The sequence below is a fragment of the Neisseria sp. HMSC15G01 genome (genome assembly GCF_001808255.1).
In the GTDB taxonomy this organism is placed as follows: domain Bacteria; phylum Pseudomonadota; class Gammaproteobacteria; order Burkholderiales; family Neisseriaceae; genus Neisseria; species Neisseria subflava_A.
The window spans coordinates 45,237-102,907 of the sequence record NZ_KV792654.1; the positions used below are offsets into that span (position 1 = coordinate 45,237).

The following is a 57,671-nucleotide window of genomic DNA, read 5'->3' on the forward strand; positions in this document are numbered from 1 at the left end:
AAAAAGGCCGTCTGAAAAATTTCAGACGGCCTTTGCTTTGCTTCAAACAATCAGCTCACAATTAATTTGAACCGACTTTGATTTTTTGCCACAAGTTAACAGACAGTTTTTTCGCATCTGCGCTCATTTGAGGCATGACGAAACCGTCTTTCATGTCTTGTTCGTTCGGGAAAATAGAACGTGTATTCACCAGCTCGGCAGGCATTTTTTCTCGTGCAGGTTTGCTGGCCGGTGCGAAGGTTACGGCGATACCGTTTTTCGCAGCCACTTCGGGATCCAGCGTGTAGTTGATGTATTTGTGGGCATTAACGATGTTTTTCGCATCGGCCGGAATCAGCCAAGATTCAATCCAGAAGCCCATGCCTTTCGGCGTCAACACTTCAATGCCGACGTTGTTTTTCACTTCTTCGGAACGCGCTTTGGCCAAGTTCAAGTCGCCGCCGTTACCTGCCGCCAAGCAGATGTCGCCGCGCGCCAATTCGTCAATGATGGAAGGGCTGAAACGTTTCACGTCAGGACGGATGGTTTTCAAAACTTCCGCCGCTGCTTTCAAATCTTCAGGATTCGAGCCTTTAGGATCTTTACCCAAGTAATTCAACAAGATTGGGAACATTTCGCTCGGTGTATCCCACAAAGCGATGCCGCAAGATTTCAGCTTGTTGGTATATTCGGGTTTGAACAGTAAATCCCAGCCGTTTTCAGGCAATTTTCCGCCCAAAAGCTCCTTGCCCTTCGCGGTAATCGCCAAAGTGTTCACACCGGAGAAATAAGGAACGGCGTATTGATTACCCGGGTCGGCGGTTTCCAACATCTTCAGCAACTCAGGGTCGATGTTTTTGTAGTTCGGAATCAGATCCTTATTGATTTTTTGGTATGCACCTGCCTCAATTTGGCGCGGCAGGAAGGCAATACCGGGTACAACCAAGTCATAGCCGGATTTACCGGTCAGCATTTTGGCTTCCAGCGTTTCATTGTTTTCATACAAATCGTAAGTCAGCTTCAAATTGTTGGCTTTTTTGAAGTCTTCGACTGTACTTTCGTCAACGTAGTTTGACCAGTTGTAGATATTCAAAGTATCGGTAGCGGCTGCCTCGGCATTGGCAGCAGGCGCGCTGCCTGCTTGAGGTTGCTCGGCTTTTTTCTCGCCACCGCCGCACGCGGCCAAAGACAATGCGGCCAATACGGCTAATACAGATTTTTTCATACGGGCAGATTCCTGATGAAAGAGTGGTTAATGTCAATAAATAAGAAACCCTGCACCCCATAAACACCCCGGCGCAGAGTTAGGCTATTGTAATGGAAACGTAAGCAAACGCAAAGCAATATCCATCTGATTTTTATTGAAATAAGGCAAAGCAACACCATCTTTTTACCAAAAGCGTTGCACCGGCTGTCGTTTTTGGGCAAAATACGGCTGATTTGCGCGCGTTTATAGAGAAAAAGCTTGCATACAAGGAAATCTGTCTTTAAAATTGCGCGTTTACAGAATTTATTTTTCAGGAGATATTCAATATGGCAAACAGCGCACAAGCCCGCAAACGTGCCCGCCAGTCGGTTAAACAACGCGCCCACAACGCCAGCCTGCGTACTGCATTCCGTACCGCTGTAAAAAAAGTGTTGAAAGCAGTTGAAGCCGGCGACAAAGCTGCTGCTCAAGCAGTTTACCAAGAATCCGTTAAAGTCATCGACCGCATCGCTGACAAAGGCGTATTCCACAAAAACAAAGCAGCCCGTCATAAAAGCCGTCTGTCTGCTAAAGTAAAAGCTTTGGCTTAATACTGACGCAGATGCCGGAAATCCTGACAACCCAAGCAGGATAATCGAGCTGATACGATGCCCCTGAGGTCTTGCCTTTCAGGGGCATTGCCGTATTCACAGCCCAAACCGACCAAATAAAACCATTTACCCTTCATCAGGCCGTCTGAAAAACAACGGAAACTCTCATGAACAAGATGTTGAAACATTCCCTAAGTATCGGATTCATTACCGCCGCCCCGCTGGCCGCCGCCGATACCGCCCTACACTGCACCACCATTCAAGACAACGCCACCCGTTTGGCGTGTTACGACAACATCTACTCGGCGCAACTCCCCCCTCAATCCCCACTGCCGCAAGCGCAAACCGAAAGCACCAAAACACCGGTTGACCTCGAACAAAGCGTCCGCAAGAGCATTGAGAAAAAAGAAGCGGCCATCGTACTCGACAACCCTACCCATCCGAATATTTCAGACGACGTATTAAGCGAAACTGCCGACAGCTACACGCCTTTAAGCCTGATGTACGATTTGGATAAAAACGACACACGCGGCCTGTTGAGCGTACGCGAACACAACCCTATGTACCTCATGCCTGTTTGGTACAACAGCAGCCCCAACTACCACCCAGAATCCCCCAGTCGCGGTGTAACCACGCAGGAAAAATTCAGCGAGCAGAAACGCCTCGAAACCAAAATGCAGGTTTCCTTCAAAAGCAAGATTGCCGAAGATTTATTCAAAACCCGTGCCGACGTATGGTTTGGCTACACCCAAAAATCCGACTGGCAAATCTTCAACCAAGGCCGCAAATCCGCACCGTTCCGCAACACCGACTACGAGCCTGAAATCTTCATTACCCAACCCGTTAAAGCAGACCTGCCTTTCGGCGGCAAGCTGCGTATGGTCGGCGCAGGTTTTGTTCACCAATCCAACGGTCAAAGCCGCCCGGAATCGCGCTCATGGAACCGCGTTTACGCCATGACCGGCATGGAATGGGGCAAGCTGACCGTTATTCCTAGAGTTTGGATGCGCGCCTTTGACCAAAAAGGAGATGACGACGACAATCCGGACATCAACAAATACATGGGCTACGGCGACTTGAAAGTCCAATACCGCTTCAATGACAAACAAAATGTTTATTCCGTCCTGCGTTACAACCCCAAAAGCGGACGCGGTGCCGTTGAAGCTGCTTATACCTTCCCAATTAAAGGCAAACTCAAAGGCGTTGTCCGCGGTTTCCACGGCTACGGCGAAAGCCTGATTGATTACAACCACAAACAAAACGGCATCGGCTTCGGCCTGATGTTCAACGACTGGGACGGAATCTAATTCCCCCCATATTGTTCAGACGGCCTGTGCAATCAAGGTGGCCGTCTGAAACAATAAAACAAAACAAGCCATTCGTTTAAAATACTCGTTTCCTAGCGCCCAAACGCGTATAATGCAAAGTTTGGGCAAAACTTGCCGGAATGAAACAAAGATGACAGAAGCAGCAGCCGAAAGCGGAAAAATCGCCAAGGCTTTAAAGAAATACCTGATTACAGGCGTACTGGTTTGGTTGCCGATTGCCGTAACCATCTGGGCGATGACCTACATCATATCCGCCGCCGACAGACTGATCAGCCTATTGCCGGAAAGCTGGCAGCCCCAGCATTTCTGGGGATTCAACATACCCGGTTTGGGCATTGTTGCCGCCACCATCGTCTTGTTCGTTACTGGCGTATTTGCCGCCAACGTTTTAGGCAGACGGATTCTCGGCGCATGGGACAGCCTTTTGGGTCGGATTCCCGTCGTCAAATCCATCTACTCCAGCGTTAAAAAAGTTTCCGAATCCCTGCTCTCCGACAGCAGCCGCTCGTTCAAAACCCCCGTACTGGTTCCCTTTCCACAACCGGGCATTTGGACGATAGCCTTTGTTTCCGGTCATATCCCCGACAAACTCAAAGGCAGCCTGCCGCAAGATGAGGACTATATTTCCGTTTACGTCCCAACCACACCCAACCCGACCGGCGGCTATTACATCATGGTTAAAAAAAACGACGTTCGCGAGCTGGACATGAGCGTGGATCAGGCATTGAAATATGTAATTTCACTGGGCATGGTCATGCCGGACGACTTACCGGTTAAAGCCCTATCTGCCCAAAAACCGTCAGAAGACGGTGATACCGAACATAACAATTAAGGTCTTCTTTTTTTTCAGACGGCCTTTCCTTCTTTTTTAAATTGAACAATATAAAAAGGTGATTTTATGCGTACCAACTATTGCGGCCTTATCAGCGAGCAATACTTAGACCAAACCGTTACCGTCAAAGGCTGGGTACACCGCCGACGCGACCACGGCGGTGTGATTTTTATCGACCTGCGCGACCGCGAAGGCATCGTTCAAGTCGTTATCGACCCTGACACTCCGGAAGCATTTGCCGCTGCCGACTCCTCCCGCAACGAATACGTTTTGAGCATTACCGGCCGCGTACGCAACCGCCCTGAAGGCACAACCAACGACAAAATGATTTCCGGCAAAATCGAAATCCTTGCTAAAGAAATCGAAGTTTTGAACGCTGCCGCTACGCCTCCGTTCCAAATCGATGATGAAAACATCAGCGAAAACGTTCGCCTGACCAACCGTGTTATCGACTTGCGCCGTCCTACCATGCAACGTAACCTGCGCCTGCGTTACCAAGTCGCTATGGGCGTTCGCCGCTACTTGGACGCGCAAGGCTTCATCGACATTGAAACCCCAATGCTGACCCGCTCCACTCCCGAAGGCGCGCGCGACTACCTCGTACCAAGCCGCGTTCATCCGGGCGAATTCTTCGCTCTGCCGCAATCTCCACAATTGTTTAAACAATTGCTGATGGTTGCAGGTTTCGACCGTTACTACCAAATTACCAAATGTTTCCGTGATGAAGACTTGCGTGCCGACCGTCAACCTGAATTCACTCAAATCGACTTGGAAACCTCGTTCCTGAACGAGGATGAAATCATGGACATCACTGAAGGCATGGCCAAACAAGTCTTCAAAGATGCTTTGAATGTAGATTTGGGCAACTTCCCACGCATGCCTTACTCTGAGGCCATGTTCTACTACGGCTCTGACAAACCAGATATGCGCATCAACTTGAAATTTACCGAGTTGACCGACTTGATGAAAACTGAGGAATTCAAAGTTTTCCGTGGCGCAGCCGATATGAAAGGCGGCCGCGTGGTCGCTCTGCGCGTACCGAACGGCGCGAAATTTAGCCGCAAAGAAATCGACGAATACACTAAATTTGTCGGCATCTACGGCGCGAAAGGTCTGGCATACATCAAAGTAAATGATGTGAGCAACCTCTCCAACGGCGAAGACAGCGGCCTGCAATCTCCAATCGTGAAATTCCTGTCCGAAAACGCTCTGAAAGAAATCATCGAGCGTACCGGCGCGCAAAACGGCGACATCATCTTCTTCGGCGCAGACAAAACCAAAGTCGTAAACGAAGCCATCGGCGCATTGCGTATTAAAGTCGGTTTGGAACACGGCAAAGACAACGGCTACTTCGTAGACGAATGGAAGCCTTTGTGGGTGGTCGATTTCCCAATGTTCGAATACGACGAAGAAGCTGACCGCTACGTTGCCGTACACCATCCGTTTACCGCACCAAAAGAAGGTCATGAAGACCTGATGGTTTCCGACCCTGCAAACTGCCTGGCTCGCGCCTACGATATGGTATTGAACGGCTGGGAAATCGGCGGCGGCTCTATCCGTATCCACCGTGCAGACGTACAAGAAAAAGTGTTTGCCGCGCTGAAAATCAGCCCTGAAGAGCAACAAGAGAAATTCGGTTTCCTCTTGGACAACCTGAAATTCGGTGCGCCTCCTCACGGCGGTCTTGCATTCGGCCTCGACCGTCTGGTTACCCTGATGACCGGTGCAGAATCTATCCGCGACGTGATTGCCTTCCCGAAAACACAACGTGCACAATGTCTGCTGACCAATGCACCTAATGTGGTCGACGACAAGCAACTTCGCGAGTTGAGCCTGCGTCTGCGTCAGAAAGCAGTTGAAACAAAAGAAGCATAATTTACCGGCTTAACCTTTAAAATATCAAGGCCGTCTGAAATTTTTGAAATTTCTTTCAAATCTTTCAGACGGCCTTTCTACATTTTGGTCGTTTATATATAATCAACCCGAAAACTGTTTTATTTTAAACGTTTTCTTTAATGACGTTAGAGTACAAAAAACAACCGTTTGTAAGAAAAACAAACAAATAGACTTCGCAAGCAATATCATAGCTGTTATAACAATAAAGGAACCTGACAATGTTTCTGATACTAATTGGGCTGATACTGATTTTTTTTGTTACTTTGTTTATTATTACTTCTATTATTCATAAAAAACAGTTCGCCTACGACACACACCAAGATTATAACTATCCCTCCCTTCCCTCTACCGCGCATGCCACCCTCAAGGGTGGCAGCCTGACTTTGCCCGCCACTATCAGCGGGCAAGATACCGTTATTGCCAAAATCCGCATCAAATCGACTTGGGCAGGATTGCTGATACTGCCTTTTGTTGAAACCATTTCATCTAAAGGCAGATGGAAGCAATATTTCGAATACGGCGCAAAAGGCGTGCGCTATATCAATCTGAGCGACACCTTCTCCGACAGCGACAAAACCATCCGCCTGGAAGGCAAATACCTGTCCTTGCCAGATCAAGAAATCGAACTCTCTGTTTATCCGCGTGAAAACCTCGACGGCAAAAAAATCCTTGTCCTCGCGCCTCATGCTGACGATGCTGAACTCAGCGCATACGGCTTGTACGAAAAACACGCCGCCAATTCAATGATCTGCACTTTAACCGCCAGCGAAGGCGGCAGCTTTCACTATGGCAATCTTTACAGCACATGCGACTTCGACACCCAGGCACAATATCTGCAAAAAGGCCGGATGCGCGTTTGGAACAGCCTAGCCGTTCCCCTTTTGGCCGGCGTGCCGTCTGAAAACATCCTGCAGCTGGGCTACTTCGACAGCACATTGACCGCCATGCGCCAAAATCCGGAAAAAGAGATTAAATCGACCAAAATCGATACGACCGATGTCGATATTTTCCGCAGTGCCAATCCCTCCCCATTGGCGAAACATCTCAAACCCGGCTCGACTTGGAACAGCTTGGTAGACAACCTTGGCTATCTGATAGAAACATTTCAGCCGGATATTATCGTGACGCCGTCCCCCAATATTGATGTGCATCCTGACCATCAACATACTGCGCTGGCCGCCATCGAAGCCCTGCGTAAAATCGATTACCGCCGCGGCAATCTGTTTTTGCACACCATACATTATCTGAGCGACGACTTCCCTATCGGCAAAGTAGGTTCTTCCCTCAGCCTGCCGCCGCCCTCCGAGCAACCGTTTTACTTCCGAAGCATCTATTCCCATCCTTTAGATAAAGAAGAGCAAAACCGCAAACTCCTCGCCCTTGATGCCATGAACGACATCCGCCCCAATTCAGACGGCTATATGCGTTGGAGCACCATGATATTCAAAGGCTTAAATAAACTGCGACACCACGTCCTCCATCTCGACAAAGATTTGGTCAACCGCTTTGTTCGTAGCAACGAATTCTTCTATACCGTCCCCATCAGCGACTTATACCAAGAAGATACACTGAAACAAATCACTTATCAGGGCAAAGCCCAATAAACCACAAAGGCCGTCTGAAAAGATGTTTCAGACGGCCTTTATCACATCAAAACAATAAAATCACCGCATTACAAACGAAAAACACCAAGCCCAAATCCAAACGCGGCAACCCAAGTTATAATAAAACCCTTCCCATACGTCCCATATCATCATGCCGATTTACTTCATCGCCGATTTGCACCTGAGCGAATCCTATCCTCAACTGACCGCACTCTTCCAGAAATTTATGCAAGGAAAAAGCCGTTCATGCCCAAGCCGTATACATTCTTGGCGACCTTTTCGATTTTTGGATCGGCGATGACGAAAACAGCCCTTTGGTTCAAACCATCAAACAAACCATCCGCGACCTGACCAAGCGCGGCATCGCCTGCTATTTTATCCATGGCAACCGCGACTTCCTCATCGGTAAAACCTTCGCCCGCGATACCGGCATGACCTTACTGCCCGAGTATGCCGTTATCGACCTGTTCGGCACACCCACCCTGCTCTGTCACGGAGACACTCTCTGCACCGACGACCATTCTTATCAAAAATTCCGCCGTACCGTCCATCAAAAATGGCTGCAACGCCTGTTCCTGCTCCTGCCTCTCACACTCCGACTGAACATCACCACCAAAATCCGCAAGCAGAGCAAAGAGGACAAACAGCACAAAACCGCCGACATCATGGACGTCAATCCAACCTTTACCCACAAAACCGTCCAACGCTTCCACACGCCCCTGCTCATCCACGGCCATACCCACCGCGAAAATATCCACCGCAACGCCGATTACACCCGCATCGTGCTCGGCGACTGGCGCAACAATTACGCCTCCATTCTCGAAGTTGATGCCGAAGGCTACCGTTTTATCGCCTTATAAAACATCAGGCCGTCTGAAAACCGGTTTCCCGATTGTTCAGACGGCCTGACTGACAAACATCCTCAAACAGTTTACGCAAACCAACCGCGTATCCGCTCCAAACCACCAAAGCGCACACACGCATCCGCATTCGCTTCAGTTTTCAGTTTCGCCCGATAAGCAATGCCGAATCCCGCCTCCCTTATCATCGGAATATCGTTCGCACCATCACCCATCGCCACCACCTGCCACGGAGCCAAACCCAGACGCTCACGGTATTCACGCAACAAATCCGTCTTAGCCTGTGCATCGATAATCCGCCCTTTCAGACGGCCTGTCAGCTTGCCGTTTTCCACTTCCAACACATTCGCAAAATGGAAATCCAAGCCCAAACGCCGTTGTAGGCGTTCCGTAAAGAACGTAAATCCGCCCGACACCAGCATAAACTTCACATCATTCCGTTTACACTCTTCCAACAAAAATTCTGCGCCCGGCGACAGCTGCAACACATTCTTGTACACCTCTTCCAACACGCGCTCATCCAAACCGGCCAGCAAAGCCACACGCTTGCGCAAAGACTGCTCAAAGTCCAGCTCGCCGCGCATCGACTGCTCCGTAATCGCTGCCACCTCATCCTTCAGCCCAACACCGGCCGCAATCTCATCCACACACTCAATCGTAATCAGCGTCGAATCCATATCGCTGACAATCAGTCCCAAATCAGCAAAAGCCACATCCGGCAACACCGCGCCATCTATCTGCTGTGCAATCAACGCCGCACGCATCTCGTCCGTCAATTTAAAATCATCATCAACCGGCACACGCAACATCGACTTCCCTGATGACGCAGACACCAAACCGCCAAACGCCGACCAGTCGCACGCGCCCAAATCCCCATGCTGCAACACCAAAACTTTCTTCATCTCATTCTCCTCATACCCCAAAACCTTTGCAAACATATTGGGTACACATTCAGCCTAAAACCCCGAAACCGTATTTTTGCAAAGGCCTTAAAAAAACCAAAACAGCATTATAGCCGAACAACCCCAAAAATTTTCAGACGGCCTCTCGCTTGATTCCCTTAACTAGTTTAATTTCAAAAACACCTTCAAAAACCATAAAAACAACATAAATCCGCTAAAAACCCTCAAAATCTTGTTATTAAATTACAAAACAACAAAATTACCGTAAAATATAATTATTATTATTTTATTTTAATTATAGAAAGACGTTCATGAACGCCCCAACCCTTAAAACATTAGCACTCATTATTGCCACCCTGCCTTATGCAGCCTTAGCAGAAAACACTGCAACACCCCGACCCAAACAAACTTCCGAGCTACAAACCGTCAATGTAACCGGCAAAAACCGTTCCACCCGCACCGAAAACCGCGACTCCTACACAACTTCAGCCATGCGTACCACCACCGGGCTTGCCTTGTCTCCGAAAGAAACGCCGCAGTCGGTAAGCGTGATTACCAAGACACAAATCAATGAGCAGGGGATTACCAACTTGGTTGATGCCCTGAAAACCACCACCGGCGTAAACGTCATCCGTGATGCCGGCATTCCGCGCTTCCAATCGCGCGGGTTCTATATCGACCAAATCGAAGAGGACGGAATCTCATCTACCGTCCCCGGCGCCATCAACAATCCGATGTATGACGCGCAAAGCATGAACGACATCGCCGTTTACGACCATATCGAAGTCGTGCGCGGTGCGACCGGGCTGACGCAGGCAAACGGCGAGCCGGGCGGTACGGTGAACGCCGTACGCAAACGCCCCACTGGCGAACGCATTATTCAGGGCGAAGTCCAAATCGACCGCTTCGGTAAAGTCCGCACCACGGGAGACTTTTCAGGTCGTCTGAACGATGAAAGCACTTTGCGCGGCCGCGCCGTCGTCGCATTGGAACGCGACAAAAATTTCAAAGACCGCGTCAAAGGCGGCAATGCCACGCTTTACGGCGTGATGGACGCATCCGTCGGCGACAACACCAAAATCACTTGGGGCGGCCTCTATCAACGCAAACACACCAAGCCCGACGATTGGGGCGTGGCATTGAACCTGCCGCGCGATACTTATCTGGGCTACAACTGGAACAAAGGCGTTTACGACAAAGCGAACGCATTCGCCGAAGTGGAACATTATTTCAATGACAACTGGCGTTATACCGGCAAGCTGGATTACAACTACAACGAAAATACCAAGAAAAACAGCGGCATTTACAATACGTCCACGTCCTACGCAGGCTACACGCCCGGCAGCGCATTAGCCTCTGGCTGGTTAAGCCGTTACGACAATGATGAGAAACAACTGACCTTCAAAAATAATTTGAACGGCAAATTTGAAATTATAGGCGTGCCGCAGGAAATCTTTACCGAATACACTTACACGCACACCAAAAACAACGGCAGCCGCCGTCAATACAACCCGGGCGTTTCCTTCGACCCGATGACCTTTACCGGCAACGAAATCGCCGAACCCGCCGACTGGCACGCCACACCTTATCAGATGTATTGGGAAACCCATTCCAAACGCACCACCCACGCGCTGCTTTTAGGCTTCCGTTTCAATATGTTGAAAGAAAAACTGCATATCATGGCAGGTACGCGTTGGAACCACATCAAATCGAAATATATAACCGACTATTTCTACACGGGCGGCAAGATAGACAGCGATCCCGATTCGGTTACCGACCGCAAAACCGTCCGTTTCAATCCTTATTTCGCCGTTACCTACGATTTGACGTCGAACCAAAGCCTGTATGCCAGCTACACATCCATCTTCAAACCGAACAGCAATCAGCGCAAAGACAAATCCTATCTTGAACCCGTTACCGGCGCGAACTACGAAATCGGCTGGAAGGGAGAATGGTTTGACCGCAAGCTGAATACCTCGCTTGCCCTGTTTGACATCGAACAGAAAAACCGCGCGGTGCAGGTTTGGGATACGGCAGACCAAAAATGGTATTGGGAACCCGTCGGCAAAGTCCGCAGCCGCGGCATCGAAGCCGAAATATCCGGCAACCTGAGCGAAGATTGGAAACTGTTTGCAGGTTATACGTTCAACCGGTCCAAATATCTTGAAGCGGAAAGCAAAGGCACCGTCCCCGCAGGCACTAATTTCAGCCTGCACACGCCAAAACACATGCTGCGCCTCCACACCAGCTACAACCTGCCGTTTGACGGCAAAAAATGGACCATCGGCGGCGGCGTAACCGCACAAAGCAAAACCGCCAGCCTCTACGGCGTGAAGCGCGGCGGTCATGCGGTATTCAATGCCAACATTGATTATCAGGCATCGAAAAACCTGAAACTTGCACTGATTTCGACCAACCTGTTCAACCGTTACTACTACGAGAACAACAAAGTCAGCAGCAAAGGCGCGAACAACTACTATGGCCAACAGCGCAACGTCATGTTCAAAGTCGATTACAAGTTCTAATCTCACTTGATTCAAAGGCCGTCTGAAACCGATTCTTTCCGTTTTCAGACGGCCTTTTCCAATCAAACCTTTTTTTAAATCTTGATATAAAGCAAACAGTCTAAAAAATTTTCTCAACCGAAAAAAATTCCTGTTGATTTTTCTCACCGTTTCGATATAGTTCTTTATGGCTAGTTTGGTATTACCCATTATATCTAGCTTTCATTGCATTACCACCTCCATTCGTTGCCAACGGCTCCCTTTCCGATGGCAACCTTTTTTTGACCCGATGGTTTGGCAAAATCGAAATTGAATCAAATAAAATGATTCGGAGATTTAGATTTAATTTTTAAAACAAAACGGATTATAAAAAATAACCGCTCAATTTAAACAGATATTGCCGCCAATATTTAAAAACAAACAGATCTTTCTTTATCAAGGACCTCATCAAATGCATCATTCTGAGAAACTATTCAAACTGAGCACACTTGCTCTCTGCCTTGCCGCATTGCCCCAAGCCGCACAAGCTGCCGAAGAGGTACACCAGGCTGAAGTGGAACAAGTTACCGTAGTGGGTAAAAACAAAAGCCTGCGCACTGAAAGTCAAAACAGCTACACAGTATCCGCCCTGCGCTCAACCACAGGGCTGGTTCTCTCTCCGCGGGAAATTCCCCAATCCGTCAGTGTCATTACTAAAAAACAAATTGAAGACCAAGGCATCACCGACTTAGAAGGTGCGTTGCAAAACGCTACGGGCATCAATGTTTTCAAAAGCGGCGGACGCACGCATTTCATGTCGCGCGGCTATTTTATCGAACAGTTTGAAGAAGACGGTATTGCCACTCAACTCGGCTCTCCCGGTGGATTCGGCTTAGGCGGCCCGGCCGGCGACCCGACCAGTGCAACAGATATGGCAATGTACGACCACATTGAAGTGGTGCGCGGTGCGGCAGGTTTGACACAGGCAAACAACGAACCCGGCGGCACGGTAAACGCCGTCCGTAAAAAGCCGACTGCAAAACGCCAGCTTTCCGCCGATTTGATGGCAAACTCATGGGGCAAAGTAAACAGCGTCTTTGATGCATCCGGTACCTTAAGCCAAGAACACGGCCTGCGCGGACGCTTTGTCGGCTCGGTTGGCAGTAACAAAACTTTCAAAGATCAATCCGGCGGCCGCGACATCCTGCTTTACGGCGTGATGGACAAAGACATCGGCGACAACAGCAAACTTACTTGGGGCGTAAGCTATCTCAACCAAACCGAAACACCCGATCCTGACGGCCTGCCTATGCGTGCAGACGGCAAAGAGTGGAAACGCAGCCGCTATCTTGGTGCGGATTGGAACGAAGCCCGCCTGAAAAAATACAATCTCTTTGCCGAGTTTGAACATTATTTCAACGACAACTGGAAACTGAGCAGCAAGTTGGACTGGCGCAAGAACACCAGTTCAAAAGAATATTACACGCTGGGCGGCACAGGTAACGGCATCAGCACAGACGGCCTGGGAACCACATACAGCTTCGACCGTTACGATGCAGGCAACCGCCAGTTTACTTTTCAAAACAACCTGACCGGCCGCATCTTCGCCTTCGGACAAAGCCACGACCTCTTCTTCATGCACAGCTATTCCAAAGAGAAGATGAACACGGGCAACCGCTGGTTCGACGACAGCAGCACCTATAACGCAGATGCGTTCAACGGCAGCGAAAAAGCCAAACCCGATTGGGATGCCGATACCGCCAAGTCACGCGGCGGCAACGGCAGCTACCGCACCCACGCCTTCGGTTTGGGCGCGCGCATCAATCCTACCGACAAACTGCACGTCATTGTCGGCGGACGCTATACCAACTGGCACCGCAACCTCTATTGGGACAGAAACCTCAAAGACAGCTCGGAAGGCACCTATTATGCGCTCAAACGCAACCGCTTCATCCCCTATGCCGGCATCACTTACGATATCACGCCCAAGCAAAGCGTTTACGCCGCCTACACATCCATCTTCAAACAAACGATGAACCGCGACTACAACGACAACCTTCTGCCGCCGATTATGGGCCGCAACTACGAAATCGGCTGGAAAGGCGAATGGAACGAAGGTCGTCTGAATACTTCCGTCGCCCTCTACCGCACCGACAAAGACAACAACAACCAACGCGTCAATGCCCGTCCGCACCCTTATTGGGAACCGCTGGATCAAAGCAGCCGCGGCTTGGACGCCGAAATCTCCGGCAGCCTGACCGACCGTTGGCAGGTTTACGCAGGCTACACCTTCAACCGCAGCACCAACCGCAACAGCGTCGGCGACAATGTTGAATCGCGCCGAAAAGGCTACAACTTCAGCAGCCATACGCCGAAACATATGTTCCGTCTCTACACCAGCTATATCCTACCGATGGATGACGGCAAATGGACGGTCGGGCTGGGGGTAAAGAGCAGCAGCAAAACCGCCAATTCCTACGGCTCCATCAAGCAAGGCGGCTACACGGTTTGGAACACCAACGTCCAATACCGCCCGAGCAAAAACCTGCAACTGGGGCTGGCGGTCAACAACCTGACCGACAAACGCTACTACGAAAACCAATACAGCCGTGCCGCCAACAGCGGCAGCTTCTACGGCGAACCGCGCAACGCCGTGTTCAGCCTGAAGTGGAAGATGTAGTCGCCGTATGAAATAAGGCCGTCTGAAAGTATAGTGGCTTAACTTTAAACCAGTACGGCGTTGCCTCGCCTTGCCGTACTATCTGTACTGTCTGCGGCTTCGTCGCCTTGTCCTGATTTAAATTTAATCCACTATACAATCCCGATTTCAGACGGCCTTTCATTATCGATACAAACACCCCCATGAACATCCTCAAAAAATTCTTCCGACTCGCCCGTCCTTTCTGGACGGGGGCGCACGGGCGCATCCAATGGCTGATGCTCGCCGTCCTCATCGGCTTCACCCTTTGTTCCATCACCATCAGCGTTTGGATCGCCGCGTGGGACAAACGTTTCTACGACGCGCTGGCTGCGTTTGACGGCGCGTCCATGCCCGCGCTCATCGTCGAATACCTCGGCTACATGGCGATGATTATCGGCTGCATCGTCTGCGGCGACTGGCTGCAAAAACGCCTCATCTTCCGCTGGCGCACCCACCTGACCGAACAATTCCAGCAAAACTGGCTCGAAGGCCACAAACACTACCGCCTGCGCCTGACCGGCGAACCCGACAACCCCGACCAGCGCATCGCCGAAGACATCTACCTCATCGCCGACAAAAGCATCGGGCTGTTCCGCTCCTTCATCAATAATATTGCCAAATTCAGCGCGTTCGTCGCCGTATTGTGGACGCTCTCCGGCGTGCAGACCTTCAACATCGGCGGGCGCGACATCACCATACACGGCTACCTCGTCTGGGTTGCCCTGATTTATTCCGTCATCAGCACCCTGATTGCCCACCTCGTCGGCCGCAAACTCAAAAACCTCAACATCGACCGCCAGCACCGCGAAGCCGACTACCGCGCCGCCCTCCTGCGTGTGCGCGACCACGCCGAACAAATCGCCTTTTACAACGGCGGCGAAGCCGAAACAGGCCGTCTGAAACAACGTTACCTCCGCATCCGCGACAACTGGCGGCGGCTTACCAACTGCGAATTCCGCCAAGAAACCTTCTGGGCGACCTACGTGCGCATCAGCATCTTCATCCCCATCCTCGCCACCCTGCCCATGTACCTCGCCAAAACCATGACCTTCGGCGACATGATGCAGACGCGCACATCGTTTGCCCGCGTTCAAGACAGTTTTGGCTGGTTTACCGATGCATACCGCCGCCTGAATGAATGGGCGGCAGTCATCGAACGGCTTTCCGGTTTTCAGACGGCCTTGGAACAAGCAGAACAAAAAAGCCCCTCCCTTCAGTCACACCAAACAGATTTGCCGCATCATCGCGGCAAGGCAGTCCTGCAAAACCTTACCATCCACACCCAAACCGGCAGTCCCCTGCTTACTGATATTCACCTCCAAGCCCGTTCTCCGGAATGGGTATTGCTTGAAGGGCGAAGCGGCATCGGCAAATCCACGCTGCTTCGCGTGCTTGCCGGTTTATGGCCGTATTATCACGGCAGTTTTTCCCTTGAAGGCAGCCGCCTGTTTTTCCCGCAACGCCCTTACCTGCCTGCGGACACATTGCGTCAAACTGTCAGCTATCCCTATGCGGCCTGCCAAGACGACCATTTGATTCAAACCGTTTTGGAACAAGTCGGCTTAAGCAGCCCCACGGGTAGGCTGCACACGTTGATGAACGATTTGGACACTTCATACGAATGGCACAGCATCCTCTCCGGCGGCGAACAGCAACGCCTCAGCCTTGCACGCGCACTGCTGCACAAACCGCAAATCCTGTTCCTAGATGAAGCCACCAACCAGCTTGATGACGAATCCGCCCTGATGTTGATGCAGACCCTCAAGCAACATTTGCCCGATACTTTGGTCATCGGCATCAGCCACCAACCCAAGATTAAAGCCCTGTTTGATAGCTCACTGAATTTGAATGAAAAAATTATTTAAATGTTAAAATGTGCAAAACTCTTGCTTTCAATCCTAACAAGGGATATAGTACCAAGTAACTAGTTCTTATTGATGAGAGCTACTCCTTGGATACTTGCCTCCGGTTCTCCAACCCGGGGGCATTTTTTTGCGTTTTTATTTTGTGTCTGTATGAATAGGATAAAGACGAAACACCCACCACAAATCAACAGACAAATCGAACCGCAAACTGCGTTTTCCAAACGCTCAGGCCGTCTGAAATCCTCTCTCCAATATCGTTAATCCCATATTTCAGACGGCCTGTTTAACCGTCCCTTGCAAAGCTTGGCACAAGCACCGCTGACCGACGGCAATTAATTACTATATAATCAAATGCATTGTTACCCTACAAAGGAGCCACACCATGACCACAAAAATTAAAATTGGTATCGTCGGTGCAACCGGTTATACAGGCGTTGAATTGTTGCGCCTGCTCAGCAGCCACCCCAACGCAGAAGTCACTGCCGTCACCAGCCGAAGCGAAGCCGGTATTGCGGTTGCCGACTACTTTCCCAGCCTGCGCAGCATTTACGACCTTGCATTCCAAACGCCCGAAGATGCAGGGCTTGACCGTTGCAACCTCGTGTTCTTCGCCACGCCCAACGGCGTGGCCATGAAAGAAGCACCGGCCCTTGTCGAAAAAGGCGTACGCGTGATTGACCTGTCTGCCGACTTCCGCATCCGCGACATCCTAACATGGGAAAAATGGTACAAAATGACCCATGCCGCGCCGCAACTTGTTTCCCAAGCAGTGTACGGCTTGTGCGAACTTTACAAAGACGACATCTCCAAAGCCATGTTGGTGGCCAATCCGGGCTGCTACCCTACCTGCGTTTCCCTGCCCTTATTGCCACTGCTTCAGGCTGGCCGTCTGAAAACCAACGCGCCTCTGATTGCCGACTGTAAATCCGGTGTTTCCGGTGCAGGCCGCAAAGCCAGCACCCATGCCCTGTTGTGCGAAGCAGGCGATAACTTCAAAGCCTACGGCGTCAGTGGCCACCGCCATTTGCCTGAGATCCGACAAACCCTGTCCGGACTTCAAGATCATGTTTCAGACGGCCTGATTTTCGTGCCACACCTTGTTCCGATGATACGAGGCATGCATGCCACCCTGTATCTGCACCTGCAAGAACATACCGATCCTGAAGCCTTACTGCGCGAATACTACCGCGACAGTCCTTTTGTCGATATCCTGCCTTCAGGTTCGACACCTGAAACCCGCAGCGTGCGCGGCGCCAACCTTTGCCGTATCAGCGTTCAAAGAGCGCCCGATCAAGACGATGTGTGGATTGTTCTTTCCGTCATCGACAACTTGGTTAAAGGCGCAGCCGGTCAAGCCATGCAGAATATGAACATTATGTTCGGTCTGCCCGAAACCACCGGCCTGACTAATGCACCATTGATGCCTTAATATCATCTTATTGAAAACACAAGGCCGTCTGAAACTTTGATTGTTCAGACGGCCTTTATCAATTCATTCACAAACATCACTCATACACCACGCCGGCAAGCATTTCTTCTTCATTCAAGTTGCCGTACTGTTGCTCCCAATCGTGGGTAGCCTCCACCATATCACATTCTTTAGCAAAAGCCAGCAGCCTGCCATCCATCTGATCCAGACTCAAGCTGCCCAAGCGTTCGCATTCCGAAGCCGTCAGATTACCGTCCGCCTCATGCGCCTCCGAAGATCCGAAAGGCAGAGCAAAAAAACCCAGTACCAACGCCAGCAGCACCCAAAAAGTATTTTTACGCGAACGAGTCATTTCACACCTCTCATCATAATCATATAGCAGGTTTAAATCAGAAAAACTAAACCAAATAAAATTAAACTAAGAAAAATCGAACAGAAAATTAGAAATATCGATTTATCTAAGACAAATCGAATAATACTAAGAAAAAATAGAATATGCAATACTTTTTCTTAGATGAAGTAATTTTTTTCTTACAATTTTATAAAAACTAAGGTAAAATACACTCAAATCGTCCAAACCATATAAAAAACATACCTCCATAAAGGCATAAACATGGATACCTTTAAAGACCGCCTGGCTTTCTTATGGAAAGATGAAGCCCGCCAAGCCAAAATCGCCGCCGACATCGATATGACCATCGCCGGATTCAGCCGTATCTGGAACGAAGGCGGCCTGCCGAAATCAGAAACACTAAAAAAAATCAAACAACTTAAAGGCTGCAGCATAGACTGGCTGTTGACAGGCGAAGGTTCTCCCTTCCCCGATTCCGAAGCCCCAAAAGCCACGGCAACCGACACACTGGGCAATCCTGTCGATATAGACGAATTTGTCTTCGTACCGCGTTACGACATCCAGGCCGCAGCCGGACACGGTCAGCTCGTCGGCGACGAACAGCCCATGTTCGCCATGGCGTTCCGACGTTATTGGATTGAAAATTATGTGACGCGCGACATCAAAAACCTTTCCGTTATCTCAGTCAAAGGCGACTCGATGGAAGGCGTGCTGAATGATGGCGACACCATCCTCATCAATCACGGCCAAACCACACCGCGCGACGGCCTCTATGTTTTGCGCCTCAACGAAAACCTTTTGGTCAAACGCCTGCAACTGATACCCGGTGGCATCGTCAACGTCATTTCCGCCAACGAAGCCTACCCTACTTTTGAAATCGACTTGAAAAACCCGACCGACGACGTTGCCATCATCGGCCGTGTCGAATGGTTTGGCAGAAGCATCTAAATCTGACATACTGGTGCTTGAAATTTCTGCCATGCCCTCCATGTAAGCTGGCAGACCCTGTCTGCACAAGCTTGCCTTGACTAACGGTTTGCGCGACAATAGTAAAAATATTCATATAAAAGGAATCACATCATGTCAGACGAAAGCCCTATTATCTTTACTGACAGCTGCTGCACCAAAGTTGCCGACCTGATCGCCGAAGAGAACAATCCCGATTTGAAATTGCGCGTATTCGTCAACGGCGGCGGTTGCTCCGGCTTCCAATATGGTTTTACCTTTGATGAAATCAAAAACGACGACGATTTTGAAATCCAGAAAAACGGCCTGACGTTCTTGGTTGACCCGATGAGCTACCAATATTTGGTTGGTGCGGAAATCGACTACACCGAAAGCCTGCAAGGTTCTCAATTCGTCATCCGCAATCCGAATGCAGAGACAACTTGCGGTTGCGGTTCGTCCTTCTCCGTATAAACAATCCGTTTTTGCCACAAAAACAGGCCGTCTGCATCTTCAGACGGCCTGTTTTTGTGAATTTATTTTAAACAATTTTAGATTTACTTTATAATAATAATATCGGGCGTGAATATTTACTCTACAATAGACATAACATTGGACATGTAGGTTTCCATATAAATAAAAAATTATTGGCCAGCCGATTAACGACACAAAGGCAAACCGTACCTGGTCTGCCTGAGACTGCAGCCTCTGTTTTGGCTCGTATCATAAGCCAAAACAGCTCAAACACAATAACAAAACCTTAGGCTAAACCCATTTGGTTGACGCAGTCGAAATACTCATGGGATATTAATGAACAAACAAGAAAAATTTTTCGACGTATACGTTTCCTATCCTCCGAACACGGATAGGGAGCTCATCCACGCCTGCCTGTATGAGAACCTGCCCGAAAACGAAGTCGAGAGCCTGATTCAAGCCTTGGCTGAGCGTCCGCAAGCGATTGTGGCCGAAAAATGTACCCAAGATGAGCGCGAAAATGCGCAGCATTACTTCAGCTATTTGGGTTTGGACGTGATCGTCCGTCAGTCTATGGAATTGGAAGCAGTTGAAGAAGAAACTGTATCGGCAGCCAATACTCCCGACCCTATCCAATGCCCCGTCTGCATGACGATTATTGACGAACTAGATGCACAGGAATGTAAAACCTGCCACTTTGATTTGACAGAAAAAAATGAGCTGGCCATCCAGCGCAAACGCATTGAATGGCAGGAAAAAATCTCTTTCGAGCATAAAAAACAAACCGAAATTGCCCACAAGCTCAAATACGAACGCGAGCAGGAAGAGAAAAAGCTGCGCAAGAAAATCCGTGCCGAGTTGGAATCCCAATTACGCGAAGAGTTAGGCCAAAATCCTGAGCTGGCCGCACTTGCAGCGAGGAAGAAAACACAGTTTCTGCTTACAATGGCTATCGTATTCGCCGTTTTGAGCCTGCTTGCACTCGGCTATATCGCTGCAAAATTCTTCTAAACTGATTTCAAAACTTAAGGCCGTCTGAAAACAGATTTTCAGACGGCCTTTTATTTCCTTATGGATTGAATCATTTCAATCAAGCCTCTTGCACATCCACATCCACCGACCATCTGATTTTGCCGTCGCGGTTTTGCTGCAACACCTGCACCCACAAACTTACGGCGCGGTGCAAATCCTGTCGGGATGTTGATTCAAGGAAGATTTGCGCGCGTTCGCGTTCAGCGAGGCGCACCATCAGCATCGGAGCGGCACCAAACTGGGAGACGCTTTCGGGCAAAAGCGGAGCGAGGGTTTCTTTAGCGGCGTTGAGAAATTCCATCGCATCGGCAACGCGCGGCGCATCGGCACGGACGGCCGTCTGAAAACCGAAAGGCGGCATGGCGAACATTTTTCGCTCGTTCAATTCGTTTTCGGCAAACACGGCGTAGTCCTGCGCTTTGACGGCGGCGAAGACGGGATGTTCGGGCAGTTGGGTCTGTATCAACACCTTGCCAGGTTTGTCAGCGCGCCCCGCCCTGCCGGACACTTGCATCAGCTCGGCAAACAGCCTTTCCGGCGCGCGAAAGTCCACGCTGTACAGGCTGCCGTCGGCGTTCAACACGATAACGAGGTTGAGTCGCGCGAAATCATGGCCTTTGGCGAGCATCTGCGTGCCGACCAGAATGTCGATTTCGTTGTCGGCGATACGGCGGTACAAATCCGCCCAGTCGTTTTTGTGCGCCGTGCTGTCCCTGTCGACGCGGACGACGGTTGCTTTAGGGAGAAAGGCGCGCAGGGTTTCTTCGACGCGCTGCGTGCCGTGGCCGACGGCGGTCAAGTCTTGGTTGCCGCAGTCGGGGCATTTAAACGGGATGGGTTCGCGGTGGTCGCAGTGGTGGCAGCGTAGTTGACGGGCGCGTTGGTGCAGCACCATTTTGGCGGAGCAGTTCGGGCAGCCGAAGGTATGGCCGCAGTCGCCGCAAAACAGCGCGGGTGCAAAGCCGCGCCGGTTGAGGTACACCAGCGACATGCCGCCTGCTTCAAAGTTCTGTTTCAAAAGCTGCAAGGCTTGCTGAGAGAAGCCGTTGTCGAGTTTCAGACGGCCTACATTAAGTATTTCCACTTGCGGCAGTTGCGCTGAAGCATGGGCGCGCTCGGTCAGTTGCAACAGGCGGTAGGCGCCGCTTTGTGCTTTGTGCCAGCTCTCCAAGCTGGGCGTGGCGCTACCCAACACGACGGGACAGCCGCTCTGCTTCGCCCGCCACACCGCCAAATCGCGGGCGTGGTAGCGCAATTCGTTGTCTTGTTTGAACGAGCCGTCGTGTTCCTCATCGACCACAATCAGCCCGACATCAGGCAAAGGTGTGAACACCGCCAACCGTGTGCCAATCACCAGCTTCGCCTGCCCCAACATAGCGCGCAAATAATCCTGCGTGCGCTTGCCCGCAGCCATCTGGCTGTGCAACACGGCGGTCGGCACATCGGCAAAACGGTTTTCCACCCGCTTCAAAAGCTGCGGCGTGAGGTTGATTTCCGGCAACAAAAACAACACTTGCCGCCCCTGCGCCAACACTTTCGCCATCGCATCGAAATACACTTCGGTCTTGCCGCTGCCGGTGATGCCGTACAGCAAAAACGGTTGAAATTTACCAAAGGCCGTCTGAATTTCATCGGAAGCCTTCTGCTGGTCGGCATTTAATACAAATTCAGAGTGCGAAGCCTGGCCATTACACGACCTTAAAACGGGCTTCGCCGCTTCCGTCGTTTTAATCCAACCCTGTTCCGCCCAATCTTCGATTAATTTCGCCGCCTGCGCGTTCACCTGCTTCAACGCCGCCATCGTCATTTCGCCCGACAGCAACGCGTCCCACAAAGCCGCTTTTTTGTTGAACCGAGCCGGCGGCGGCGTTTGCGCCCTGCCCGCTTCGTTCAAAGCATAAAACAACGGCGGCTGCGGCATTTCCACCGCGCGCGTTTCCTTCAAACCCTGCGGCAGTGCGGCAAACACCGCCTGCCCCATCGGATAGTGGTAATAACGCGACGTAAATGCCAACAAATCACGCCAGCTTTGAGGCAACGGCTTTTCTTCTACAAAGGCCGTCTGAACGCTCAAAATCCGCGCCGTATCCATATTAGGCGCGATATCCGTTTCCCACACAATCCCGACAACGGTTTTATTGCGAAAAGGCACAAGCACCCGCGTTCCCGGCGGAAGCGGCTCGGAATGCGAATAAGTCAAAAGGCCGTCTGAAAGCGGCACGTTTACGGCAATACGGTGGTAGAACATACAAACAAATCAAATTATTTTTTCGTATTTTAACAGCCGAAAGCTATTTTCAGACGATAATTTGAGCCTTAGTACAATGCAGACATGACGGAGGTTTGATACAATGCCTTATTTCAACACACGCAAGTCTCTCGCATGAAAACCAAGTTAATCAAAATCTTAACGCCGTTTGCCGTCCTTCCTTTGTTGGCATGCGGTCAACCTGCCGTATCCAACGCCAACGCAGCGCCTGCACCGGCTGCCAAAGCGGAAGCGCCTGCCGACAAATCCGTTGCCGCTTCTTTGAAAGCGCGTCTGGAAAAAGTCTATGCCGCCCAAGATTTGAAAGTTTTGAGCGTCAGTGAAACACCGATTAAAGGCATTTATGAAGTTGTCGTTAGCGGCAAACAAATCATCTATACCGATGCCAAAGGCGACTATATGCTTGTTGGCGACCTCATCAACGTCAACACGCGCCAAAGCATGACTGAAGAACGCGCCGCCGATTTAAACAAAATCGACTTCGCTTCCCTGCCTTTGGACAAAGCCATCAAAGAAGTACGCGGCAACGGTAAACTAAAAGTCGCTGTTTTCTCCGATCCGGACTGCCCGTACTGCAAACGCTTGGAGCATGAGTTTGAAAAAATGACCGACATCACGATTTATACCTTCATGATGCCGATTCCAAGCCTGCACCCTGATGCCGCGCGCAAAGCCGAGCTGTTGTGGTGCCAACCTAATCCGACCCAGGCATGGATCGACTGGATGCGTAAAGGCAAACTCCCAAGCGGCAAAGCAAACTGCGAAAACCCTGTTGCAAAAACCACTTCATTGGGCGAACAATTCGGCTTCAACGGTACACCAACCGTGGTCTGCCCTAACGGCCGCAGCCAAAGCGGTTACAGCCCTATGCCTCACCTCAAAGAAATCATCGAGAAAAACCAGTAATACTTTTCAGGTTTTAATCTCCATAAAGGACGCTTTACGCGTCCTTTTTTCATTTCGTCCGCCATCAATTGCTTTCAGACGGCCTCAAACAGACAAATACAAAAAAGGACGTGTCCGCCACGTCCTTTTTCCCTTTACCTTACAGGTAGAATTTTTCAATTACTTTCAGGTTTTCATCCAATTTGTACACCAGCGGCTGACCGGTTGGGATTTCCAAGCCCATGATGTCTTCGTCGGAAATGCCTTCGATGTGTTTGGCCAAAGCGCGCAGGGAGTTGCCATGTGCCGCAACCAATACACGTTTGCCGCTCAAGATGGCCGGAGCGATTTGGTCTTCCCAGAAAGGCAGGACGCGCTCAAGGGTAACTTTGAGGTTTTCGCCATCAGGTACAACATCGCTAGGCAGGTTGGCATAGCGGCGGTCGTTGTGGGCGGAGTTAGGGTCTTTAGGATCGAGCAGCGGAGGCAGGGTGTCGTAGCTGCGGCGCCAGATGTGGACTTGCTCGTCGCCGTATTTTTCTGCAGTTTGCTTTTTATCCAAACCTTGCAGCTGGCCGTAGTGGCGCTCGTTCAAACGCCATGATTTGATTTGTGGAACAAACAGTTGATCAGATTCTTCCAAAACGATGTTACAGGTTTTGATGGCACGAGTCAGAACGGAGGTAAAGGCGATGTCGAACTCGTATCCCTTCTCTTTCAGCTTTTTACCTGCTGCTGCGGCTTCTGCCAAACCTTGCTCGCTCAGCTTGACGTCGCGCCAGCCGGTGAAAAGGTTTTTCGCGTTCCATTCGCTTTGTCCGTGACGGATGAATACTAATTCCATGATAGTTTGCTCCAATGAAGTTTGGGAAAGGGTATTTATATCACACTTTGCCACCGCACTGATAACACCGGCGGTTTCTTTTGATATGTTGCAAGTTTGCTTCTAGTCTTCAGACGGCCTTGTCGGAAGGTAAACGTCAAACCGCGTGCTTTTGCCTGTGTATTGATAAGCAGGTTTGCGCCCGTCAAGAAATTCGCCCAAGCGCGGGCGTTTGACGACAATACGCTTTTTGGCGGTATTCAATGCCACATCCAATAACTCGGCTTCATCTTGTGCCGAGCCGACCAAGTCGTGAAAGTAAGCCATTTCTTTTTTCACAGCGGCGGTTTTGCGACGCTCCGGGTACATCGGGTCAAGGTACACCACATCGGGTCTGCCGTTTTTCGTTGCCAATTCCTGCATTAAATCAACGGCATTGCCGAAGTGCAAAGTAATACGCTGGGCAATCTCCCGTGTCTCTTCACTTTGCACTGCCCTGTTGAGGCCGTCTGAAAGTAGATAGGCAACGGCAGGATTTTGTTCAAAAGTTTGCACCTTCAAACCCAACGAGGCAAGCACAAAACTGTCGCGCCCCAGTCCGCCGGTAGCGTCCCAGACAGTCGGTTGCGCAGTGTGGTTGATGGCTTTGGCAATCAATTCGCCTCCGCCTTTAGTACGCCGATAATGGGCGGCACCGCCATCAAAATCAACGCGGACACGGCCTTTTTCACCGGCGCGGCACAAGCTGATGCCGCTTTCGTCAGCGATAAGGAAACTGCCTTCTTCAGGCTGCCGGTCGATAACGGTCAGCCCGAAAGGCGCAGCAAGGCTGCGAAGTTCGGCAGATGTGGTTTCGTCAAAATAAATCTTGTACATAAGGCTTATGTTTCAGACGGCCTTGAAAACTCAGGCCGTCTGAACGTTTTAATTGATGTCTAGGCGTTCCATGCGGTAGCGCATAGAGCGGAAGCTGATGCCCAAAAGTTTGGCGGCTTGGGTACGGTTGTAACGGGTTTGCTGCAAAGCCTGCTCGATGATGCTGCGTTCCACTTGGTCAAGGTAATCCTGTATCTGCATGGTACGCGGATCAAACGGCGGAATGGGGCTGTGATTGAGCATAGTTTCGCGCGCATCAGGTTCGGCAATATCGTCAAAGGAGAAGCCGCTGCGTTCTGCCTTAACCTGAGGGGCGTTTTGAATCTGCAAGTCGTCCACTTGTATCACTTGGCCGACCGTCAGCGCAACGGCGCGTTCGAGGATATTCTCCAACTCGCGGAAGTTGCCGGGATAGCTGTAATGCAACAGGGCTTCTTGGGCTTTCGGGCTGAGTTTGTAGGTTTGATTGCCGTGACGGTGTTTATACAGCAGATACAGAATCAGCGCGCCCAAGTCTTCGCGCATTTCGCGCAAAGGCGGCATGTGTAGAGTGACAACGTTGAGGCGGTAATACAAGTCCTGACGGAACGCGCCGCTTTCAACCAAAGCTTCGAGGTTTTTGTGGGTCGCACAAATAATGCGCACATCCACAGAGGTTTCCCGCGCATCGCCGATACGGCGCACGGCTTTTTCTTGAATGGCACGCAGGAGTTTGACCTGCATGGCAAGCGGCAAATCGGCAACTTCGTCAAGGAACAAAGTGCCGCCGTCAGCATGTTGGAAAAAACCTAAACGGTCTTGATCCGCGCCGGTAAAACTACCTTTTTTGTAACCGAAAAATTCGCTTTCCATCAGGTTTTCAGGAATGGCACCGCAGTTGACGGCAATAAACGGTTTGTCGGCACGGTCGGACAGCTCGTGAATCGTGCGCGCTGCCTGCTCTTTACCCGTACCGGACTCTCCGGAGATATAAACGGGAACAAGGCTGTGGGCCAATCTGCGAATCAGGTGGCGTACTTCGACCATTTGCGGCGAGGTGCCCAACAGGCGCGGCATATCGTCCTCGCCTTCCAATATGGGTGCGTCTTGTTGCAGAGCAGGATTAATGCTGCCGGCCGAAAAACGCTCTTTTAAGGAATTGAGCCCTTCCGGAACAGTCAAAGGCCGGTTAAATTCGCTCTGTACGCTCTTAGGAGGCGTCACGACAGGCTTGGCCGGCTGAGGGTCGGGTTTATACAGGGCGGCAGAAACAGGCGCAGGCTGCGATTTGACTTTTTCAGACGGCGTGGGTTCGGCAGTATTGTCTGAAACCGATACTGCCGATTTAACCAATGAACGCAACTGCGACAGCGTAATCGGTTTTTGCAGATAATCAAACGCCCCTGCTTTCAAGGCTTCAACGGCTTGGTCGGCATTGCCGAAAGCCGTAATCACGGCGACGGGTGTGTCGAGCATCAATTCATCGATGTATTGGACAACCTCGAGGCCGGAGCCGTCAGGCATACGCATATCAGTCAACACCAGTGAATAATCGTTGTTGTCCAGCTTGTCTTTGGCTTCTTCAACACCAGCCGCAGTATCGACGCGCAGACCCATTTTCATCAGGGTCATTTCCATCAGGTCGCGGATGTCTGCCTCGTCATCGACAACCAAAACCGGCTCTTGCAATTTATTCATCCTGCACTTGCTCCTTCGGTAAAATCAATTCAAACCCGTTCATTTCAGGGTGATAATGCAGCTGCCCCATATTGGCGTGTGCCAACTCGCGTGCGACATAAAGCCCTAAGCCGGTGCCTTGTTTTTCGGTGGTGTAAAACGGCTCAAACAAATGATTTCGTACATCGGGCGGAACGCCTTTGCCGTTGTCCGCTACTACGATGGAAATATGCATCCTGCCGCTTGAACGGATCAGGACGGTAATGGCGTTTTCGTCCTGACGGCTGTGTCGCCACGCATTGTTGCACAAGTTCCACATCACTTGCTGCAAATGCATGGAGTCAACCAATACGGTCAGGTTGTTGCCGTCCATATTCATGCGCAAACAGCCGATGGCATCGGGATTATTCAAGGTAAATTCCTGCTTGAATTCCAACCAAAATTTCATCAGATTAATCGGCTGGCGGCTGATGTTGTCTCGTTTGTTAAGCAGGGATACATCTTCCAACATCTTGTCGATGCGTTGGATATTGCTGTCGATGATGTTGTAGAGCTTGGCCTTGAGCGGATCTGCCTCATCACCCTCTTGCAACAAATCGCTGGCATGACGGATGGCGGACATCGGGTTGCGGATTTCGTGGGCAAGGTTGGCAGTCAACTGTCCAAGCGAAGTCAGCTTGGTGGACATGGCCTCCGCAGCCACTTCACGCAATGAACGGACGTACAACATCAGCAGCTCGGTCTGCTCCTGAATCAGCGGAACGGCACGGACGTGCATGGCGTGTTGGAAAATATGGATATCGGTTTCAAAAGGTTTGTCGGGTTGACGTTGCCAGCGTGCGACTAGCTCGCCAAACACGATTTCCTGCTGATCGATAATCAGGCTGGGGAAATAGATTTTTGCCTGTTTGTTAAACAGCCACACGCGTTGGGTCGCATCAATCACCACAACCGCTTCCTGTACGCGGTTCAAAACCAAATGGTTCAAGCCGCTGATACGGCGGTAGGCCAGTTGATGGCGGCTGGCGGACTCTGTGGCCTGCTCCAAATAACGGGCGGCAAACGATGTCAGCATCGCCACCAGATAGCCTGCGCCGATCAGCATCGAAGAATTCACCATTGATTTTGCGTCCCAATTAAATGAATCGAAACGCATACTGCCATCTAAAAACAGGTTCAAAATAAACAACATTGCCGTATAGCCTGCATACAGCATAGGATAGTGGCCATAACTGAGCAGACACGACGTGGCGACAAACGGCAAAACCAAAATCCCGAAACCAGAAGCCGTACCGCCGGAGATATACACCAAAACCATCATCATGGTGATGTCGACCACGGCACTGGCATTGGGCAAATCCAAAGACTGCCACTGCCAGCCCGGGCGGAACACGGAGAGCATAATCAGGAGGAAATACAGCGTTACCCAGATATAAAACTCAACGTCCGGCAACGAAATGCCAATCAGGTTGCCGCCTGTGTAGCTGCCGAAAGCGTGCAAAACTAAAAGCGGTAAGACGATGGCTATTCGGGCAATGTTGATTACACCGGGAATCCGCTCCCTCAGATTACCCAGTTCTTGAAGATTGGCTCTGTTCATAAGTGAACCTTTTTTATTATCATGCAATGTCGTATAAATTTAATTTATTTAGATATATTTGTTCTTGTTTCAGGACAAACTTTTCAGATGGCCTGATATTTCCAATACCTTGCCTTTTTTACCGCGCTTGCCGTCAATATCGGCAATCCGCAGTTTTTCCTGATGCTCGGCGCTGCGGCGGCCGACCGATACAACGGTAAACTCAGGAGAGGTCGTCACCATAATGTGTTCCAAAGATGCACCATCGGCCAACGACATCAGCTGCAAACCGCGGCCTTTAGGCATGACTTTAAGCTCGCCGATGGAAAACGCCAAGAGGCGGTGGTCGCTGCTGGCCAGTACGATTTTGCAGTCGGGATTGATGAGCGAAGATGCATAGACGGCAACGGGCAGCAGGACGGTTTCGCCGCTGTCCACGGTCATTACCACTTTGCCTGCTTTCACGCGTCCGACCATATCGCCCAGTTTGGCGATGAAGCCGTAGCCGCCACTGCCTGAGAGCAGGTAGTGCTGTTCGGGCTGACCGGTAAGCATGGCAACGGGTTTCGCACCGTTTTGCAGCTCGACTAACGATGAAACCGGCACGCCGTCACCGCGTCCGCCGGGGATTTCGGCGGCATCGAGCGTGTAGGTTCTGCCCAATGAATCCAAGATGATGACAGGCAAAACGGTGCGGCCTTCGAGGGTTTGTTTGAGGCGGTCGCCTTCTTTGAACGCGGTCTGGCTCAAATCAAGGTTGTGTCCGGATCGGCTGCGTATCCAGCCTTTTTCCGACAAAATCAGCGTGATGGGTTCGTCGGCGGTAGTCTGCGTCAACACGGCGCGTCCGGCCTCCTCCACCAGCGTGCGGCGCGCGTCGCCGAACTGCTTCATGTCCGCCTGCATCTCTTTGATAATCAGCTTGCGCTTTTCGTTTTCGTCGCCCAAAAGGATATTCAGACGGCCTTGTTCTTCGCGCAACTCGTTCAATTCTTTTTCGAGTTTGAAACCTTCCAAACGTGCCAACTGGCGCAGGCGGATTTCCAAAATGTCTTCGGCTTGGATTTCGGTCAGCCCGAACACCGCCATCAAATCGGCTTTCGGGTCGTCTGATTCGCGGATGACTTTAATCACTTCGTCGATGTGCAGAAAGACTTTCAGACGGCCTTCAAGGATGTGCAGCCGTTTTTCCACTTGGTTCAAGCGGAATTTCAGACGACGTGTTACGGTAACAACGCGGAAATCCAGCCATTCCTGCAAAATCGTTTTCAGGTTTTTCTGCGCGGGGCGGTTGTCCAAACCCATCATCACCAAGTTCATGGACACATTGCCTTCCAGCGAAGTTTGCGCCATCAGCGTGTTGATGAAGGTATCCGTATCAATGCGGCTGGATTTCGGCTCGAACACCAGTCGCACGGGATGTTCGCCGTCGGACTCGTCGCGCACGCGGTCGATTAAATCCAGCATCAGCTTTTTGGTATTAAGCTGGTCTTGGTTCAGCTGCTTTTTGCCTGCTTTCGGTTTCGGGTTGGTTTGTTCTTCGATTTCGGCAAGGATTTTGGCGGAATTGGCGTTCGGCGGCAGCTCGGTCACAATCACGCGCCATTGTCCGCGCGCCAGCTTCTCGATTTCGTAACGCGCACGCACGCGCACGCTGCCCTTACCGGTTTCGTAAATCCGGCGCAATTCGTCCGCCGGCGTGATGATTTGACCGCCGCCGGCAAAGTCGGGCGCTGGGATGTACTGCATCAGGTCGGCGGTTTCCAGCGTCGGTTTCTTCAACAGCGCAATCGCCGCCTGCGTGACTTCGTTCAAATTGTGTGATGGGATTTCGGTCGCCATGCCCACCGCGATGCCCGATGCGCCGTTGAGCAAGACCATAGGCAGACGGGCTGGCAGATGTACAGGTTCGTCAAACGCGCCGTCGTAGTTCGGTACAAAATCCACCGTACCCTGATTGATTTCGGACAACAGCAATTCCGCAATCGGCGTCAGCCGTGCTTCGGTATAACGCATCGCCGCCGCTCCGTCGCCGTCGCGTGAGCCGAAGTTGCCGATGCCGTCGATTAAGGGATAGCGCAAGGTAAAATCCTGCGCCATGCGAACCATCGCTTCATAGGCAGAACTGTCGCCGTGCGGATGGTATTTACCCAAAATCTCGCCGACCACGCGCGCCGACTTCACCGGCTTCGCGCCCGCCATCAAACCCATATCGCGCATGGCAAACAAAATACGCCGTTGTACGGGCTTTTGGCCGTCTGAAACTTCAGGCAGCGCGCGGCCTTTGACCACGCTCATGGCGTATTCGAGATAGGCGCGTTCGGCGTATTGACCTAACAGCAGGTAGTCTTCGCCGACGGGGAATGGACTGGGAGCGGAAATGTGTTCTGTCATCAGGATGGTAAAACGAAATTAATTAAAGAAGGATATTGTAAAGCAAAATCGGCAGTCATAGCCAATTTGAGTGATGAACGGTAGCTCGGCGTCAATAAGGCTTACCGAATCAAGTCGGCAAATATGATTTGTTTCGACCAAAAAGGCCGTCTGAAACCCTTTCATGTTTCAGACGGCCTTTTCATTTTGGTTTTAAATCAAAACTTCGTTATTCTGCAGTAGCCGGTTTGGCCGCAGTTTTAATGGTTAAGGTCAACGCAGCGGCGATAGCCAGGGAAACACCGGCAAAAGTCATCGCGTTGGCAGGGTTTGAACCCAAGAAAGTTCTGTACACCCAGCCGAAAGATACAGTTTCAATCAGCATTGGAATCACAATCATCATGTTCACAATACCCATGTACACGCCGTAACGTTCTTTAGGGATAGAGCCGACCACAATCATAAACGGCACGCCCATCATACTTGCCCAACCGACACCAAAACCAATCATCGGCGCAAACATCAGGTATTTGTTGCCGATGTGCGGAATGGTGAGCAAGGCCAGCGCGGCAAGGGTTACGGCAAAGGCGTGAACATATTTGGCGGCGTATTTGCGCGCCATCCACATCAGGCCGAAGGCGGAGATAAAGGTTACCACGTTGTAGAAACCGTTTACCAGGCCGGTCCACGCAACCGCTTGGCTATACGCTTCGGTATTCTCAACGGTCGAGTCCCAAACGGATTGGACGATACTGTGGGAAATATATTGCCAGTAGATGAAGAGCGCGTACCATTGGAAGAGATACACCAAAGCCAGTTGCCACAAGGCTGTCGGCATTTCGCGCACGGCAACGACAATATCTTTAACAGCATGGGCCGGACCGCTCGGCTGGGCTTTAATGGCCGCCATTTCCTCAGGGCTGGGCTCGCGTTCGGCCGTTGATAAAACGGTAACCAAAACCGAACCGATGGAGCAGACCGCACCAATATAAAACGAACCGAATACCCAATACGGAATGCCCGCTTCGGAAGTTTGTTGCAACCAGCCAATTTGTTGGAAGATATAGAGGGAAACGTTGGCCAGGGTAATACCCAAACCGGTAAACACGGACTGCATCAAGAAACCGGTGGATTGCTGGTGTTCAGGAACGGTATCGGCAATAAAGGCACGGAAAGGTTCCATTGCCGTGTTGTTGCTAATGTCCAAGAGCCACAGCAGCAATACGGCCACCCACAAGGCGGTAACGTGCGGATAAATAAAGAGGCAGAGGCTGCAACCGATGGCGCCGATCAAGAAATACGGACGGCGGCGGCCCAATCCCGGCACCCAAGTGCGGTCACTCATCGCACCAATCATCGGCTGCACCAGCAAACCGGTAATCGGGCCTGCCATATTCAGAATCGGCAATTGGCTCGGGTCGGCATGAAGGAAGCTGAAAATCGGGTTAATCGCAGTCTGCTGCAACCCGAAGCTGTATTGAATGCCGAAGAAACCGAAGTTCATCAGCATAATCTGGCGAAGTGTCATCGCCACTTGTGGGGAGATTTTCATAGGAAGGCTACTCCTGGATAATAAACTATGGAAACAACAAACTCCAATTTCAGCGGTATGACGCTCTTATTGTATTGGGCCGCCTTTTTAATGAGGCAACCCTGTTTTCAGACGGCCTTTATTTTGACCGTTTATATAATCTTGTTTTGATGTGTGTTTGTGTTGTTTGAAGCTTATTTTTAGGCCGTCTGAAACTATTTATTCATTACAGACTGACGCCAGATGGTTTCCCCAACGACCTTGACGGGCTGAGCCGTACCGGCCGGATGTTCGATGTATTGGAACAGCAAATCCGCCGCCATTTCGCCCATGCGCAGATAAGGCAGCTCGGTGCTGGTCAACGGCGGAAACAGCGTTTCCGCAATCGCGCTGTGGTTATCGTAGCCGGCAACGGAGACTTGCTCGGGAACCCGCACGCAGCGCGTCCTCAAAATCCCGTACACGCGCACTGCCATTTCATCGTTGCCGCAGCAAATTACCGTCGGCGGAAGCGGCAAAGACAGCAGCTTCAAAATAGCCGAAATCAAAGACCCGCTGTCATTGCTGAAGTCAGGATAACCAGTTTGCACCAAATCAGGATCGAAGACAATATCCGCATCCGCCAAAGCCCGGCGGTATCCGGCCAATCTCAATCTCGTTGCTTCTACACCCGGCTGCAAAGTCACATAAGCAATCCGTTTGTGTCCGCTTTGGATAATCCGGCGCACCAAGCCATACTGCCCTGCTTCGTCGTCCGGCAAAACCGACGGCGTACCTGCCAAATCAAAGCAGTTGACCAACACCATCGGGCAGCGGTTGGGCACTTCCGGCAACAATACTTCCTGATGGAAACCGGCGACATATAAAATCCCCTCGGCACGGTGTTCCATAAAGGTACGGATCAGCGGCTCCATCTGACCGGGCTGACTCGGCTTGTTGTCGATGTCGGCAATCATCAAAATCTTGCCTTGTGCGCGAATCCGCTGCTGAATGCCCTTAATCAAGAACATATCTGGAATGCCGTGTCCGCCCGTATTCTCGCCCGTCCGCGAAATGGCGCCGGTAATCAGGCCGACCAAGCCGGAACGGTGGGACCGCATAATCCGCGCCGCAGAAGACGGGATATAGCCCAAAGCGGCAATCGCTGTTTCTACTTTGGAACGGGTTTTATCGCTGACCGGCGCATCGCCGTTAATCACCCGGCTGACCGTCTTGGGAGACACTCCGGCATAAGCAGCGACATCATAAATTGTAGCCATCTTACGAACTCGCCCCGACAGGATTTCAATAATGTTACATAGGATAACACAGCAGACATCGGTGTCATACCCCTTTTTTTACAGAAACTTGATGATAATCAATCATTTCTTTTTCATTTTGCATACATTTCTTAAATAAAACCACCCCCGCCACCTCCCAAAACCTGTTCAAATTTGTTAAACTACAAGCCACTACAAAAAAGCAGGAAATACCTATCTATCCTGCTTATTTTACCGTTACATACTAAGGAAACGAGATGACCGCATACTCAGACGCATGGCAGGCCTTGGAAGCCCATCATGCCGATACGCAACACGTTACCCTGCGCGAACGTTTCGCTGCAGATGCCGAACGTTTCAACAATATGCACGAAATTCTGCACGGTTTGTTATTTGATTACAGCAAAAACCGTCTGGATGAAAATACCCTTGATTTATTGTGCCGACTGGCCGAAGCAGCCGATTTGCCACAATATATGCAGGCCATGCTCAACGGCGAAAAAATCAACACCAGCGAACACCGCGCCGTCCTCCACACCGCCCTGCGCCTGCCGGCCAATGCCCAACCCATTTACGTCGACGGCGAAAACATCGTGTCCAAAGTTCATCACGAACTCAACCGTACCCTCGAATTCGCACGCCAACTCCTAGACGGCACCCACGCAGGCATTACCGGCAAACCCATTACCGACTTGGTTCACATCGGCATCGGCGGCTCCGATTTAGGCCCGCGCATGGCCACACAGGCGCTGCAGCCTTATTGGCAAAACATCCGCGTCCACTTTGTCAGCAACTCCGATGATGCCGACTTGACCCAAACCCTTCTCGGCCTCAACCCCGAGACCACCGTATTCAGCATTGCCAGCAAATCGTTCCGCACACCAGAGACCCTGCTCAATGCCTACGCCGCGCGTACTTGGTACCGCGATGCAGGTTTGCCCGATTCCGGCATCTACCGACACTTCTGCGCCATTTCCGCCGATGTGGCCGCAGCCCAAAACTTCGGTATCTCCCCCGACAAAGTCTTCGCCATGTCCGACTGGGTCGGCGGCCGCTATTCCGTCTGGTCGCCCATCGGCCTGCCGCTGATGGTTGCCGTCGGCGAAAAAGCGTTCCGCAAAATGCTGGCCGGCGCACACGCGATGGACACCCATTTCTTCGAGACCCCGTTCCGCCGCAACATTCCCGTCCTGATGGCGCTCATCAACGTTTGGTACAACAACTTCCAACATTCAGACGGCCAAACCGTTGTCCCATACAGCCACAACATGCGCCTCTTCACCCCGTGGCTCAACCAGCTCGATATGGAAAGCCTCGGCAAACAGCGTACTTCAGACGGCCAACCCGTTTCCTGCACCACCGGCGGCATTGTCTTCGGCGACGAAGGCGTCAACTGCCAACACGCCTACTTCCAGCTTCTGCACCAAGGCACGCGTCTGATTCCCGTCGATTTCATCGTCCCCATGACCACAATCTACGGCAACCACCGCCAACACCGCTTTACCGTTGCCAATGCCTTCGCCCAAGCCGAAGCGCTGATGAAAGGCAAAACCCTAGACGAAGTGCAAATCGAATTGGCCGCCCTACCCCAAGACGAACGCGACCGACTTGCGCCGCAGAAAGAGTTTCCCGGCAACCGCCCGAGCAACAGCCTGCTCATCGACAGCCTGACACCTTTCAACCTCGGCATGCTGATGGCGGCTTACGAACACCGCACCTTCGTTCAAGGCGTAATTTGGCGTATCAACCCCTTCGACCAATGGGGCGTGGAATACGGTAAAGAACTGGCCAAAACCATCGAACCCGAACTCGAACGCGGTACGCCGGCACACGACAGCTCTACCAACGGTCTGATTGCCTTCTACCGCAACTGCAACGCAGCATCGAAGGCCGTCTGAAAATAAAATATCCGTAAGACAAACACTCTGCCTGTCTTACGGACATTTCAAAACCTAATCGGCGGTAAGAATGAACCGTTAAAGCACCGCACTTTTAGACAAAAGTAGCTAGATTTTGATATAAAAAAAGGCTAAATCGATAATGACTTAGCCTTTTTCATCAGACTTGATTAGTTGTTTGTTGTTAATGCGCCTAAATCTTTATCAACTAAGAACAAACCTTTACCATCTTCACCAAGAAGATTTAATTTATCCAAAATTCCACTGAATAATTTTTCTTCTTCATGTTGTTCAGCCACATACCATTGTAAGAAGTTAAAGGCAGAGTAGTCTTTCTCTTCAAAAGTTCTACCAACTAATTCATTGATTTTAGAGGTAATTAACTTTTCATGTTCATAAGTTAATTCAAGTACTTGTTTCAATGATGAAAATTGATGAGGTGGTTCATCAATTTGTGTGATGATAGCCAATGCGCCGGTCTCATTTAAATAAGTGAAGAGTTTACGCATATGCTGCATTTCCTCAGCCGCATGCTCTGATAAAAATTTTGCAGCTCCTTCGAAACCTTGTTGTTCGCACCAGGCGCTCATTTGTAAATATAAGTTAGAAGAATAAAACTCTAAATTCATTTGATCATTTAATAGTTTAATCACGCTATTTGATAACATTTTATTTCTCCTATTCTTATAAAGTTTTTAATTCACGATCAATGTAGTAGAGCGCTGTACCACTTTCACCAAGAAGTTTGAATTTATCAACAATACTGTTAAATAATTTTTCTTCTTCATGCTGTTCAGCTACATACCATTGTAAGAAGTTAAAAGTAGAGTAATCCTTTTCTGCAAAAGTACTCTCAACTAACTCATTAATTTTAGATGTCACTAGTTTTTCGTGTTCAAGTGTTGTTTCAAAAACTTCTTTTAATGAAGCGTAATCGTGTTTAGGGGCGTCAATTTTACCTAACAAAGGCATTCCACTGGTTTCGCTCACATAAGTAAACAACTTTTGCATATGTTCCAATTCTTCATCGGCATGACGAAGTAAAAATGCTGCAGCGCCTTCATAACCATGTTTATGGCACCATGCACTCATTTGCAAATAGACATTTGATGAATACAACTCGAGATTAATTTGTTCGTTTAATTTTGCTGTAATTGACTTACTTAGCATAACTAACTCCTTTTCTCAATGCGGTTAATAGATGTATCACAATAAAAAATTTGTATTTGCGGATGAATTTTACTCATTTTATTGAGAATAGTCAATTTTATTTTATCAATTTTTATGTAACCCATTAATTTAAAAGGATTTTAAAAATAAATCATTCTCATTTGGTTCAATTTAATGAAATGAGTTATCAATATCTCCTTTGCCTAAATTCTCTAGAGAAATGATGAGGTGTTGGAAGGAGAATCGTAGATTTCCAAAGTTTTTTGCTCTCACTTATCAACTCCAAAATACTGGATAAATAGAAAACATGAAAATTCAATGTTTTTTATAGAATTACGCATCAAAGCGATATAGTTTCAAAGTAGGTTATCCTTAATATTTGAATGTGACAATTACCATTTATTATTTAACATAATATACATATTGTTGAAAAATCTACTGGTTAACTTCAATCAGGGAAAGCATGAAGAAGTTAGGAAGTTGGTTGGAAAGTTGATTAGGGTAGATTTTATTCAAATGAAAGACTAGGCTATGAAATCAAAATTTGTGTATAAGTTACTGGTAATTTCAAAGTACCTGTATATTTTAATTTGTATATCAATACCAATCGTTTTTATTTATGAAAGCTACCAAGGAGATAATGTTGATTTTATGATTTATATTCATGCTTTTATTATTTTTTCCATATTGGGTGTATTGACTCAATATTCTACATCTAATTTTTTTGAAAAGGAAAAATAACATGATTGAACTATCCATTGAGGATCTGGAACTAATTTATGGAGGAGGCTTAGGAGAGAGAATCCTTCAAGGAGGAGCAAATGGTGCATAAATAGGGGGATCAATTGGTGCAGGTATTGGTCTGGGTGTCGGTATAGCTTTTGGCAGTATTCCTGCCGGACCAGCTATTATGGTCGGTGGCACAATTGGTGCTGCTGTTGGTGCTGCAACTGGTATGGGTGTTGCAGCATATGAGTATTACCAAGAAACTCAGCCTAAAGGGACAGTAACGATCGGTCCGATTTCTGCTTTTGCTGTGGACAAATCAGGAAACGGCTACACTGACGGCACAAATTACCACTGATATTTCTCATCGTTCAAACGATCTCTAGGGGTCGTCTGAAACTTTCTTAACTTCAATTTTATGAATACACCCAAGCAACCCTTCTTCCGTCCTGAAGTCTCCGTTGCCCGCCAAACCAGTTGTTCCAACAAAAGGCCGTCTGAAACTTAATTTGTCAAAGTTTCAGACGGCCTTTTATTATTCAATAAAGATAGCAGAAGTTGATTCGCCATATCCCCCATCTTTGCTACAATATCCCTTTTCTTTTTTATTGATTCCACTATGACAACCGCACCCCAACCCAGCACTTGGCGCAAGATTTTTTCGCGCAAAATGCTGATCTGCATTTTCACAGGCTTCACTTCGGGGTTGCCGCTTTATTTTCTATACAGCCTGATTCCAGCATGGCTGCGTAGCGAACACATTGATTTGAAAACCATTGGACTATTTGCATTGATTGGTTTCCCCTACACTTGGAAATTCATCTGGTCACCTCTTTTGGACACCGTACGCCTGCCATTTTTAGGTTTACGGCGCAGTTGGATGCTGATTACCCAAATAGCACTCCTATTGCTTTTGGCTTCCTATGCATTTGTCCGACCGCAAGAACATTTATCCATCATCTTAGGCTTAGCTTGTGCTACAGCATTCTTCTCCGCCAGCCAAGATATTGTGATTGATGCATTCCGACGCGAAGTACTGTCAGATGAAGAATTGGTATTAGGCAACTCGCTGTATGTGAATGCCTACCGTATTTCTTCATTAATTCCGGCCTCATTAAGTCTGATTTTGGCCGACAGATTGCCTTGGTCAACCGTCTTCATCATTACTTCCCTGTTTATGATCCCAGGTTTACTTGCGACCTTGTTCATAGCACGCGAGCCAGATCACTCAACTCTTGAAACCAAAGGCTTAAAAGAAACCGTTATCGAACCATTTCACGATTTCTTTACCCGCCAGAGTGTGAAGCAGGCTTTGACTATTTTGGCGTTCATCTTGCTGTATAAACTGGGCGACAGCATGGCAACTGCTTTGGCTCAACCGTTTTATCTCGATATGGGCTTCTCTAAAACCGATATTGGTCTGATTGGAAAAAACGCAGGTTTATGGCCGGCTGTAATTTTTGGCGTTATCGGCGGCATTTGGATCACCAAACTTGGGGTTAATCGTGCTCTGTGGTTATTCGGTTTGATACAGTGGGTCACCATTTTAGGCTTTGCATGGCTGGCAAGCTTCGGACATTTTGACCATGTCGGTGCATCGGAACGAATCTTTTTAGCGGTTGTAATTGCGGCTGAAGCAATCGGCGTCGGCTTAGGCACAGCAGCGTTTGTCTCGTATATGGCGCAACAAGCCAATACGGCATTTACGGCAACGCAATTAGCCCTTTTTACAAGCCTATCTGCCGTACCGCGTACATTTATGAACGCAACGGCAGGCTATCTGATTGAAGCGATGGGTTACTTCAATTTCTACTGGCTGTGTTTTGCTTTGGGCATACCGGGCATGTTGCTGCTGTTTAAAGTGGCACCGTGGAATGGTCAAAAAGTGAGTAACTAGATTGCCAGTCTAAAACTTCTAGCAAAACAAAAGGCCGTCTGAATATTCAGACGGCCTTTATCATACAAAAACTTTATTCTGCTTCAGGTTTGACAGTGCTGCGGACATCGCCGCTTTTTTCTTTATGTTTCAAAACAGCGCGGTCGAGCTTGTCCATCAAAACATCAATCGCGGCGTACATATCCTGCTCAATCGCTTCAACGTGCAAATCTTTGCCTGCCAGATGCGCATCGGCTTCGGCTTTTTGATTGACTTTTTCCACCGAGAGCGTAATGGTCACAGAGATGATGTTGTCGGCGTGGCGATTGATTCGTGCCAACTTGTCGGAAACATAGTTTTTGATGGCTTCGGTAACATCAAAATTCAGACCGGTGATTTTCAGATTCATGATACAGCTCCTTCGGTTGATTAGTCCGTCAAAACGGATCGGAATATATCTACTCGGTAAATTTTCGTTTGTGTGCCGGTGGTATGTCTAATGATTCTCTATATTTAGCAACTGTACGTCTGGCGATTTCAATGCCGCGTTGTTTTAATAATTTGACGAGGGCCTCGTCCGAATAAGGTTTGCTGCTGTCTTCGCTTTCAATCAGCTGGCTCAAGACAGCTTTGATTGCGCCTTGACTGAACCCTTCGCCGTCATCATCGGCATTGACTGCCTGTGTGAAGAAATAGCGTAACGCAAACAGGCCGCGCGGGCAAGACAAATATTTCTGGTTGGCAGCGCGCGAAATGGTGCTTTCCGCCAAACCCAATTCGGCGGCGGCATCTTTCATCAGCATGGGCGACAGGCCGATTTCTCCGAAGATGAAAAAATCTTCCTGATTTTTGACAATATACTCGGCAAGGCGGAGGACTGTGCTTTTGCGCAGTTCCAAAGAATCAATGCGCTGTTTGGCTTCACTGATTTTTTCCTTCCACTTCGGCGCGCCCTCTTCCGCCGATTTCATCAGGTCGCAATATTCCTGATTGAGCTGCAGCTTCGGCCAAGCCGCCTCGTTGCTGATGACTTCCCAGCCGTCCTTGCCCTCTTTGACCCAAACGTCAGGCTGAATATAAGGTGTAGGCGTGGCAGAGGCGAAACCGTAGGCCGGATAGGGATTGAGCTCGGCAATCATATCGAGCGCGGCTTCTATGGTTTCGCTGTCGGTATCGGGATAGAGTTTGCGGAAACGCAGAACGTTTTGTTTGCGGTTTTTGCCTAACTCTTGAAGCGAACTTTGCACCAAATGCGCGGCCATTTGTCGGGCAGGAGAAGCCGGCAAACGCATTAATTGCAGCATGAGCGACTCGGTCAAATCGGCCGCCGCTACGCCGGGCGGCTCAAAGGTTTGCAATACATCCAGCGCATTTTGCAGGGCTTCTTCGTCCAGCATCCAATCCAACGGCGTGTGGTAGATGATTTCTTCGAGACTGTCGGTGAGGTAGCCTTGTTCATCCAAAAAATCAATCAAGACGTGAACATAGGCCGCTTCCACTTGCGAGAGCGGATGCTCGCACACTTGGGCATGCAGATAGTGTTTGAAATCCTCTTCTTCGGCGATGTTGCTCCAAATATCTTCGGCATCGTCGCCACTCAACTGCTGACCTGCGCGCGGCATGGTTACCGCACGGTTGAGCCCGCTATCGGCAAACTCATCAGTTTCCGGACGCTCAAGCAGAGGATTGTCCAACAACCAGTCTTCCACTTCGCGCTCAAGCTCAAGACCCGACATCTGCAAGATGCGCAAAGACTGCTGCAGCCGCTGGTTGAGCTGCTGGGTCTGTTTGAGTTTAAGGACGAGTGAAGACATAGCGTTTTTTTTCGAAGTGTATAGATAGTTTTTCAGACGGCCTTTGTACGGAGGGCCGTCTGAAAAACTAGGTTATAGGTATTATATTTGTATTCTTAGTAATTATTTCAATATTTACAGTTACCCTCAATTGAAATGAGAGCCTCGTGTGAAACCGGTTTTACGATTGCCGTCAAATATGCATTCAATATTTGAAATTTTCACCCAAGTAAACCGAACGGACTTGTTCATTGTTGACCAAGTCGTCCGGCTTGCCTGAAGCCAATACCGTACCGTCGCTGATGATGTAGGCACGGTCGCAGATGCTGAGGGTTTCGCGCACGTTGTGGTCGGTAATCAATACGCCAATACCGCGTGATTTGAGGAACTCGATGATTTTCTGAATATCGATGACGGCAATCGGGTCAACGCCGGCAAAAGGTTCGTCCAACAAAATGAAACGCGGCTGCATGGCCAACACGCGCGCGATTTCGACACGGCGGCGTTCGCCACCGGATAAAGACGGCGCGGGGTTGTTGCGCAGGCGTTCGATGTTCAAATCGGCCAACAGTTTTTCCAGTTCGGCATCGATGCGGCTTTTGTCCTTCATGCTGATTTCCAAAATGGCGCGGATATTTTGTTCCACGGTCATTTTGCGGAAAATCGAGGCTTCCTGCGGCAGATAGCCGACGCCGAGGCGGGCGCGTTCGTGAATGGGCAGGTGGCGCAACTCTTGTCCGTCCAGCATCACGCTGCCTGCATCGGCGGCAATCAGGCCGACAATCATGTAAAAGCTGGTGGTCTTACCTGCGCCGTTGGGGCCAAGCAGGCCGATGACTTCGCCACTTTCGATTTCAAGGGAGAAGCTTTTGACGACTTGGCGTTTTTTGAAACTTTTTTGCAGGTCTTGAACCACAAGACGGCTGTTGTTTGCGCTCATATTCTGTTGACTTTCGATATTGACCTCAGGCCGTCTGAACCTTTTTCAGACGGCCTTTTTGTGTGTTTTCTTATTTGTTTTTCTGCGTGCTGGACGGCTGGATGACCACGCTGACGCGGCCGGATTTGGCGGCGGATTTCACACCGGATTTGGCGCTGCCGTTAATGGTGTAAACCTCGGTTTTAGTGTTGTACGTAATGACCGCACCTTCGGCTACATCGCCGCCGCGCTGTACTTTGGCATTTCCGGACAGGGTAACCAGGTTGGCTGCGGAAGAATACGTTACAGTATTGGCTTGGCCGTTGACCACGCCTTTACCGCCGTCCAACTCTTGGCTGAATTTGACGGGAGAGCCGGTGGCTTTCATCAACTGCTCGCTTTTGTCGTTGCGTGAAACGGTTACGCTGCCGGCACGGATATTGAGCGTGCCTTGTTTGATGATGACGTTGCCGGAAAAGGTGGTGCTTTGGTTGTTTTGGTCAAGCGAGCCTTGGTCGGCTTCGATTTGAATCGGCTGCTTGCTGTCGCTTTGCAGGGCAAAGGCCGGGCTGGCGGCAAAAACGGCAACAAGGGCTAAGGTTTTACAAATTTTTTGTATCATAAATTGTGGCTTTCACTTTGGAAGGGAAATTCAGCAAACCGGTTTTGTGGTCATAAGTCATGCCGTTTGCCTGACCGCCGGACTGTCCGTATTGGAAAGTAACGGGGCTGTCGGTATGGGCGTATTGCGCCTCGGTATCGACATTCAAACGTTCGGTTTTGACGATGCCGGCCAAACGCTTGGCATCTGCTGCTTTGTTTAAGACAACATTCTGTTCAAAAACGACTTTTTTGTTTTGAATATTGTATGCTGCCTTGTCGCTGCCGACTTCGTACAACAGGCTGCCGTCGCGGTAAAACGAAAGGTGTGGTTTATCCAAATGCACATCCGCGCTATTCGGATATTGGACGGCATCGACCGCACTCAGGTTTTCTTTCAGACGGCCTTCTTGGTCAAAACGTTTGCCGTTGATACCTTTCATCGAATATTGCGGCTCATTCGGATTGAGGACGACTTCTTCGACCTGCACTTCGCTGATGCGGCCGAGCCACGCCGCCAATGCGCCGAGTGAAACGGCCAACACCAGCGGAAAAGCGATTCCGTAACGCCATCTGATTTTCATCGTACATACTCTTTCAAAGCAGGTTCAAGCGTACCTTGCGCCTGCATAATCAAATCGCACACTTCACGCACCGCGCCTGCGCCGCCGGAACGTCGGGTTACATAATGGGCGTATTGCAAAGTAAACCAATGCGCTTCAGGGACGGCGACCGCCAATCCGCAACGCACCATCACGGGCAAATCGACAACATCGTCGCCGACAAAGGCGCACTCATGCTCCTCCACACCGGCCTGTTCGCGTAATTGGGCATAGGCGGCACGTTTGTCGTGAATGCCTTTGAAGTAATAGTTGATACCGAGCTGCTTCACGCGGATACCGACGGAAGGCGCATCGCGGCCGGTAATAATCGCTGTTTGCACGCCGCCGGCCTGAAGCATTTTCAAACCGTGTCCGTCCAAAGTGTGGAACGATTTGATTTCTTCGCCGTTGTCGCGGATAAAAATGCGGCCGTCGGTCAAAACGCCGTCTACATCTAATATCAGCAGTTTGATACCTAAAGCGCGTTGTTGCAGGTCGGAAGAGAGGTTTTGCATAAGGTTTCCTTATTTCAGACGGCCTATTCTAGCATAAGGCCGTCTGAAAACGTTTTTGCCGTCGATTCAGACAATTCGTGCCATCAATAAATCGTGCATGTTCAGCGCACCAATCAGCACGCCGTTTTCTTCGACCACCAGCAAACCGTTCACATGGCCGCTTTGCATGGCTTTCAAAGCTTCGGTGGCAAGGCGGTCGGCAGAGATGGTTTTCGGAGAGGCGTGCATGATGTCGTCCACTTTCAAACCGGCAAAGCTGTCGCGTTCTTGAAACAGACGGCGCAAATCGCCATCGGTAAATACGCCTTTCAGACGGCCTTCGGCATCGGTTACCGCCAACATGCCCAAGCCTTTTTCACTCATGCGGACAATGGCTTCTTTCAACGGCGTACCCAACAAAACGGCAGGCAGGGCTTCGTCTTTGTGCATGATATCCGCCACGCGCAGCAACAGGCGCTTACCCAAGCTGCCGGCCGGATGGCTTAAAGCAAAATCGTCCGGCGTAAACGCACGCGCCTGCAGCAATACCACTGCCAGCGCATCCCCCAACGCCATCACGGCGGTCGTACTGGAAGTCGGCGCAAGGCCGAGCGGGCAGGCTTCTTTGGAAACTGCCGCGGTAATATGGATATCGGCATGACGCGCCATGGTCGAAGTCGGATGAGCAGTGATACAAATAAGCGTGATGTTTTTGCGTTTCAACGCCGGAATAATCGCTGCAATTTCATCGCTTTCGCCGGAATTGGAAATGGCAACCACGACATCGTGGTCCACAATCATGCCCAAATCGCCGTGCGCTGCTTCGGCAGGATGGACGAAAAACGCAGGCGTGCCGGTGGAAGCCATGGTTGCCGCCATTTTGCGGCCGATGTGTCCGGACTTACCCATGCCGGTAATGACCACCCTGCCCTTGCAGTGCAACAACGCTTCCGCCGCACGGACAAAATCATGGTTCAAAGCCGCCGCAATTTCACGCAAACCTTCGGCTTCCGTATCCAATACATCGCGCGCCCAGTCGAGATAAAGTGTGTTTTCCGCCATCAAAGCCGCCTTTCGTGCTTGAATTTAGGTTTGTTTTGCCCAAATTAATCGGCTGTAAACTGTTCAAATTCATCGAATCGGCGTAGCATTACCGCCACTTCACAAACAAACCTATTATGTAAAAGGAATCAGAGATGACTATTTTATCGGACGTTAAAGCATTAGGACAACAAATCTGGTTGGACAATCTCTCCCGTTCGCTGGTACAAAGCGGCGAATTGGCAGAAATGCTGAAGCAAGGTGTGTGTGGCGTAACTTCCAATCCTGCCATTTTCCAAAAAGCCTTTGCCGGAGACGCCCTGTACGCCGATGAAGTAGCCGCGCTCAAACAGCAGGACCTGACCCCGAAACAACGCTACGAAACCATGGCGGTTGCCGACGTACAAGCCGCCTGCGACGTGTGCCTTGCCGAACATGAATCCACCGGCGGCAAAACCGGCTTCGTCAGCCTCGAAGTTTCGCCTGAATTATCCAAAGACGCACAAGGCACGGTTGAAGAAGCGCGCCGCCTGCACGCCGCCATCGGCCGCAAAAATGCCATGATTAAAGTACCGGCAACCGACGAAGGCATCGAAGCACTCGAAACCCTCGTTTCAGACGGCATCAGCGTCAACCTGACCCTGCTTTTCTCCCGAGCCCAAACCCTCAAAGCCTATGCAGCCTACACGCGCGGCATTGCCAAACGTTTGGAAGCAGGACACGACGTTTCCCATATCCAAGTTGTCGCCAGCTTCTTTATTTCCCGTGTCGATGCCGCATTGGACGCCACCCTGCCTGACCACCTCAAAGGCAAAATCGCCATTGCGCTGGCCAAAGCCGCCTATCAAGATTGGGCGCAATACTTCGGCAGCAGCGAATTTGCCGTACTTGCCGAAAAAGGTGCCAACCGCGTACAACTTCTGTGGGCATCTACCGGCGTGAAAAACCCTGCCTATCCTGACACTTTGTACGTTGACAGCCTGATTGGCGCCCATACCGTCAACACCGTTCCCGATGCCACACTCAAAGCCTTTATCGACCACGGCACCGCCAAAGCCACGTTAACCGAAGGTGTGAACGAAGCCCAAGCGCAGCTTGCCGAAACCGCGAAACTCGGCATTGATGTTGAAACTTTGGCAACTCGTTTACAGGAAGACGGTTTGAAACAATTTGAAGAAGCCTTCGCCAACCTACTGGCTCCCTTGGCTTAAGCGGATTGAACGGGCGGCAAAGAAACTTAAATCATTTTGAAAAGTCTCAGGCCGTCTGAAACCCAAATTCGGGCGTGTACGGCACACCCTTTTCTATCACGATTTGAATACCGTGCAGGCATACTGCCCCTGCCCTACAAAACCACCCTGCCATGTATATAGGACGTTTTGCCCCCAGCCCTACCGGCCTACTTCATATCGGCTCCCTACTGACCGCCGTTGCCTCCTATGCTGACGCGCGCGCTCATCAGGGTAAATGGCTGGTCCGCATTGAAGACCTTGACCCCCCGCGTGAAATGCCCGGCGCCGCCGACGACATTTTGCGCACGCTTGAAGCTTTCGGCTTTGAGTGGGACGGCGAAATCGCCTATCAAAGCCGCCGTTACGACCTATATCAAGACACCCTCGACCGCCTTAAAGCAGCCGGGCTGGTGTATCCCTGCTATTGCAGCCGCAAAGACTGGCAGGCGGCGGCAACACATGGCGCAGACGGATTTGTGTATAACGGCCGTTGCCGCAATCCTCAGCAAAGACCCGACACGCAAAACAAAACGCCGGCATGGCGCATTCAAGTGCCCGATCGCGTAATCGGTTTTCCAGACGGCATTGTCGGACATTACGCACAAAATCTGGCGCACGACATCGGCGATTTTGTCCTACTTCGTGCCGACGGCTATTGGGCATATCAGCTTGCCGTGGTTGCTGACGATGCCGACCAAGGAATAACGCATATTGTCCGCGGTCAGGACTTGCTCGTTTCCACGCCACGCCAAATCTATCTGCAACAATGCCTCGGCGTTCCCACACCGGCCTACGCCCACCTTCCCCTATTGACCAACAACCAAGGGCAAAAATGGTCGAAACAAACCCTTGCCCCGGCTTTGGATTTGAATCAAAAAGAACAACTCCTACGCCAAGTCCTAACCTACCTCAACCTACCCGATGCACCTACCGTGAACCGTCCGCAGGAATTGCTTGATTGGGCGGTGGTACACTGGCAAATGGACAAAATCCCAAAATCGTCCATTATCACGGACTGAATTAGCGCAATTACAACAAAATTACTCTAGGTATTACAATATTTCATAAAATTATGTAAGTAATCTTCCGATTCATCCCAAACCATGCCCAAGAAGCGAAAAATCATGTATATTTTAAAAATTTCCTAAAATTGTCACAAACTGATAATTTCAAGCTGACAACAACATACGGCTGACGCGTTATCAAGGACGACAAAGCGCGACAGATCTCCCACGATACAACAAAAAGAATACCGCTATGCCAAGTGCCATTATTGTAGAAGACGAAGTATTAGCAGCAGAACGCTTACGTGTATTATTGGAAGAGTGCAATGTCGTACTGCTCAACGTCTTTCACCATGCCATGCCAGCATTGGAGTGGCTGAGCGTCCACGAAGTTGACATCGTCTTTGCCGACATCGGCATGCCGGAAATCGACGGTCTCGAATTTGTCGAACGCATTAAGCGTACCGCCAAGCGCCAGCCGGAAATTGTCTTCACCACAGCCTACGAAGAACACGCCCTGCGCGCATTTGAGCTGGCTGCCGCAGACTATCTGCTCAAACCGATCAAAATGACCCGCCTGCAAACCGCGCTTGACCGCATCATCGAGAAAAACCGCGAAAAAGCAGACAGTTTTACCCATTTCAAAGTGTACAACCGCGAACGCATGGTTGAAATTCCATGGCAACAGGCGCGTTACCTGATGGCGGAACACAAAACCGTCTATCTGTTTACTGGCGACGGCCAAAGCTACGAATTACCGAAGACCTTGGTTTACTGGGAAGAATTGCTGGGCGACAAAGTCATCCGCATCCACCGCAATGCCCTCGTCTTCCGCCACACCCTCGACAGTCTGATTCGACTGGACGATGACGAAAACGATGAATCCGCATCCACGTGGAGCGCTAAAATTCTCGATATTCCGACCCCGTTGCCCGTCAGCCGCCGGCAACTCTCCACCCTGCGGAAAATCATTAAAAACAGCATCTAACAATGCGCTCCTTGACTCGTTCTCTTTAAATCAAAGGCCGTCTGAAAAGATACTTTTCAGACGGCCTTTTAACTTATCAGCCAAATGGTAGAAATTTAAAAAAAGAATAGTCCAAATCTGTCGTTTAGCTCTATCCAAGCTTTCAATTTGATCAAAGCTTGTTTTGCCCTCAAACAAGCTTTTCTATCCACCAATCCAACATTTTTGAATTACTACTACTCAACAGAAAAGGCCGTCTGAAAAATTCAGACGGCCTCGATATTCAAGCCTTACAAATTAAAAGAACAATTCACGCCAGCTGATACGTTTGAGTCCGCATGTACGGCCTTCTACTTTTAGGCTGACCAGTTGGTTAGACAAGAGACTGCGATCACCTTTGGTTGCAAAACATTTATTATTTGGCACGCTCGGCGTGGCGTTCAGCTCCTTATCCGTACCCGTGCCACCACTATCGCCATCGGCAGTTACCGGAGAATCGTCGGCTTTACTGGAATTCATATAAGTAAAGTTGATAACGCCATCAAAAGTCATACCGTTGGCGTAATCAATCTGGCCATTATTCTCGCGCCTGATAAACTTACGATCCTTACTGGAGATACGAGCATCACGCAAGCCCAAACGGCCGCCGTTTTCGGCATTTACGCCCAGAATAATCGTTTTCGCTGTCGTTTGTGTGGACGTGCTGTCCGGCAAACAAACATCGGTACTGGAAGAATCAGTATGAATTGTTTTGCTTTCATACTTACGAATGGTCAGAACAGCTGTACGCAAAATCATCGTCGGTTTGACAGTCACACGTTCATTCGGACCTAAAGTCAGACTCCAGCCTTTTTTGCCTTCACCAACCTTATTGTTGCTGACATAAATATGTTCGCCGTCACTTTCTCTGGTTTGCTGCTCCAACTCACTGCTGTTTGCCAAAACCGCTTTTTTAGATTCATCAGTAGACACATCGTCGTAAATACCATAAACGGCATTGATTTGTCCGTTGGTACCTTCTAGTTCATTCTGATAAATCTCGCTACCCGTACCAAAAATGACGACATACTTGTCTTTACCACGACGTGATACCGCAGGCGCAGACGTAATCGGTTGATTACCCGAACCTTGGAAAATCATTTGCGCCGACCATTCAGACGGGGTTTTACCTCTCAAGTCGAAGCGGAACATATTGCCATAACGGTCGCCTGCATAGGCAATATCGACAATACCGTCAAAATCGGTGTCTACCAAAGTGGGGGTGGAGAGGCCACCTTTGCCATTCGGTGCAGGAATTTTAGCCAAGAGATTACCGGCACTAGAAACATTTTTGCCGGTATCTTGCGTACCAGCTTCTTTACCTGTCATATCATAGACATATAAAGCCGTTTCATTGTCGACACTGTTCACATCTTCAGTACGATAGCCGCTGGCCAAGAAACCCGCATAGCGCACATCAGATTTCAAATTGACCGGAGTGGTATCGCGCTTGATGGAAACACGGCCGATTTGTGTCGAACCAATGGTATAACCCAGCTTATTGCCAGTGCCTTTTTTTGTTTCAAACAAAGGCACAGTCGTATTCCAACTACTACGATCACTGTTAGCTACCGCATCAATATTCAACGCATATGCACCGCGTCCGCCCTGACCCATTGCACCAAACATAAAGGTTTGTTTATCAGGTGTTTGACGGAGAACAAAGCCACCATTGACCATATAGCGGTGTGGCGTGCTGGAGCCATAGCCCTCACGAGCAATATCCTTCAGGACTTTGCCCAAAGTTGTTGCTTGACCTTTCTCGTCCTCACGTTCCATACCTGCCGGAATATAGCTGAGTTTCAAGTCATAAGGATTGCTAGGCGTACCATTACGGAAAATATGTACCATACCGTCATTGGCAGCGGCAACCAAAAACTCTTGACGGTTGTCGCGCTTATTGCCAATAGCCGCAACCGAACCGTCTAAAATATCGCCCAAATTACGTTCATCTTTATTTGGATCATTAGGGTCAGTCGGACGGATACGATAAGACTGACTATAACCTTTTGCCTCTGCATCCGCTTTGATGGCTTCATCACTACCTGCTCGGCCAGTCCATTTCAACAATGCATTTTTCCATTCCAACTTCAACTCATCTTTCGCACTGCCGTCTGAAATGCCAAAATCGGCGTTTGAAGCCTCATTATCTGCAACGCTATCGATGAAATAGGTCTTACTGCCATCATTAACCAAAGTAAGACGGTTATTAAATGATGGCTGAACAAACTCAGTCGTATTAATAGGCGTACCATTGCGGTTTAATTTATAAAACCGCAACTGACTGCTCCAAGAGCCGGTATTTAAATGAACCGTTGCCGCCATATTGGGAATACCTGTACTGGTCGTCACCGGCGCAGTTGAAGCTGCCCCTTCAAATTTCATTATTTTGCTGTCAGTTTCAATATTGTCGATAATGGTTTTAAAGGCCTCAAGCAACTTTTCAGGTTTTGAGGCATTGAAATACCATTCCGGGCGACTGGCACCCTTTTCCAGATAATCTCTCCCGACTTTAGAGATTCCCTCACCAAAGCCCACGGTAAAAGTCTGAACCAATTGCTTGCTATAATCTACGCCCTTAGGATCGCTTGGATCACCATCCCAGCTCTTGCCTGCAGCATCTCGACGATCCTCTGGCTTAATCGCAGCATCTAGACGATTTTCTGACTTAATCGCAGGTTTAATATCTTTTTCTGCCAAAGTCTGGCTAAAGAAACGCATACCGCGTTTTTCATCCTCATAGTTCCTATCCCAATAAGGAACAATAATTTCGCCAATGCCTTTGACTTCTCGTTTACCATCTTTTTCACCTAAAAGCACCCAATCCCCTGAATCATCATCTTTTGCATAATCAGTATATTGGCATTGAAACTTTTTCTTCCCTTCAGGAGTATCCAATCTCGGATCATAATTTGGCAGATCAAAATATACTTCACCTTTAAGGCCGATTCCTGAAAATTCCTTACCTTGCCCATGTTTATTTTCATAAGCTTTTACTTCAGACGGCCCAAAATATTCATAGACCTCATCCGAGCTACGATCAATAGCACGGTAATAGTTTGAATAATAATATTTTCGGTCATAATTGAAGTTAGTATTGGGAGATTTACGTGGGTCTTCTCCAGAGGCCTGATTGCTACAACTCATATTGGCATCGCCATCAGAAACCACGACAACATAGGATTTTTGACAACGGTATTTAATATTTGGAATAACGAAATTTTTGACAACTTCATAATAACGGCGCGTTGTCGGCGTAGCTTGGTAAGCCAACATCTCGTCTACCTTTTTCCTGACATATTCCCAGTTTCGACCGGCAGAACCATCCGTAAAGCCATCAGAATCCTTCATATCGCCTTTGTCATCGTCGGGGCTAGACAATTCTGCATATGCGTAAAGAGCATTATCCTTTTTCCTTTTTTCCTCATCCCATTTCCAATACCGAGGATTATTATGTAAAGTCTGCAAGCCCCAGTTAAACTGATCTTTATACCGCTCCAAAATCTTCTTTAATGCCGATTTTGCAATATTGATTTTTCTATTCTTATCATCTACATGATATTCACCCTTAGCATCAGCCAACATACTGCCCGAGTCATCAATCAAAAACATAATATTGTGTTTGACTCTGGGCTGGCCAATAGGCTCGTTTACGTTTTTCAGGTAAAACGGAATTTCGGCAAAACCATTCTTTTCTTTAGATTGCTGGGGATTTGCCTGAACGGAAAAGCTAATGAGGGCTAAAGCGGAAGCGATGCTTGCATGAATGAGGCGATGGCGGCCTGATGGAGCGTTTTGCATAATGTGTTCTTTTTTCATCGGATAATCTCAGTTAAAAATGACGTTGTTTTTATTTTTTATGGGGCTACGATTTTAGCATAAACAGCCTGTTTCATGTTTGATTCGGCTGAATTTCCCTAAGCGCGCATTTCAAGCACAACAAAAATGAAACAATCTGCCTGCTCAGTTTTCAGACGGCCTGACTGAATATTTAGTTCAACCTTATTCATCAGGCATTCCAAAAGCAAGGGACTGTACCGTAAAGATAAAACGTTTTTAAATTATCGATTATTGGCTCTACGCTTGAAATTCCTATTACTTTGACTTAAAATACACTGCTTCTACGGCATAGACCGCTATGTCTGAAAAAGCACGTTACACAGCAAAATCAAAGCTGCGGAGCGTGTTTTTTTTTAGCCGAGATTTCCGAAGGCTGTCTTTTTTGTAAACAATTTTATTTTTCAGACGGCCCGACCCATTTTTTCGAACCGACCATCATCAGGCAAACAGGATTCCATCATGACCACTCCGGCTCTTCTCGTTCTCGCTGACGGCAGCGTATTTCACGGCACATCAATCGGTTACGAAGGTTCGACTTCCGGCGAAGTCGTGTTCAACACTTCCATGACCGGCTATCAGGAAATCCTGACCGACCCTTCCTACTGCAAACAAATCGTTACCCTCACCTACCCCCACATCGGCAATACCGGCACCAACGCCGAAGATGAAGAAAGCCGCAGCGTTTATGCCGCAGGCTTGATTATCCGCGACCTGCCGCTCTTGCACAGCAACTTCCGCGCCTCCGAAAGCCTGCACGACTATTTGGTACGCAACAAAACCGTCGCCATCGCAGATATCGACACCCGCCGCCTGACCACCCTGTTGCGTGAAAAAGGTTCACAAGGCGGTGCAATCTTGACCGGTGCAGATGCCACCGTTGAAAAAGCACAAGAACTGATTGCCGCATTCGGCAGCATGGTCGGCAAAGATTTGGCAAAAGAAGTTTCCTGCACAGAAACTTACGAATGGACCGAAGGCGAATGGGAATTGGGCAAAGGTTTCGTTACCCCTTCCGAACAGCCTTACCACGTCGTCGCCTACGATTTCGGCGTCAAAACCAACATCCTGCGCATGCTCGCCTCACGCGGCTGCCGCCTGACCGTCGTTCCCGCACAAACCAGCGCGGAAGAAGTATTGGCACTCAATCCTGACGGCGTATTCCTGTCCAACGGCCCCGGCGACCCCGAGCCTTGCGACTACGCCATCAAAGCCGTACAAAAACTGATGGAAAGCGGCAAACCGATTTTCGGCATTTGTTTGGGACACCAGCTGATCAGCCTCGCCATCGGCGCCAAAACCCTGAAAATGCGCTTCAGCCATCACGGTGCCAACCATCCAGTACAAGATTTGGACAGCGGCAAAGTCGTCATTACCAGCCAAAACCACGGTTTCGCCGTCGATGCCGACACCCTGCCCGCCAACGCACGGATTACCCACAAATCCTTGTTTGACAACACCTTGCAAGGCATCGAGCTGACAGACAAACCTGTATTCTGCTTCCAAGGCCACCCCGAAGCCAGCCCCGGCCCGCAGGATGTCGGCTATCTGTTCGACAAATTCATTGACAATATGAAAGCGGCGAAGCAATAAAGCGAATTTTTCAGACGGCCGTCAAATCCGGCAGGCCGTCTGAAAATCAAGCAGTTCAAAACCCTGTAACTCAAGTCAGAAAGGAAACTCCCATGACTGAAAAACAAATGCGCATCCTCTCCGTAGTCGCCACCCTGGCCGCCGTCGGTATGTACGTTTCTTATATCCCGCAAATCCAAAACAACCTTGCCGGCAACCCCGGCTCGCCGTTGCAACCCCTCGTCGCCGCCATCAACTGCACATTATGGTTTGCCTACGGCTTTTTGAAAGAAAAACGCGACTACCCCATCATACTGGCAAACGCCCCCGGTATCATTTTGGGTTTGATTACGTTTGTCACTAGTTTTTAAGGAAGTTTTCAGACGGCCTGTGCAACATAAAAACGCAAAAGGTCGTCTGAAAAAGAATGCCCGAAATATCAACAGCAGGAATTTTTCAGGCGGCCTTTATCGCAAGGCATATGGAACAAACGCCGCGAGCGTTTTTTCAGACGACCTTTGAACCCGTCGGTAGGGTGTGTGCCGCAAGGTACGCACGCGGTGGGTTGAGGTTGCAGGGAAAATGGAGAACGCGTGCGTGCGTACCGCACACACCCTACATGCGGGCTACGGGGCTTGCTACGCTTACTACAGATAATAGAACAACACTAAAACAGCGGAACGAAATTAACCATATGAGCATCTTTAAAATTAATAAAATTGATCAAACTGCTACTGTACAGAATTTAATAGCATTCAAAGACAATCACATAAAAGAGCGGGATGTACAGAACATTATTAAATCCAATCCTAAAATTTTAGGCGAAGATTTACTTATTATCAGCGAAGAACTGTCCCCATGTGAAGATTCTAAGAAACGGTTAGATTTATTAGCACTGGATAAATCTGGGAAACTGGTTGTAATAGAACTGAAGCGGAATGACGACGGTTTCCACATGGACTTACAAGCCATCCGCTATGCCTCAATGATTAGGCTATTTAGTATCCAAGACGTTATAAGGCATTACCAAGATTACGCACAGGGAAATGCAGAGGAAGATATTACCTATTTCTTAGACCAAGAAATCGACAAATTAGATTTTGATAACATTAGAATTATTCTGGTCAATCAAGACTTCTCTAGAGAATTAACCAATTCTGTATTATGGTTAAATGAGCAGGGCTTGGATATCAAATGTATCAAGATTACTCAATATGAAATAAACAATGACCTGATTTGGGATGTAGATACTATCATTCCTGTTAAAGAGACCGAAGAATATCAGCTAAAAATCAAAGAAAAGAAAAATTCAGATCAAGAAATAAAACGTGAATTTAACAGCAGAGATTATACAAAATATATATTTAATGGTGAATCTAACCTAACAAAAGGCCGTTTGGTTTTGGAAGTTGTTAAAAAATATTGCAAAGACAACCCAGAAACCAACTTTACCCAATTGAGTCAAATTTTCCCTAAAAAATTACAAGGCTCAAATGGTGTATTGAATATATTTAGCGAGCTTAAAGATTATCAAAAAGAAGGTAGATTTTATATTAAGGATAAAGAAATCATTCAATTAAAAAATGGTGAACAAATATCAGTTTGTTCCCAATGGAGAAAAGATAGTATTGACAATTTTATTGAACATGTTAAGCAGACTCTTGGTTATGAAATAGTTGCTCAATAATGAAATTTAAAAACCTGAATATCTTGTGAGAAAGTAAAAATGCCTAAACGTACCGACCTAAAATCTATCCTTATCATCGGCGCCGGCCCTATCGTTATCGGTCAGGCCTGCGAATTTGACTATTCGGGCGCACAGGCCTGTAAGGCTTTGCGTGAAGAAGGCTATAAAGTCATTCTGGTGAATTCCAACCCCGCCACCATCATGACCGACCCTGAAATGGCGGATGTTACCTACATCGAGCCGATTATGTGGCAGACGGTGGAAAAAATTATTGCTAAAGAGCGTCCTGACGCGATTCTGCCTACCATGGGCGGCCAGACTGCGCTGAACTGTGCGCTGGATTTGGCGCGCAACGGCGTGCTGGCGAAATACAATGTCGAGCTGATTGGTGCGACGGAAGATGCCATCGACAAGGCGGAAGACCGCGGCCGCTTTAAAGAAGCGATGGAAAAAATCGGTCTCTCCTGCCCGAAATCTTTTGTCTGCCACACCATGAACGAAGCCTTGGCGGCACAGGAACAGGTCGGCTTCCCGACGCTGATTCGTCCGTCTTTCACCATGGGCGGTTCGGGCGGCGGCATTGCCTACAATAAAGACGAGTTTCTGGCGATTTGCGAACGCGGTTTTGATGCGTCACCTACGCATGAGTTGCTGATTGAGCAGTCCGTTCTCGGCTGGAAAGAGTACGAGATGGAAGTTGTACGCGATAAAAACGACAACTGCATCATTATCTGCTCGATTGAAAACTTCGACCCTATGGGCGTGCATACCGGCGACTCCATCACTGTTGCGCCTGCACAAACATTGACCGACAAAGAATACCAAATCATGCGTAATGCTTCGTTGGCAGTGTTGCGCGAAATCGGCGTGGACACGGGCGGCTCGAACGTTCAGTTTGCGGTAAACCCTGAAAACGGCGAGATGATTGTGATTGAGATGAACCCGCGCGTGAGCCGTTCGTCCGCGCTGGCTTCCAAAGCGACGGGCTTCCCGATTGCGAAGGTGGCGGCGAAGCTGGCTGTCGGCTTTACGCTGGACGAGTTGCGCAACGATATTACAGGTGGCCGCACGCCTGCGTCGTTCGAGCCTTCCATCGACTATGTGGTAACCAAAATCCCGCGTTTCGCATTTGAAAAATTCCCTGCCGCAGACGACCGCCTGACCACGCAGATGAAATCGGTGGGCGAAGTGATGGCGATGGGCCGTACCATTCAAGAAAGCTTCCAAAAAGCCTTGCGCGGTTTGGAAACAGGCTTGTGCGGCTTCAATCCGCGCAGCGAAGACAAAGCGGAAATCCGCCGCGAACTGGCGAACCCCGGCCCCGAACGTATGCTGTTTGTAGCCGATGCGTTCCGTGCAGGCTTCACGCTGGAAGAAATCCACGAAATCTGCGCCATCGATCCTTGGTTCTTGGCACAAATCGAAGACTTGGTGAAAGAAGAAAAATCAGTTTCAGACGGCCAATTACAAGACTTGGATTATGCCGCTTTACGCCGTCTGAAACGCAAAGGCTTCTCTGACAAGCGTTTGGCACAATTATTGAACGTAAGCGAAAAAGAAGTCCGCGAACACCGCTACGCGCTGAACCTGCATCCGGTTTACAAACGCGTCGACACCTGCGCCGCCGAGTTTGCCACCGAAACCGCCTATCTCTACTCTACTTACGAAGAGGAATGCGAAGCGCGTCCTTCCGACCGTAAAAAAGTGATGATTCTCGGCGGCGGCCCGAACCGCATCGGTCAGGGCATCGAGTTTGACTACTGCTGCGTTCACGCCGCGCTCGCCCTGCGCGAATCGGGCTTTGAACCGATTATGGTCAACTGCACCCCCGAACCCGTGTCCACCGACTTCGACACCAGCGACCGCCTCTATTTCGAGCCGCTGACGCTGGAAGACGTGTTGGAAATCGTCCGCACCGAAAACCCGTGGGGCGTGATTGTGCATTACGGTGGTCAAACCCCGCTCAAACTCGCCAACGCATTGGTTGAAAACGGCGTAAACATCATCGGCACATCCGCCGACAGTATCGACGCCGCCGAAGACCGCGAACGTTTCCAAAAAGTGTTGAACGACTTAGGCCTGCGTCAACCGCCTAACCGCATCGCCCACAACGAAGAAGAAGCCCTCGTTAAAGCCGAAGAAATCGGTTATCCGTTGGTTGTCCGTCCTTCTTACGTACTCGGCGGCCGCGCCATGCAGATTGTTCACTCTGCCGAAGAGTTGCAAAAATACATGCGCGAAGCCGTACAAGTTTCCGAAGACAGCCCCGTATTGCTCGACTTCTTCTTGAACAACGCCATCGAAGTGGATGTAGACTGCGTTTCAGACGGCCAAGATGTCGTGATCGGCGGTATCATGCAACACGTCGAACAAGCAGGTATCCACTCCGGCGACTCCGGCTGCTCATTGCCTCCATACTCATTGGACGAAGAAATTCAAGACGAAATCCGCCGTCAAACCAAAGCCATGGCATACGCACTGGGC

Annotated in this window: 44 protein-coding genes and 2 pseudogenes (1 of these 46 only partly in view); 24 read left to right on the plus strand and 22 right to left on the minus strand. The window is 49.5% G+C overall.

From position 1 onward, the window contains the following. Positions 1–61 precede the first annotated feature (61 nt). Complete coding sequence (locus HMPREF3139_RS00490) at positions 62–1,204, minus strand: extracellular solute-binding protein (protein ID WP_070459430.1); 1,143 nt, start codon at positions 1,202–1,204, stop codon at positions 62–64. 308 nt (positions 1,205–1,512) lie between these two features. Between HMPREF3139_RS00490 and rpsT the strand changes: the two genes are divergently transcribed. The 6 genes and pseudogenes from rpsT to lpxH all read left to right on the plus strand — a co-directional run bounded on the left by rpsT (position 1,513) and on the right by lpxH (position 8,296). Beyond that, positions 1,513–1,776, plus strand: coding sequence for a 30S ribosomal protein S20 (gene rpsT, locus HMPREF3139_RS00495; RefSeq protein ID WP_002212556.1), 264 nt, complete (start codon positions 1,513–1,515; stop codon positions 1,774–1,776). Positions 1,777–1,943: 167 nt separating this feature from the next. Next, positions 1,944–3,083 (plus strand): phospholipase A, encoded by a 1,140-nt coding sequence (locus tag HMPREF3139_RS00500; RefSeq protein WP_070459433.1) that lies wholly within the window; start codon positions 1,944–1,946, stop codon positions 3,081–3,083. A 151-nt stretch (positions 3,084–3,234) separates the two neighbouring features. After that, positions 3,235–3,936, plus strand: coding sequence for a DUF502 domain-containing protein (locus HMPREF3139_RS00505; RefSeq protein ID WP_070459792.1), 702 nt, complete (start codon positions 3,235–3,237; stop codon positions 3,934–3,936). Positions 3,937–4,002: 66 nt separating this feature from the next. After that, positions 4,003–5,811 carry an aspartate--tRNA ligase gene (aspS, locus tag HMPREF3139_RS00510; protein WP_070459436.1) on the plus strand — a complete coding sequence of 603 codons (1,809 nt, stop codon included), beginning with the start codon at positions 4,003–4,005 and terminating at the stop codon, positions 5,809–5,811. 239 nt (positions 5,812–6,050) lie between these two features. Then, entirely contained in the window at positions 6,051–7,436 is a 1,386-nt protein-coding gene (locus HMPREF3139_RS00515; RefSeq protein ID WP_070459439.1) for a PIG-L deacetylase family protein, read from the plus strand. Between the two features lie 151 nt (positions 7,437–7,587). Further along, positions 7,588–8,296, plus strand: a pseudogene (gene lpxH, locus HMPREF3139_RS00520) (UDP-2,3-diacylglucosamine diphosphatase). A gap of 71 nt (positions 8,297–8,367) precedes the next feature. On the opposite strand, the gene serB reads toward lpxH, so the two are convergent. Beyond that, positions 8,368–9,198, minus strand: a complete 831-nt coding sequence (gene serB / locus HMPREF3139_RS00525) for a phosphoserine phosphatase SerB (protein ID WP_083290021.1) — start codon at positions 9,196–9,198, stop codon at positions 8,368–8,370. A 311-nt stretch (positions 9,199–9,509) separates the two neighbouring features. On the opposite strand from serB, the gene HMPREF3139_RS00530 reads away from it, so the two are divergent. Then, positions 9,510–11,723: a TonB-dependent siderophore receptor gene (locus HMPREF3139_RS00530; RefSeq protein ID WP_070459441.1), complete on the plus strand. Its 2,214-nt coding sequence runs from the start codon at positions 9,510–9,512 to the stop codon at positions 11,721–11,723. Between the two features lie 430 nt (positions 11,724–12,153). Then, positions 12,154–14,361 (plus strand): TonB-dependent siderophore receptor, encoded by a 2,208-nt coding sequence (locus HMPREF3139_RS00535; RefSeq protein WP_070459444.1) that lies wholly within the window; start codon positions 12,154–12,156, stop codon positions 14,359–14,361. A gap of 28 nt (positions 14,362–14,389) precedes the next feature. On the opposite strand, the pseudogene HMPREF3139_RS11075 reads toward HMPREF3139_RS00535, so the two are convergent. Continuing rightward, positions 14,390–14,497 (minus strand): annotated as a pseudogene (locus tag HMPREF3139_RS11075) (IS5/IS1182 family transposase); the annotation flags it as partial. A 46-nt stretch (positions 14,498–14,543) separates the two neighbouring features. Between HMPREF3139_RS11075 and HMPREF3139_RS00545 the strand changes: the two are divergent. Both HMPREF3139_RS00545 and argC read left to right on the plus strand, forming a co-directional pair. After that, positions 14,544–16,247, plus strand: coding sequence for an ABC transporter ATP-binding protein/permease (locus tag HMPREF3139_RS00545; protein ID WP_070459447.1), 1,704 nt, complete (start codon positions 14,544–14,546; stop codon positions 16,245–16,247). Positions 16,248–16,629: 382 nt separating this feature from the next. Continuing rightward, positions 16,630–17,676 carry an N-acetyl-gamma-glutamyl-phosphate reductase gene (gene argC / locus HMPREF3139_RS00550; protein WP_070459450.1) on the plus strand — a complete coding sequence of 349 codons (1,047 nt, stop codon included), beginning with the start codon at positions 16,630–16,632 and terminating at the stop codon, positions 17,674–17,676. Positions 17,677–17,752: 76 nt separating this feature from the next. Here argC and HMPREF3139_RS00555 read toward each other — a convergent pair whose 3' ends face one another. Further along, complete coding sequence (locus tag HMPREF3139_RS00555; protein WP_003680156.1) at positions 17,753–18,028, minus strand: hypothetical protein; 276 nt, start codon at positions 18,026–18,028, stop codon at positions 17,753–17,755. Positions 18,029–18,289: 261 nt separating this feature from the next. On the opposite strand from HMPREF3139_RS00555, the gene HMPREF3139_RS00560 reads away from it, so the two are divergent. The 3 genes from HMPREF3139_RS00560 (at position 18,290) to HMPREF3139_RS00570 (ending at position 20,458) form a co-directional block, all read left to right on the plus strand. Next, positions 18,290–18,976, plus strand: a complete 687-nt coding sequence (locus HMPREF3139_RS00560; RefSeq protein ID WP_003680158.1) for a S24 family peptidase — start codon at positions 18,290–18,292, stop codon at positions 18,974–18,976. Between the two features lie 132 nt (positions 18,977–19,108). Beyond that, positions 19,109–19,447, plus strand: coding sequence for an iron-sulfur cluster insertion protein ErpA (gene erpA / locus HMPREF3139_RS00565; protein ID WP_003680162.1), 339 nt, complete (start codon positions 19,109–19,111; stop codon positions 19,445–19,447). Positions 19,448–19,783: 336 nt separating this feature from the next. Beyond that, entirely contained in the window at positions 19,784–20,458 is a 675-nt protein-coding gene (locus HMPREF3139_RS00570) for a hypothetical protein (protein ID WP_070459453.1), read from the plus strand. A 79-nt stretch (positions 20,459–20,537) separates the two neighbouring features. Here the strand turns inward: HMPREF3139_RS00570 and HMPREF3139_RS00575 are convergent, their stop codons facing one another. After that, entirely contained in the window at positions 20,538–22,727 is a 2,190-nt protein-coding gene (locus tag HMPREF3139_RS00575; protein WP_070459456.1) for a primosomal protein N', read from the minus strand. Between the two features lie 135 nt (positions 22,728–22,862). Between HMPREF3139_RS00575 and HMPREF3139_RS00580 the strand changes: the two genes are divergently transcribed. After that, positions 22,863–23,654 (plus strand): DsbC family protein, encoded by a 792-nt coding sequence (locus tag HMPREF3139_RS00580; protein ID WP_070459459.1) that lies wholly within the window; start codon positions 22,863–22,865, stop codon positions 23,652–23,654. Positions 23,655–23,793: 139 nt separating this feature from the next. Here the strand turns inward: HMPREF3139_RS00580 and HMPREF3139_RS00585 are convergent, their stop codons facing one another. The 7 genes from HMPREF3139_RS00585 to HMPREF3139_RS00615 form a co-directional block, all read right to left on the minus strand. After that, entirely contained in the window at positions 23,794–24,477 is a 684-nt protein-coding gene (locus HMPREF3139_RS00585) for a 2,3-diphosphoglycerate-dependent phosphoglycerate mutase (protein WP_070459462.1), read from the minus strand. 102 nt (positions 24,478–24,579) lie between these two features. Further along, positions 24,580–25,332, minus strand: coding sequence for a class I SAM-dependent methyltransferase (locus HMPREF3139_RS00590; RefSeq protein WP_070459465.1), 753 nt, complete (start codon positions 25,330–25,332; stop codon positions 24,580–24,582). A gap of 48 nt (positions 25,333–25,380) precedes the next feature. After that, positions 25,381–27,009 carry a sigma-54-dependent transcriptional regulator gene (locus tag HMPREF3139_RS00595; RefSeq protein WP_070459467.1) on the minus strand — a complete coding sequence of 543 codons (1,629 nt, stop codon included), beginning with the start codon at positions 27,007–27,009 and terminating at the stop codon, positions 25,381–25,383. Continuing rightward, positions 27,002–28,588, minus strand: a complete 1,587-nt coding sequence (locus tag HMPREF3139_RS00600; RefSeq protein ID WP_070459470.1) for a two-component system sensor histidine kinase NtrB — start codon at positions 28,586–28,588, stop codon at positions 27,002–27,004. The genes HMPREF3139_RS00595 and HMPREF3139_RS00600 overlap by 8 nt, the downstream gene beginning before the upstream one ends. Positions 28,589–28,657: 69 nt before the next feature. After that, positions 28,658–30,961 carry a DNA topoisomerase IV subunit A gene (gene parC, locus HMPREF3139_RS00605; protein ID WP_070459473.1) on the minus strand — a complete coding sequence of 768 codons (2,304 nt, stop codon included), beginning with the start codon at positions 30,959–30,961 and terminating at the stop codon, positions 28,658–28,660. Positions 30,962–31,169: 208 nt separating this feature from the next. After that, a complete protein-coding gene (locus tag HMPREF3139_RS00610; protein ID WP_049348776.1) occupies positions 31,170–32,492 on the minus strand; it encodes an MFS transporter in 1,323 nt (440 codons plus the stop codon). Between the two features lie 194 nt (positions 32,493–32,686). Beyond that, complete coding sequence (locus tag HMPREF3139_RS00615; protein ID WP_070459476.1) at positions 32,687–33,730, minus strand: LacI family DNA-binding transcriptional regulator; 1,044 nt, start codon at positions 33,728–33,730, stop codon at positions 32,687–32,689. A 257-nt stretch (positions 33,731–33,987) separates the two neighbouring features. On the opposite strand from HMPREF3139_RS00615, the gene pgi reads away from it, so the two are divergent. Beyond that, positions 33,988–35,628 carry a glucose-6-phosphate isomerase gene (gene pgi, locus HMPREF3139_RS00620; protein ID WP_070459478.1) on the plus strand — a complete coding sequence of 547 codons (1,641 nt, stop codon included), beginning with the start codon at positions 33,988–33,990 and terminating at the stop codon, positions 35,626–35,628. A 170-nt stretch (positions 35,629–35,798) separates the two neighbouring features. Here pgi and ftnA (HMPREF3139_RS00625) read toward each other — a convergent pair whose 3' ends face one another. Together ftnA (HMPREF3139_RS00625) and ftnA (HMPREF3139_RS00630) are read right to left on the minus strand one after the other, a co-directional pair. Beyond that, the gene (gene ftnA, locus HMPREF3139_RS00625) at positions 35,799–36,296 is read right to left on the minus strand and encodes a non-heme ferritin (RefSeq protein ID WP_003686798.1); all 498 of its coding nucleotides are present in this window, start codon (positions 36,294–36,296) and stop codon (positions 35,799–35,801) included. 16 nt (positions 36,297–36,312) lie between these two features. Then, a complete protein-coding gene (ftnA, locus tag HMPREF3139_RS00630; RefSeq protein ID WP_003686837.1) occupies positions 36,313–36,798 on the minus strand; it encodes a non-heme ferritin in 486 nt (161 codons plus the stop codon). Positions 36,799–37,708: 910 nt separating this feature from the next. Between ftnA (HMPREF3139_RS00630) and HMPREF3139_RS11135 the strand changes: the two genes are divergently transcribed. Both HMPREF3139_RS11135 and HMPREF3139_RS00645 read left to right on the plus strand, forming a co-directional pair. Next, the gene (locus HMPREF3139_RS11135) at positions 37,709–37,882 is read left to right on the plus strand and encodes a hypothetical protein (RefSeq protein WP_225905495.1); all 174 of its coding nucleotides are present in this window, start codon (positions 37,709–37,711) and stop codon (positions 37,880–37,882) included. Between the two features lie 261 nt (positions 37,883–38,143). Beyond that, positions 38,144–39,421 (plus strand): AmpG family muropeptide MFS transporter, encoded by a 1,278-nt coding sequence (locus HMPREF3139_RS00645; protein WP_234395504.1) that lies wholly within the window; start codon positions 38,144–38,146, stop codon positions 39,419–39,421. A gap of 73 nt (positions 39,422–39,494) precedes the next feature. Here the strand turns inward: HMPREF3139_RS00645 and raiA are convergent, their stop codons facing one another. From raiA to HMPREF3139_RS00680, 7 genes are all read right to left on the minus strand, one after another. Beyond that, positions 39,495–39,809, minus strand: a complete 315-nt coding sequence (raiA, locus tag HMPREF3139_RS00650; protein ID WP_003686778.1) for a ribosome hibernation-promoting factor, HPF/YfiA family — start codon at positions 39,807–39,809, stop codon at positions 39,495–39,497. A gap of 49 nt (positions 39,810–39,858) precedes the next feature. Continuing rightward, positions 39,859–41,214 (minus strand): RNA polymerase factor sigma-54, encoded by a 1,356-nt coding sequence (gene rpoN / locus HMPREF3139_RS00655; protein ID WP_070459481.1) that lies wholly within the window; start codon positions 41,212–41,214, stop codon positions 39,859–39,861. 184 nt (positions 41,215–41,398) lie between these two features. Beyond that, positions 41,399–42,133, minus strand: coding sequence for an LPS export ABC transporter ATP-binding protein (gene lptB / locus HMPREF3139_RS00660; RefSeq protein WP_070459483.1), 735 nt, complete (start codon positions 42,131–42,133; stop codon positions 41,399–41,401). A gap of 70 nt (positions 42,134–42,203) precedes the next feature. After that, complete coding sequence (gene lptA / locus HMPREF3139_RS00665; protein WP_003748337.1) at positions 42,204–42,734, minus strand: lipopolysaccharide transport periplasmic protein LptA; 531 nt, start codon at positions 42,732–42,734, stop codon at positions 42,204–42,206. Beyond that, complete coding sequence (gene lptC / locus HMPREF3139_RS00670; RefSeq protein ID WP_003686789.1) at positions 42,715–43,296, minus strand: LPS export ABC transporter periplasmic protein LptC; 582 nt, start codon at positions 43,294–43,296, stop codon at positions 42,715–42,717. The genes lptA and lptC overlap by 20 nt, the downstream gene beginning before the upstream one ends. Then, on the minus strand, positions 43,293–43,829 hold the full coding sequence (locus HMPREF3139_RS00675; RefSeq protein ID WP_063069321.1) for a KdsC family phosphatase: 537 nt from the start codon (positions 43,827–43,829) through the stop codon (positions 43,293–43,295). Before HMPREF3139_RS00675 ends, lptC begins: the two co-directional genes overlap by 4 nt. 66 nt (positions 43,830–43,895) lie before the next feature. Further along, entirely contained in the window at positions 43,896–44,870 is a 975-nt protein-coding gene (locus tag HMPREF3139_RS00680; protein WP_070459486.1) for a KpsF/GutQ family sugar-phosphate isomerase, read from the minus strand. Positions 44,871–45,004: 134 nt separating this feature from the next. Between HMPREF3139_RS00680 and tal the strand changes: the two genes are divergently transcribed. From tal to HMPREF3139_RS00695, 3 genes are all read left to right on the plus strand, one after another. Beyond that, positions 45,005–46,060 carry a transaldolase gene (tal, locus tag HMPREF3139_RS00685; RefSeq protein WP_070459489.1) on the plus strand — a complete coding sequence of 352 codons (1,056 nt, stop codon included), beginning with the start codon at positions 45,005–45,007 and terminating at the stop codon, positions 46,058–46,060. Between the two features lie 152 nt (positions 46,061–46,212). Next, entirely contained in the window at positions 46,213–47,100 is an 888-nt protein-coding gene (gene gluQRS, locus HMPREF3139_RS00690; RefSeq protein WP_070459492.1) for a tRNA glutamyl-Q(34) synthetase GluQRS, read from the plus strand. Positions 47,101–47,338: 238 nt separating this feature from the next. Beyond that, a complete protein-coding gene (locus tag HMPREF3139_RS00695) occupies positions 47,339–48,073 on the plus strand; it encodes a LytR/AlgR family response regulator transcription factor (RefSeq protein WP_070459495.1) in 735 nt (244 codons plus the stop codon). A gap of 276 nt (positions 48,074–48,349) precedes the next feature. Here HMPREF3139_RS00695 and pilC read toward each other — a convergent pair whose 3' ends face one another. Beyond that, the gene (gene pilC / locus HMPREF3139_RS00700; protein ID WP_070459498.1) at positions 48,350–51,910 is read right to left on the minus strand and encodes a PilC family type IV pilus tip adhesin; all 3,561 of its coding nucleotides are present in this window, start codon (positions 51,908–51,910) and stop codon (positions 48,350–48,352) included. A gap of 480 nt (positions 51,911–52,390) precedes the next feature. Here pilC and carA point away from each other — a divergent pair, with 480 nt between their 5' ends. From carA to carB, 4 genes are all read left to right on the plus strand, one after another. Further along, positions 52,391–53,521, plus strand: a complete 1,131-nt coding sequence (gene carA / locus HMPREF3139_RS00705) for a glutamine-hydrolyzing carbamoyl-phosphate synthase small subunit (RefSeq protein ID WP_070459501.1) — start codon at positions 52,391–52,393, stop codon at positions 53,519–53,521. Positions 53,522–53,613: 92 nt separating this feature from the next. Beyond that, positions 53,614–53,871, plus strand: a complete 258-nt coding sequence (locus HMPREF3139_RS00710; RefSeq protein WP_003748323.1) for a SemiSWEET family transporter — start codon at positions 53,614–53,616, stop codon at positions 53,869–53,871. A 56-nt stretch (positions 53,872–53,927) separates the two neighbouring features. Further along, positions 53,928–55,187, plus strand: coding sequence for a PDDEXK family nuclease (locus HMPREF3139_RS00715; protein WP_049322554.1), 1,260 nt, complete (start codon positions 53,928–53,930; stop codon positions 55,185–55,187). Positions 55,188–55,226: 39 nt separating this feature from the next. Then, positions 55,227–57,671, plus strand: partial view of a carbamoyl-phosphate synthase large subunit gene (carB, locus tag HMPREF3139_RS00720; protein WP_070459504.1) — the 5' portion only. The gene runs 771 nt beyond the window's last position; the window shows 2,445 of its 3,216 coding nt (coding positions 1–2,445); its start codon is at positions 55,227–55,229; its stop codon lies off the right edge, out of view.

Excerpts from the sequence above, each read along its gene's own strand:
- HMPREF3139_RS00490 (WP_070459430.1), bottom strand. The coding sequence starts at position 1,204 with ATGAAAAAATCTGTATTAGCCGTATTGGCCGCATTGTCTTTGGCCGCG.
- rpsT (WP_002212556.1), top strand. The coding sequence starts at position 1,513 with ATGGCAAACAGCGCACAAGCCCGCAAACGTGCCCGCCAGTCGGTTAAA.
- HMPREF3139_RS00500 (WP_070459433.1), top strand. The coding sequence starts at position 1,944 with ATGAACAAGATGTTGAAACATTCCCTAAGTATCGGATTCATTACCGCC.
- HMPREF3139_RS00505 (WP_070459792.1), top strand. The coding sequence starts at position 3,235 with ATGACAGAAGCAGCAGCCGAAAGCGGAAAAATCGCCAAGGCTTTAAAG.
- aspS (WP_070459436.1), top strand. The coding sequence starts at position 4,003 with ATGCGTACCAACTATTGCGGCCTTATCAGCGAGCAATACTTAGACCAA.
- HMPREF3139_RS00515 (WP_070459439.1), top strand. The coding sequence starts at position 6,051 with ATGTTTCTGATACTAATTGGGCTGATACTGATTTTTTTTGTTACTTTG.
- serB (WP_083290021.1), bottom strand. The coding sequence starts at position 9,198 with ATGAAGAAAGTTTTGGTGTTGCAGCATGGGGATTTGGGCGCGTGCGAC.
- HMPREF3139_RS00530 (WP_070459441.1), top strand. The coding sequence starts at position 9,510 with ATGAACGCCCCAACCCTTAAAACATTAGCACTCATTATTGCCACCCTG.
- HMPREF3139_RS00535 (WP_070459444.1), top strand. The coding sequence starts at position 12,154 with ATGCATCATTCTGAGAAACTATTCAAACTGAGCACACTTGCTCTCTGC.
- HMPREF3139_RS00545 (WP_070459447.1), top strand. The coding sequence starts at position 14,544 with ATGAACATCCTCAAAAAATTCTTCCGACTCGCCCGTCCTTTCTGGACG.
- argC (WP_070459450.1), top strand. The coding sequence starts at position 16,630 with ATGACCACAAAAATTAAAATTGGTATCGTCGGTGCAACCGGTTATACA.
- HMPREF3139_RS00555 (WP_003680156.1), bottom strand. The coding sequence starts at position 18,028 with ATGACTCGTTCGCGTAAAAATACTTTTTGGGTGCTGCTGGCGTTGGTA.
- HMPREF3139_RS00560 (WP_003680158.1), top strand. The coding sequence starts at position 18,290 with ATGGATACCTTTAAAGACCGCCTGGCTTTCTTATGGAAAGATGAAGCC.
- erpA (WP_003680162.1), top strand. The coding sequence starts at position 19,109 with ATGTCAGACGAAAGCCCTATTATCTTTACTGACAGCTGCTGCACCAAA.
- HMPREF3139_RS00570 (WP_070459453.1), top strand. The coding sequence starts at position 19,784 with ATGAACAAACAAGAAAAATTTTTCGACGTATACGTTTCCTATCCTCCG.
- HMPREF3139_RS00575 (WP_070459456.1), bottom strand. The coding sequence starts at position 22,727 with ATGTTCTACCACCGTATTGCCGTAAACGTGCCGCTTTCAGACGGCCTT.
- HMPREF3139_RS00580 (WP_070459459.1), top strand. The coding sequence starts at position 22,863 with ATGAAAACCAAGTTAATCAAAATCTTAACGCCGTTTGCCGTCCTTCCT.
- HMPREF3139_RS00585 (WP_070459462.1), bottom strand. The coding sequence starts at position 24,477 with ATGGAATTAGTATTCATCCGTCACGGACAAAGCGAATGGAACGCGAAA.
- HMPREF3139_RS00590 (WP_070459465.1), bottom strand. The coding sequence starts at position 25,332 with ATGTACAAGATTTATTTTGACGAAACCACATCTGCCGAACTTCGCAGC.
- HMPREF3139_RS00595 (WP_070459467.1), bottom strand. The coding sequence starts at position 27,009 with ATGAATAAATTGCAAGAGCCGGTTTTGGTTGTCGATGACGAGGCAGAC.
- HMPREF3139_RS00600 (WP_070459470.1), bottom strand. The coding sequence starts at position 28,588 with ATGAACAGAGCCAATCTTCAAGAACTGGGTAATCTGAGGGAGCGGATT.
- parC (WP_070459473.1), bottom strand. The coding sequence starts at position 30,961 with ATGACAGAACACATTTCCGCTCCCAGTCCATTCCCCGTCGGCGAAGAC.
- HMPREF3139_RS00610 (WP_049348776.1), bottom strand. The coding sequence starts at position 32,492 with ATGAAAATCTCCCCACAAGTGGCGATGACACTTCGCCAGATTATGCTG.
- HMPREF3139_RS00615 (WP_070459476.1), bottom strand. The coding sequence starts at position 33,730 with ATGGCTACAATTTATGATGTCGCTGCTTATGCCGGAGTGTCTCCCAAG.
- pgi (WP_070459478.1), top strand. The coding sequence starts at position 33,988 with ATGACCGCATACTCAGACGCATGGCAGGCCTTGGAAGCCCATCATGCC.
- ftnA (WP_003686798.1), bottom strand. The coding sequence starts at position 36,296 with ATGTTATCAAATAGCGTGATTAAACTATTAAATGATCAAATGAATTTA.
- ftnA (WP_003686837.1), bottom strand. The coding sequence starts at position 36,798 with ATGCTAAGTAAGTCAATTACAGCAAAATTAAACGAACAAATTAATCTC.
- HMPREF3139_RS11135 (WP_225905495.1), top strand. The coding sequence starts at position 37,709 with ATGGTCGGTGGCACAATTGGTGCTGCTGTTGGTGCTGCAACTGGTATG.
- HMPREF3139_RS00645 (WP_234395504.1), top strand. The coding sequence starts at position 38,144 with ATGACAACCGCACCCCAACCCAGCACTTGGCGCAAGATTTTTTCGCGC.
- raiA (WP_003686778.1), bottom strand. The coding sequence starts at position 39,809 with ATGAATCTGAAAATCACCGGTCTGAATTTTGATGTTACCGAAGCCATC.
- rpoN (WP_070459481.1), bottom strand. The coding sequence starts at position 41,214 with ATGTCTTCACTCGTCCTTAAACTCAAACAGACCCAGCAGCTCAACCAG.
- lptB (WP_070459483.1), bottom strand. The coding sequence starts at position 42,133 with ATGAGCGCAAACAACAGCCGTCTTGTGGTTCAAGACCTGCAAAAAAGT.
- lptA (WP_003748337.1), bottom strand. The coding sequence starts at position 42,734 with ATGATACAAAAAATTTGTAAAACCTTAGCCCTTGTTGCCGTTTTTGCC.
- lptC (WP_003686789.1), bottom strand. The coding sequence starts at position 43,296 with ATGAAAATCAGATGGCGTTACGGAATCGCTTTTCCGCTGGTGTTGGCC.
- HMPREF3139_RS00675 (WP_063069321.1), bottom strand. The coding sequence starts at position 43,829 with ATGCAAAACCTCTCTTCCGACCTGCAACAACGCGCTTTAGGTATCAAA.
- HMPREF3139_RS00680 (WP_070459486.1), bottom strand. The coding sequence starts at position 44,870 with ATGGCGGAAAACACACTTTATCTCGACTGGGCGCGCGATGTATTGGAT.
- tal (WP_070459489.1), top strand. The coding sequence starts at position 45,005 with ATGACTATTTTATCGGACGTTAAAGCATTAGGACAACAAATCTGGTTG.
- gluQRS (WP_070459492.1), top strand. The coding sequence starts at position 46,213 with ATGTATATAGGACGTTTTGCCCCCAGCCCTACCGGCCTACTTCATATC.
- HMPREF3139_RS00695 (WP_070459495.1), top strand. The coding sequence starts at position 47,339 with ATGCCAAGTGCCATTATTGTAGAAGACGAAGTATTAGCAGCAGAACGC.
- pilC (WP_070459498.1), bottom strand. The coding sequence starts at position 51,910 with ATGAAAAAAGAACACATTATGCAAAACGCTCCATCAGGCCGCCATCGC.
- carA (WP_070459501.1), top strand. The coding sequence starts at position 52,391 with ATGACCACTCCGGCTCTTCTCGTTCTCGCTGACGGCAGCGTATTTCAC.
- HMPREF3139_RS00710 (WP_003748323.1), top strand. The coding sequence starts at position 53,614 with ATGACTGAAAAACAAATGCGCATCCTCTCCGTAGTCGCCACCCTGGCC.
- HMPREF3139_RS00715 (WP_049322554.1), top strand. The coding sequence starts at position 53,928 with ATGCCCGAAATATCAACAGCAGGAATTTTTCAGGCGGCCTTTATCGCA.